At 72.4% G+C, this 54,130-nt stretch carries 56 protein-coding genes, 2 tRNA genes, 2 pseudogenes and 1 riboswitch (1 of these 61 running past the window's edge); of the genes and pseudogenes, 18 read left to right on the forward strand and 42 right to left on the reverse strand.

Annotation, left to right across the window (positions count from 1 at the left end; translation table 11 throughout):
- The 3 genes in view from ACZ6A9_RS31075 to ACZ6A9_RS31085 are tightly spaced (at most 5 nt apart) and all read right to left on the reverse strand, a layout consistent with a single transcriptional unit that may run on beyond the window.
- Window positions 1-872: the 5' portion of an ATP-binding cassette domain-containing protein gene (locus tag ACZ6A9_RS31075; protein ID WP_468992407.1), read on the reverse strand. Its footprint begins 40 nt before the window's first position; only the first 872 of its 912 coding nucleotides appear in the window; the start codon lies at window positions 870-872; the stop codon falls past the left edge of the window.
- A gap of 5 nt (window positions 873-877) precedes the next feature.
- Window positions 878-1,957: an ABC transporter permease gene (locus ACZ6A9_RS31080; RefSeq protein WP_468992414.1), complete on the reverse strand. Its 1,080-nt coding sequence runs from the start codon at window positions 1,955-1,957 to the stop codon at window positions 878-880.
- A complete protein-coding gene (locus tag ACZ6A9_RS31085; RefSeq protein WP_468992417.1) occupies window positions 1,957-2,973 on the reverse strand; it encodes a sugar ABC transporter substrate-binding protein in 1,017 nt (338 codons plus the stop codon). The genes ACZ6A9_RS31080 and ACZ6A9_RS31085 overlap by 1 nt, the downstream gene beginning before the upstream one ends.
- A gap of 316 nt (window positions 2,974-3,289) precedes the next feature.
- On the opposite strand from ACZ6A9_RS31085, the gene iolC reads away from it, so the two are divergent.
- Genes iolC through ACZ6A9_RS31110 form a run of 5 tightly spaced genes read left to right on the forward strand, consistent with a single transcriptional unit; the run spans window position 3,290 to window position 8,820 of the window.
- On the forward strand, window positions 3,290-4,282 hold the full coding sequence (gene iolC / locus ACZ6A9_RS31090; protein WP_468992420.1) for a 5-dehydro-2-deoxygluconokinase: 993 nt from the start codon (window positions 3,290-3,292) through the stop codon (window positions 4,280-4,282).
- A gap of 14 nt (window positions 4,283-4,296) precedes the next feature.
- Complete coding sequence (locus ACZ6A9_RS31095; protein ID WP_468992423.1) at window positions 4,297-5,172, forward strand: Cgl0159 family (beta/alpha)8-fold protein; 876 nt, start codon at window positions 4,297-4,299, stop codon at window positions 5,170-5,172.
- A gap of 58 nt (window positions 5,173-5,230) precedes the next feature.
- Window positions 5,231-6,124: a 5-deoxy-glucuronate isomerase gene (iolB, locus tag ACZ6A9_RS31100; RefSeq protein WP_468992426.1), complete on the forward strand. Its 894-nt coding sequence runs from the start codon at window positions 5,231-5,233 to the stop codon at window positions 6,122-6,124.
- Window positions 6,121-7,992 carry a 3D-(3,5/4)-trihydroxycyclohexane-1,2-dione acylhydrolase (decyclizing) gene (gene iolD / locus ACZ6A9_RS31105; protein WP_468992429.1) on the forward strand — a complete coding sequence of 624 codons (1,872 nt, stop codon included), beginning with the start codon at window positions 6,121-6,123 and terminating at the stop codon, window positions 7,990-7,992. Before iolB ends, iolD begins: the two co-directional genes overlap by 4 nt.
- Window positions 7,993-8,034: 42 nt before the next feature.
- Complete coding sequence (locus tag ACZ6A9_RS31110) at window positions 8,035-8,820, forward strand: GntR family transcriptional regulator (protein ID WP_468992432.1); 786 nt, start codon at window positions 8,035-8,037, stop codon at window positions 8,818-8,820.
- Here ACZ6A9_RS31110 and ACZ6A9_RS31115 read toward each other — a convergent pair.
- A complete protein-coding gene (locus tag ACZ6A9_RS31115) occupies window positions 8,810-9,616 on the reverse strand; it encodes a DUF427 domain-containing protein (RefSeq protein ID WP_468992435.1) in 807 nt (268 codons plus the stop codon). The two genes, ACZ6A9_RS31110 and ACZ6A9_RS31115, sit on opposite strands and share 11 nt — an antisense overlap.
- Window positions 9,617-9,846: 230 nt before the next feature.
- Here ACZ6A9_RS31115 and ACZ6A9_RS31120 point away from each other — a divergent pair, with 230 nt between their 5' ends.
- Window positions 9,847-10,788: an endonuclease/exonuclease/phosphatase family protein gene (locus ACZ6A9_RS31120; RefSeq protein WP_468992439.1), complete on the forward strand. Its 942-nt coding sequence runs from the start codon at window positions 9,847-9,849 to the stop codon at window positions 10,786-10,788.
- On the opposite strand, the gene ACZ6A9_RS31125 is transcribed toward ACZ6A9_RS31120, so the two are convergent.
- A complete protein-coding gene (locus ACZ6A9_RS31125) occupies window positions 10,775-11,449 on the reverse strand; it encodes an NUDIX domain-containing protein (protein WP_468992442.1) in 675 nt (224 codons plus the stop codon). The two genes, ACZ6A9_RS31120 and ACZ6A9_RS31125, sit on opposite strands and share 14 nt — an antisense overlap.
- A 136-nt stretch (window positions 11,450-11,585) precedes the next feature.
- Window positions 11,586-11,659, reverse strand: a tRNA-Pro gene (locus tag ACZ6A9_RS31130).
- Between the two features lie 101 nt (window positions 11,660-11,760).
- Between ACZ6A9_RS31130 and ACZ6A9_RS31135 the strand changes: the two genes are divergently transcribed.
- The 3 genes and pseudogenes from ACZ6A9_RS31135 (at window position 11,761) to ACZ6A9_RS31145 (ending at window position 14,076) form a co-directional block, all read left to right on the forward strand.
- Window positions 11,761-12,312, forward strand: coding sequence for a DUF309 domain-containing protein (locus tag ACZ6A9_RS31135; RefSeq protein ID WP_468992445.1), 552 nt, complete (start codon window positions 11,761-11,763; stop codon window positions 12,310-12,312).
- An 85-nt stretch (window positions 12,313-12,397) separates the two neighbouring features.
- A pseudogene (locus ACZ6A9_RS31140) lies at window positions 12,398-12,517 on the forward strand (precorrin-6A synthase (deacetylating)); the annotation flags it as partial.
- A gap of 125 nt (window positions 12,518-12,642) precedes the next feature.
- The gene (locus ACZ6A9_RS31145; RefSeq protein ID WP_468992448.1) at window positions 12,643-14,076 is read left to right on the forward strand and encodes a diacylglycerol/lipid kinase family protein; all 1,434 of its coding nucleotides are present in this window, start codon (window positions 12,643-12,645) and stop codon (window positions 14,074-14,076) included.
- Here ACZ6A9_RS31145 and ACZ6A9_RS31150 read toward each other — a convergent pair.
- Window positions 14,062-14,835: a sulfite exporter TauE/SafE family protein gene (locus ACZ6A9_RS31150; protein WP_468992451.1), complete on the reverse strand. Its 774-nt coding sequence runs from the start codon at window positions 14,833-14,835 to the stop codon at window positions 14,062-14,064. The two genes, ACZ6A9_RS31145 and ACZ6A9_RS31150, sit on opposite strands and share 15 nt — an antisense overlap.
- A gap of 75 nt (window positions 14,836-14,910) precedes the next feature.
- Complete coding sequence (locus ACZ6A9_RS31155; protein WP_468992454.1) at window positions 14,911-16,098, reverse strand: thiolase family protein; 1,188 nt, start codon at window positions 16,096-16,098, stop codon at window positions 14,911-14,913.
- Between the two features lie 299 nt (window positions 16,099-16,397).
- Between ACZ6A9_RS31155 and ACZ6A9_RS31160 the strand changes: the two genes are divergently transcribed.
- The 5 genes from ACZ6A9_RS31160 (at window position 16,398) to ACZ6A9_RS31180 (ending at window position 19,410) form a co-directional block, all read left to right on the forward strand.
- Window positions 16,398-16,880 (forward strand): Dps family protein, encoded by a 483-nt coding sequence (locus tag ACZ6A9_RS31160; RefSeq protein ID WP_468992456.1) that lies wholly within the window; start codon window positions 16,398-16,400, stop codon window positions 16,878-16,880.
- 43 nt (window positions 16,881-16,923) lie between these two features.
- Window positions 16,924-17,256, forward strand: coding sequence for a DUF3140 domain-containing protein (locus ACZ6A9_RS31165; RefSeq protein WP_468992458.1), 333 nt, complete (start codon window positions 16,924-16,926; stop codon window positions 17,254-17,256).
- A gap of 2 nt (window positions 17,257-17,258) precedes the next feature.
- Complete coding sequence (locus tag ACZ6A9_RS31170) at window positions 17,259-17,918, forward strand: HhH-GDP family DNA glycosylase (RefSeq protein WP_468992461.1); 660 nt, start codon at window positions 17,259-17,261, stop codon at window positions 17,916-17,918.
- A 120-nt stretch (window positions 17,919-18,038) separates the two neighbouring features.
- On the forward strand, window positions 18,039-18,851 hold the full coding sequence (locus tag ACZ6A9_RS31175) for an SAM-dependent methyltransferase (RefSeq protein ID WP_468992463.1): 813 nt from the start codon (window positions 18,039-18,041) through the stop codon (window positions 18,849-18,851).
- A 31-nt stretch (window positions 18,852-18,882) separates the two neighbouring features.
- Entirely contained in the window at window positions 18,883-19,410 is a 528-nt protein-coding gene (locus ACZ6A9_RS31180; RefSeq protein ID WP_228970856.1) for an NUDIX hydrolase family protein, read from the forward strand.
- 113 nt (window positions 19,411-19,523) lie between these two features.
- On the opposite strand, the gene ACZ6A9_RS31185 is transcribed toward ACZ6A9_RS31180, so the two are convergent.
- The 3 genes from ACZ6A9_RS31185 to ACZ6A9_RS31195 form a co-directional block, all read right to left on the reverse strand.
- On the reverse strand, window positions 19,524-20,228 hold the full coding sequence (locus tag ACZ6A9_RS31185; RefSeq protein WP_468992467.1) for a response regulator: 705 nt from the start codon (window positions 20,226-20,228) through the stop codon (window positions 19,524-19,526).
- Window positions 20,229-20,245: 17 nt separating this feature from the next.
- Complete coding sequence (locus ACZ6A9_RS31190; protein WP_468992473.1) at window positions 20,246-21,487, reverse strand: sensor histidine kinase; 1,242 nt, start codon at window positions 21,485-21,487, stop codon at window positions 20,246-20,248.
- Between the two features lie 283 nt (window positions 21,488-21,770).
- Window positions 21,771-21,844 (reverse strand) — tRNA-Pro (locus ACZ6A9_RS31195).
- Between the two features lie 136 nt (window positions 21,845-21,980).
- Between ACZ6A9_RS31195 and ACZ6A9_RS31200 the strand changes: the two genes are divergently transcribed.
- Window positions 21,981-22,688 (forward strand): transketolase, encoded by a 708-nt coding sequence (locus tag ACZ6A9_RS31200; protein ID WP_468992478.1) that lies wholly within the window; start codon window positions 21,981-21,983, stop codon window positions 22,686-22,688.
- Between the two features lie 38 nt (window positions 22,689-22,726).
- On the forward strand, window positions 22,727-23,641 hold the full coding sequence (locus tag ACZ6A9_RS31205; RefSeq protein ID WP_468992481.1) for a transketolase family protein: 915 nt from the start codon (window positions 22,727-22,729) through the stop codon (window positions 23,639-23,641).
- Window positions 23,642-23,790: 149 nt separating this feature from the next.
- Here the strand turns inward: ACZ6A9_RS31205 and ACZ6A9_RS31210 are convergent, their stop codons facing one another.
- The 11 genes from ACZ6A9_RS31210 to ACZ6A9_RS31260 form a co-directional block, all read right to left on the reverse strand.
- Window positions 23,791-24,150: an MmcQ/YjbR family DNA-binding protein gene (locus ACZ6A9_RS31210; protein WP_468992485.1), complete on the reverse strand. Its 360-nt coding sequence runs from the start codon at window positions 24,148-24,150 to the stop codon at window positions 23,791-23,793.
- A gap of 30 nt (window positions 24,151-24,180) precedes the next feature.
- Window positions 24,181-24,690, reverse strand: a complete 510-nt coding sequence (locus tag ACZ6A9_RS31215; protein WP_468992595.1) for a GNAT family N-acetyltransferase — start codon at window positions 24,688-24,690, stop codon at window positions 24,181-24,183.
- A 29-nt stretch (window positions 24,691-24,719) separates the two neighbouring features.
- A complete protein-coding gene (locus tag ACZ6A9_RS31220; protein ID WP_468992489.1) occupies window positions 24,720-25,304 on the reverse strand; it encodes a helix-turn-helix domain-containing protein in 585 nt (194 codons plus the stop codon).
- A gap of 44 nt (window positions 25,305-25,348) precedes the next feature.
- Entirely contained in the window at window positions 25,349-26,254 is a 906-nt protein-coding gene (locus ACZ6A9_RS31225) for a LysR family transcriptional regulator (protein WP_468992493.1), read from the reverse strand.
- A 36-nt stretch (window positions 26,255-26,290) separates the two neighbouring features.
- Window positions 26,291-27,490 (reverse strand): glycine C-acetyltransferase, encoded by a 1,200-nt coding sequence (locus tag ACZ6A9_RS31230; protein WP_468992498.1) that lies wholly within the window; start codon window positions 27,488-27,490, stop codon window positions 26,291-26,293.
- A 29-nt stretch (window positions 27,491-27,519) separates the two neighbouring features.
- Window positions 27,520-28,548 carry an L-threonine 3-dehydrogenase gene (gene tdh / locus ACZ6A9_RS31235; protein ID WP_468992502.1) on the reverse strand — a complete coding sequence of 343 codons (1,029 nt, stop codon included), beginning with the start codon at window positions 28,546-28,548 and terminating at the stop codon, window positions 27,520-27,522.
- Between the two features lie 155 nt (window positions 28,549-28,703).
- Complete coding sequence (locus ACZ6A9_RS31240; protein WP_468992506.1) at window positions 28,704-29,306, reverse strand: GAF domain-containing protein; 603 nt, start codon at window positions 29,304-29,306, stop codon at window positions 28,704-28,706.
- A complete protein-coding gene (locus tag ACZ6A9_RS31245; RefSeq protein WP_468992513.1) occupies window positions 29,303-29,995 on the reverse strand; it encodes a GTP-binding protein in 693 nt (230 codons plus the stop codon). Before ACZ6A9_RS31245 ends, ACZ6A9_RS31240 begins: the two co-directional genes overlap by 4 nt.
- Entirely contained in the window at window positions 29,973-30,344 is a 372-nt protein-coding gene (locus ACZ6A9_RS31250) for a DUF742 domain-containing protein (RefSeq protein WP_468992599.1), read from the reverse strand. Before ACZ6A9_RS31250 ends, ACZ6A9_RS31245 begins: the two co-directional genes overlap by 23 nt.
- Before the next feature lie 2 nt (window positions 30,345-30,346).
- Window positions 30,347-30,781 carry a roadblock/LC7 domain-containing protein gene (locus tag ACZ6A9_RS31255; protein WP_468992516.1) on the reverse strand — a complete coding sequence of 145 codons (435 nt, stop codon included), beginning with the start codon at window positions 30,779-30,781 and terminating at the stop codon, window positions 30,347-30,349.
- A gap of 56 nt (window positions 30,782-30,837) precedes the next feature.
- Entirely contained in the window at window positions 30,838-32,694 is a 1,857-nt protein-coding gene (locus ACZ6A9_RS31260) for a sensor histidine kinase (RefSeq protein WP_468992518.1), read from the reverse strand.
- Between the two features lie 880 nt (window positions 32,695-33,574).
- Here ACZ6A9_RS31260 and ACZ6A9_RS31265 point away from each other — a divergent pair.
- A complete protein-coding gene (locus ACZ6A9_RS31265; protein ID WP_468992521.1) occupies window positions 33,575-33,904 on the forward strand; it encodes a GNAT family N-acetyltransferase in 330 nt (109 codons plus the stop codon).
- A gap of 221 nt (window positions 33,905-34,125) precedes the next feature.
- On the opposite strand, the gene ACZ6A9_RS31270 is transcribed toward ACZ6A9_RS31265, so the two are convergent.
- The 5 genes and pseudogenes from ACZ6A9_RS31270 to ACZ6A9_RS31290 form a co-directional block, all read right to left on the reverse strand.
- Window positions 34,126-34,734 carry a hypothetical protein gene (locus ACZ6A9_RS31270; protein WP_468992525.1) on the reverse strand — a complete coding sequence of 203 codons (609 nt, stop codon included), beginning with the start codon at window positions 34,732-34,734 and terminating at the stop codon, window positions 34,126-34,128.
- 521 nt (window positions 34,735-35,255) lie between these two features.
- On the reverse strand, window positions 35,256-36,371 hold the full coding sequence (locus ACZ6A9_RS31275) for an MBL fold metallo-hydrolase (protein ID WP_468992603.1): 1,116 nt from the start codon (window positions 36,369-36,371) through the stop codon (window positions 35,256-35,258).
- A 147-nt stretch (window positions 36,372-36,518) separates the two neighbouring features.
- Window positions 36,519-36,976: pseudogene (locus ACZ6A9_RS31280) on the reverse strand (GNAT family N-acetyltransferase).
- A gap of 25 nt (window positions 36,977-37,001) precedes the next feature.
- Window positions 37,002-37,787, reverse strand: coding sequence for an SGNH/GDSL hydrolase family protein (locus ACZ6A9_RS31285; protein WP_468992529.1), 786 nt, complete (start codon window positions 37,785-37,787; stop codon window positions 37,002-37,004).
- Between the two features lie 203 nt (window positions 37,788-37,990).
- Window positions 37,991-38,920 (reverse strand): M23 family metallopeptidase, encoded by a 930-nt coding sequence (locus ACZ6A9_RS31290; RefSeq protein WP_468992536.1) that lies wholly within the window; start codon window positions 38,918-38,920, stop codon window positions 37,991-37,993.
- Between the two features lie 2 nt (window positions 38,921-38,922).
- A riboswitch (cyclic di-AMP (ydaO/yuaA leader) is annotated at window positions 38,923-39,086 on the reverse strand.
- A 607-nt stretch (window positions 39,087-39,693) separates the two neighbouring features.
- Here ACZ6A9_RS31290 and ACZ6A9_RS31295 point away from each other — a divergent pair.
- Window positions 39,694-40,491: a tyrosine-protein phosphatase gene (locus tag ACZ6A9_RS31295; RefSeq protein WP_468992541.1), complete on the forward strand. Its 798-nt coding sequence runs from the start codon at window positions 39,694-39,696 to the stop codon at window positions 40,489-40,491.
- Window positions 40,492-40,519: 28 nt separating this feature from the next.
- On the opposite strand, the gene ACZ6A9_RS31300 is transcribed toward ACZ6A9_RS31295, so the two are convergent.
- The 15 genes from ACZ6A9_RS31300 to ACZ6A9_RS31370 form a co-directional block, all read right to left on the reverse strand.
- The gene (locus ACZ6A9_RS31300; RefSeq protein ID WP_228971769.1) at window positions 40,520-40,648 is read right to left on the reverse strand and encodes a DUF6126 family protein; all 129 of its coding nucleotides are present in this window, start codon (window positions 40,646-40,648) and stop codon (window positions 40,520-40,522) included.
- Entirely contained in the window at window positions 40,645-41,259 is a 615-nt protein-coding gene (locus tag ACZ6A9_RS31305) for a helix-turn-helix domain-containing protein (protein ID WP_468992544.1), read from the reverse strand. The genes ACZ6A9_RS31300 and ACZ6A9_RS31305 overlap by 4 nt, the downstream gene beginning before the upstream one ends.
- 74 nt (window positions 41,260-41,333) lie before the next feature.
- Window positions 41,334-42,749 carry an aspartate aminotransferase family protein gene (locus ACZ6A9_RS31310; RefSeq protein ID WP_468992548.1) on the reverse strand — a complete coding sequence of 472 codons (1,416 nt, stop codon included), beginning with the start codon at window positions 42,747-42,749 and terminating at the stop codon, window positions 41,334-41,336.
- The gene (locus ACZ6A9_RS31315; protein WP_468992609.1) at window positions 42,746-42,904 is read right to left on the reverse strand and encodes a 1-deoxy-D-xylulose-5-phosphate synthase N-terminal domain-containing protein; all 159 of its coding nucleotides are present in this window, start codon (window positions 42,902-42,904) and stop codon (window positions 42,746-42,748) included. The genes ACZ6A9_RS31310 and ACZ6A9_RS31315 overlap by 4 nt, the downstream gene beginning before the upstream one ends.
- Window positions 42,905-42,935: 31 nt before the next feature.
- Window positions 42,936-44,096 carry a flavodoxin-dependent (E)-4-hydroxy-3-methylbut-2-enyl-diphosphate synthase gene (gene ispG, locus ACZ6A9_RS31320; RefSeq protein WP_468992552.1) on the reverse strand — a complete coding sequence of 387 codons (1,161 nt, stop codon included), beginning with the start codon at window positions 44,094-44,096 and terminating at the stop codon, window positions 42,936-42,938.
- A gap of 4 nt (window positions 44,097-44,100) precedes the next feature.
- Complete coding sequence (gene hpnH / locus ACZ6A9_RS31325) at window positions 44,101-45,123, reverse strand: adenosyl-hopene transferase HpnH (RefSeq protein ID WP_468992554.1); 1,023 nt, start codon at window positions 45,121-45,123, stop codon at window positions 44,101-44,103.
- Window positions 45,124-45,128: 5 nt separating this feature from the next.
- A complete protein-coding gene (locus ACZ6A9_RS31330) occupies window positions 45,129-45,770 on the reverse strand; it encodes a phosphorylase family protein (RefSeq protein ID WP_468992558.1) in 642 nt (213 codons plus the stop codon).
- A complete protein-coding gene (gene shc / locus ACZ6A9_RS31335) occupies window positions 45,770-47,800 on the reverse strand; it encodes a squalene--hopene cyclase (protein WP_468992562.1) in 2,031 nt (676 codons plus the stop codon). The genes ACZ6A9_RS31330 and shc overlap by 1 nt, the downstream gene beginning before the upstream one ends.
- 119 nt (window positions 47,801-47,919) lie before the next feature.
- Window positions 47,920-48,984: a polyprenyl synthetase family protein gene (locus ACZ6A9_RS31340; protein ID WP_468992606.1), complete on the reverse strand. Its 1,065-nt coding sequence runs from the start codon at window positions 48,982-48,984 to the stop codon at window positions 47,920-47,922.
- 71 nt (window positions 48,985-49,055) lie between these two features.
- A complete protein-coding gene (gene hpnE, locus ACZ6A9_RS31345) occupies window positions 49,056-50,483 on the reverse strand; it encodes a hydroxysqualene dehydroxylase HpnE (protein ID WP_468992566.1) in 1,428 nt (475 codons plus the stop codon).
- Window positions 50,480-50,602, reverse strand: coding sequence for a DUF6380 family protein (locus tag ACZ6A9_RS31350; RefSeq protein ID WP_468992569.1), 123 nt, complete (start codon window positions 50,600-50,602; stop codon window positions 50,480-50,482). Before ACZ6A9_RS31350 ends, hpnE begins: the two co-directional genes overlap by 4 nt.
- Window positions 50,602-51,552 carry a presqualene diphosphate synthase HpnD gene (gene hpnD, locus ACZ6A9_RS31355; protein ID WP_468992571.1) on the reverse strand — a complete coding sequence of 317 codons (951 nt, stop codon included), beginning with the start codon at window positions 51,550-51,552 and terminating at the stop codon, window positions 50,602-50,604. The genes ACZ6A9_RS31350 and hpnD overlap by 1 nt, the downstream gene beginning before the upstream one ends.
- Entirely contained in the window at window positions 51,549-52,460 is a 912-nt protein-coding gene (gene hpnC / locus ACZ6A9_RS31360; RefSeq protein ID WP_468992574.1) for a squalene synthase HpnC, read from the reverse strand. Before hpnC ends, hpnD begins: the two co-directional genes overlap by 4 nt.
- 373 nt (window positions 52,461-52,833) lie before the next feature.
- A complete protein-coding gene (locus tag ACZ6A9_RS31365; protein ID WP_468992577.1) occupies window positions 52,834-53,613 on the reverse strand; it encodes an ABC transporter ATP-binding protein in 780 nt (259 codons plus the stop codon).
- Window positions 53,606-54,130: ABC transporter permease (locus tag ACZ6A9_RS31370; protein WP_468992580.1), on the reverse strand; the 525-nt coding region annotated here is incomplete at its 5' end. The genes ACZ6A9_RS31370 and ACZ6A9_RS31365, both read right to left, overlap by 8 nt.

The raw sequence follows: 54,130 nt of genomic DNA on the forward strand, positions 1-54,130 counted from the left end.
AGGTCGCCCTCCTCGGGGAGCTCCTCGGTGTCGACGCCGCGGACCTGCGCCAGTTCGTGCTTGAGGGCGGCCAGTTCGGCGCCGCCGGCCATGTGGTTGGTCAGCTCGTCGAGGCCGACCTCGCTGCGGTCGGCGCTGAGTTCCAGGGTGCCCAGGCGCAGCACGCTGAAGTGGTCGCCGACCATGTAGGCGTGGTGCGGGTTGTGGGTGATGAAGATGACGCCGAGACCGCGGTCGCGGGCCATGGCGATGTACTTGAGGACCACTCCGGACTGCTTGACGCCGAGGGCGGCGGTCGGCTCGTCGAGGATGAGGACGCGGGCGCCGAAGTGGACGGCGCGGGCGATGGCGACGCACTGGCGCTGGCCGCCGGAGAGGGTGCCGATGGGCTGTTCCATGTCGTCCAGGACGATGCCCATGTTGCGCAGTTCCTCGTCGGCCGTCTTCTTCATCCGGTCGATGTCGAGGCGGCGGACGGGCCAGGGGCCCCGGGTCAGCTCGGAGCCGAGGAAGAAGTTGCGCCACACGGGCATCAGCGGGACGACCGCGAGGTCCTGGTAGACGGTGGCGATGCCCTTGTCGAGGGCCTCGCGCGGGCTGGAGAACCGTACGGGGCCGCCGTCGACGAGGAACTCGCCCTCGGTGTGCTGGTGCAGCCCGGAGATGATCTTGATGAGGGTGGACTTGCCGGCGCCGTTGTCGCCGAGGACGCAGCTCACCTTGCCGGGGTGGACGGTGAGGTCGACGCCGTGCAGGGCGCGGATGTTGCCGTAGGACTTGCCGGCGGCGCGGAGTTCGACGAGGGGGCGGTCCCCGGCGGAGGGGGTGTCCTCGAGGACGGCGCCGTGGGCGGAGGTCTTCTTGTCGGTCATTGCGGTCACCTCCGGGTCGCCGTGCGCTGGACCCACAGATTGATGAGGACGGCGCCGAGGAGCATCACGCCGAGGAAGGCCTTGAACCAGTCGGGGTTCCAGCCGGCGTAGACGATGCCCTGCTGCACCATGCCGAACATGAAGGCACCGAAGACCGGGCCGATCGCGGAGCCGTAGCCGCCGGTCAGCAGGCAGCCGCCGATGACCGCCGCGGCGATGTAGATGAGCTCCTGGCCCACGCCCTCGCCGGACTGCACGGTGTTGAAGGAGAACAGGTTGTGCATGCCGACGAACCAGGCGCCGAAACCGACCAGCATGAACAGCGAGATCTTGGTGAAGGTGACGGGGACGCCGACCGCGCGGGCGCTGTCCTTGTTGCCGCCGACCGCGAAGATCCAGTTGCCGTACTTGGTGCGCAGCAGGACCCAGGTGGCCAGGGCGGCGAAGACCAGCCACCACACCACGGTGATCTTCACCTGAACGCCGCCGACCTCGAAGCTGGAGGCGAAGAGGGCCTTGGCCTGGTCGAAGCCGTCCATGTCGCTGATGTCGTCGGTGGCAACGTTGCCGGTGACCAGTTTGGTCACCGCGAGGTTGACGCCCTGGAGGATCAGGAAGGTGCCGAGGGTGACCAGGAAGCTGGGCAGCCCCGTCTTGACCAGCATCCAGCCGTTGAACATGCCGACGGCGAGGGACACCACCAGGGCGACGACGACGCCCACCCAGACGTTCAGGGTGAGCTGGTAGCTGAGCATGCTCGCGGTCAGCGCCGAGGTGATGACGGCGACACCGGCCGAGAGGTCGAACTCGCCGCCGATCATCAGCAGCGCCACGGGCAGCGCCATGATGCCGATGGTCGACGACTGGTACAGGATGTTCGCCATCGAGCTGCCGTCCCGGACGGGCGGGGCGGCGAAGAGGAAGAACACGAGGACGGCCACGGCACCGAGGAAGACGCCGACCTCGGGCCGGGCGAGCAGCCGCAGCGCCAGCGGGCGCCGCGCCGTACGGCCGTCGCTCTGCCGCGGGCCGGGAGCCGGCGGCGGGGTGGCCGCCGCCGGCTCAGCCTGTGGTGCCATGCTCATCACCGAGTGCCCTTCGCGGCGAACTCGGAGACCGCGTCGACGTTGGACTTGTCGACGAACGCCGGGCCGGTCAGCACCGGCTGCTCACCGCCACCGCTGTAGTTGCCGTTGTTCTTGTAGAGCCACAGGCCGTCGATGGCGAGGTAGCCCTGGAGGTAGGGCTGCTGGTCCACGGCGAACTCGATGTCGCCGGCCTGGATCGCCTTGGTCAGGTCCTTGTTGAGGTCGAAGGTGGCGACCTTGGCCTTGCTGCCGGCGTCACCCACCGACTGCACCGCGGTCGGCGCGAAGGGCGCGCCGAGGGTGACGACGTAGTCGATGGAGGAGTCCTGCTTGAGCTTGGCGGTGACGGTCGACTTGACCGACGGCATGTCGGTGCCGTTGACGTTGACGACCTGGGTCTCGCCCTCGAAGGTCTTCTTCAGGCCGTCGCAGCGCTGGGTCAGGCCGACGTTGCCCTGCTCGTGGACGACGCAGAGGGTGCTCTTGGCGCCGACCTCGTTGAGCTTCTTGCCGAACGCCTCGCCCGCGACGGACTCGTCCTGCCCGAAGAACTCCAGCAGGCCGAGGTCCTTCCAGTCGCTCAGTCCGGAGTTGAGGCCGACGACGGGTATGCCGGCCGCCGTGGCCTTGTTGATGACTTCCTTGAGCGCGTCCGGCTTGGCGAGGGTGACGGCGATGCCGTCGACCTTCTGGTCGATCGCGTTCTGCACCAGGTTGGCCTGGTTGCCCGCGTTCGGGTCGGCGGAGTAGAGGAGGTCGACGTTGTCCTTGGCGGCCGCGGCCTCGGCACCCTTGCGGACGATGTCCCAGAAGGTGTCACCGGGCGCCTGGTGGGTGACGAGGGCGACCTTCATGCGGGGCGTGGAGGCCTTGCCCGCCGAGGCGTCGGCTCCGCCCTCCTCCGACTTCTTGCCGCCGGAACCGCTGGAACAGCCGGCGAGGGTCAGAGCGGCTGCCGCCGCGACCGCGACGATGGCGATTCTGCGGGGGCGGATGTGAGAAGAGCGGTCCATCTGTCCTGCACCTCACTGTGCTACGCGGGGAAAGGGCGGGAGTCCGGGGCCCGGTGGCCCGGAACTCCGGGAGTCCGGGTGTGTGCCATGGCACACGGCTGTCGTGCTGGGACGCGATCCAATCCCCAGATACGGCTGCTGTCAATACTTTGTTAAGACATCATTTCACGCACTCGTCCGAATGTAAGTACAAACTATTGACAGCGCCGCCCCCGGAGACCTACACCTGAGAGGCGGCAGGTCCCCGGAATCCACGTCCCACCGTGGCAGGGCGCCTCGGGACCCGCATCCCCAGCAGCTTCAGGAGCATCGCTTCATGGCCGACTCACCACAGTATTTCGACCTCATCACCATGGGTCGCATCGGGGTCGATCTTTATCCCCTGCAGACCGGTGTGCCGCTGTCGCGGGTGGAGACATTCGGGAAGTTCCTGGGCGGATCGGCCGCGAACGTGGCGGTCGCGGCCGCCCGGCTGGGCCGCTCCACCGCCGTGATCACCCGCACCGGGGCGGACCCCTTCGGCACCTATCTGCACGAGGCGCTGGACGACTTCGGCGTGGACGACCGCTGGGTCACCCCGGTGGCCGCCCTCCCCACCCCCGTCACGTTCTGCGAGATCTTCCCGCCGGACGACTTCCCGCTCTACTTCTACCGCCGCCCCAAGGCACCCGACCTGGAGATCCACACCCACGAGCTGGACCTGCCCGCCGTGCGCGCGGCGGGGATCTTCTGGATCACCGGCACCGGTCTGAGCGAGGAGCCGAGCCGCTCGGCCACCCTCGACGCCCTCGCGGCCCGCGACAAGGCCGGCACCACCGTCTTCGACCTGGACTGGCGCCCCATGTTCTGGCGGGATCCCGACCAGGCCCGCCCCTACTACCGCGAGGCGCTGCGGCACGCCACGGTCGCGGTCGGCAACCTCGACGAGTGCGAGGTCGCCACCGGGGTGCGCGAGCCCGAGGCGTGCGCGCAGGCGCTGCTGGCGGCCGGGGTGGAGCTGGCCGTCGTCAAGCAGGGCCCGAAGGGTGTGCTGGCCGTGCACCGCGACGGCACCCGGGCCGAGGTGCCCCCGGTGCCGGTCGAGGTGGTCAACGGTCTCGGCGCGGGCGACGCCTTCGGCGGCTCGCTCTGCCACGGTCTGCTCGCCGGCTGGGACCTGGAGCGGACCATGCGCCACGCCAACGCCGCCGGTGCCCTCGTCGCCTCGCGCCTCGCCTGCTCGTCCGCCATGCCGACGCCCTCGGAGGTGGCGGACCTCCTCGCGCGGGCCGCGTCGCCGGACGCGGCGGGCCGGCCGAGCCAGTCCTGAACGGAGCCCTTCCCTTGAATCTCAGCATCCCCGACCTCACCGCGGTCCGCGCCCGGAACCCGGAGGCCGTCGCCGAGGCGGCCGCCCGCCGGGCCCGCCGCCCGCTGATCGGCGACAGCGGCCGGCTGATGATCGTGGCCGCCGACCACCCCGCCCGGGGCGCGCTCGGCATCGGTGACCGGCCCCTGGCCATGGCGGACCGGGCCGACCTGCTGGAACGTCTGTGCGTCGCGCTGTCCCGGCCGGGCGTGGACGGGGTGCTGGCCACCGCCGACATTCTGGAGGACCTGCTGCTCCTCGGGGCGCTGGAGAACAAGGTCGTCATGGGTTCGATGAACCGCGGCGGCCTGGCGGGCGCGTCCTTCGAGATGGACGACCGTTTCACCGGCCATCGCGCCGAGGACATCGCCCGGCTCGGTTTCGACGCGGGCAAGCTGCTGGTCCGGATCGACTACGACGACCCCGGCTCGCTGACCACCCTGGAGTCCTCCGCCCGCGCCGTGGACGCCATGGCCGAGCGGCGGCTGCCGGTGTTCGTGGAACCGTTCATCTCCCGCCGGGTGGACGGCCGGGTGCGCAACGACCTGTCCGCCGAGGCCGTCACCCGCTCCATCGCCGTCGCCTCCGGACTGGGCGGCACCTCCGCCTACACCTGGCTGAAACTGCCGGTCACCGACGACGTCGACGACATGGCGGAGGTGCTGCGGACCTCGACGCTGCCGGTGGTGCTGCTCGGCGGGGAGGTCGGCGACCAGGAGGCCGCGTACGCGCGGTGGGGCAAGGCGCTGCGGCTGCCCACCGTGCAGGGGATGGTCGTGGGCCGCTCCCTGCTGTACCCGGCGGACGGCAGTGTGGAGAAGGCGGTCGACACGGCCGTCGGCCTGCTGTGACGAGCCCCCACGACAGTCGGTCTGCTGTGACGAGCCCCTACGACAACGGAGGCACCGCATGAAGCACCACCTTCCCGCGGGCAGGGCCCATGCCGGCCCCTACGCCGTCGACGTGACGCCCGAGACGGCCGGCTGGGGCCATGCGAGTCTGCGCGTCCTGGAGCTGGCACCCGGCGGCACGCACGCCTTCGACGCCGGTGACAGCGAGTGGATCGTGCTGCCGCTGAGCGGTGGCTGCACGGTCGCCGTGGACGACGACTTCGGCCACCACACCTTCGAACTCACCGGTCGCACCGGCGTGTTCGCCGGCGTGAGCGACTTCGCCTACGTCCCGCGCGAGGCCCGCGCGAGCGTCACCTCCGCCAGGGGCGGCCGCTTCGCCCTCACCGGCGCCCGCTGCACCCGCCGCCTGCCCGCCCGATACGGCCCCGCCTCCGGCGTGCCGGTGGAACTGCGCGGTACCGGGAACTGCTCCCGGCAGGTCAACAACTTCGGCGCGGCCGGGGTGTTCGAGTGCGACCGGCTGATCGCGGTCGAGGTGCTCACCCCGGGCGGCAACTGGTCGTCCTTCCCGCCGCACAAGCACGACGAGCACCGGCCGGGCGAGGAGTCCGTGCTGGAGGAGATCTACTACTTCGAGTTCGCGGCCCACGACGGCGTCCCCGGTCTCGGCTACCAGCGGGTCTCCCCCTCCGGCCCGGGCCGCGACACGGACGTGCTGGCGGAGGTGCGCGACGGCGACGTCGTCCTCATCCCCGACGGCTGGCACGGGCCGTCCATGGCGGTGCCCGGCCACCACATGTACTACCTCAACGTCATGGCGGGCCCCGAGGACGAACGCGCCTGGCTGATCTGCGACCACCCCGACCACGCCTGGATCCGCGACACCTGGCGGGAGCAGCCCGTCGACCCCCGACTCCCCCTCTACACCGCACCGGAGAGGTCCGCATGAGTGCCACCACCCGCCGACTGACGACCGCCCAGGCGCTGGTGCGGTTCCTGTCCGCCCAGTACACCGAGCGGGACGGCGTGCGGCGCCGGCTGATCGCGGGCACCTGGGGCATCTTCGGCCACGGCAACGTGGCCGGCATCGGGCAGGCGCTGGTCGAGTACGCCGATGTCATGCCGTACCACCAGGGCCGCAACGAGCAGGCGATGGTGCACGCGGCGGTCGGGTACACCCGTCAGCTCAACCGGCTCTCCGCGCAGGCGGTGACGACCTCCATCGGTCCCGGCGCGACCAACCTGGTCACCGGGGCCGCCCTCGCCACGATCAACCGGCTGCCGGTCCTCCTGCTCCCCGGTGACTACTTCGCCTCACGCGCCGCCGACCCGCTGCTCCAGCAGCTGGAACACCCGGCCGAGGCCGACGTGTCGGTCAACGACACGCTGCGCCCGGTGTCGCGGTACTTCGACCGGGTCACCCGCCCCGAGGCGCTGATCCCCTCCGCGCTGAACGCGATGCGGGTGCTCGCCGACCCGGCCGAGACCGGCGCCGTCACCCTCGCCCTGCCGCAGGACGTGCAGGCGGAGGCGTACGACTGGCCGGAGGAGTTCTTCGCGGAGCGGGTGTGGTCCGTACGCCGCCCCGCCCCGGACCCGGTGGAGCTGGCGGCGGCGGTGGAGGCCGTGCGGGCGGCGCGGCGGCCGCTGATCGTCGCGGGCGGCGGTGTGCACCACAGCGAGGCCGAGGACGCCCTGAAGGCGCTGGTGGACGCCACCGGTATCCCGGTCGCCTCCACCCAGGCCGGCAAGGGCTCCCTGCGCCACGACCACCCCGCCGACCTCGGCGGCATCGGCCACACCGGGACGGCGGTGAGCGACGAACTCGCCCGCACCGCCGACCTGGTGATCGGTGTCGGCACCCGCTACACCGACTTCACCACCGCCTCCGGCACCCTGTTCCAGCACCCGGACGTGCGTTTCCTCAACCTCAACATCACCGCCTTCGACGCCCACAAGCTGGCGGCGCGCACCCTGGTGTGCGACGCGCGGGCCGGTCTGGAACAGCTCGCCGGGGCGCTGGCCGGGCACCGGGTGGAGGAGTCGTACGCGGACGCGTACCGGGCGGGCAAGGAGCGCTGGGAGCGGGCCGTCGAGCGGGCCTACCGGGCCGACGACGACAGCGCCGTGCCGACGCAGACCCAGGTGCTGGGTGCGCTGGACGCGGTCGTCGGCGACGAGGACGTGGTGATCAACGCGGCCGGTTCGCTCCCCGGCGACCTGCACAAGCTGTGGCGCGCGCGCAGCCCCCGCCAGTACCACCTGGAGTACGGCTACTCCTGCATGGGCTACGAGATCCCGGCCTCGCTCGGTGTCCAGCAGGCCGCCCCCGGCACCCCGGTGTGGGCGCTGGTCGGCGACGGCACCTATCTGATGATGCCGACGGAGATCGTCACGGCCGTCCAGGAGAACCTGCCCGTCACCATGGTGCTCGTCCAGAACCACGGATACGCCTCCATCGGCGGTCTGTCCGAGGAGACCGGCGGCGAACGCTTCGGCACCGCCTACCGCCACCGGGCCGCGGACGGCACCTTCACCGGCGCCCCGCTGCCCGTCGACCTGGCCGCCAACGCCGCCAGCCTCGGCATGCGCGTCCTGCGCGCCAAGACCGTCGGGGAACTGCGCGGCGCACTCGCCGAGGCGCGCGCCTCGGACCGTCCGACCTGTGTGTACGTCGAGACCGACCCGGCGCCCACCGCTCCCCCGGCCGAGGCCTGGTGGGACGTGCCGGTGGCCGAGGTGGCGTCCCGCCCGGCCGCCGTCCGGGCCCGCGAGCGGTACGAGGCGCAGGTCGCCGGACGCCGCCGTCACCTGTGAACCCGCCCGCACCGTCCGCATGCCCCGAGGGAGGTCCGTACCATGGCGAAGACCGGTGACCGCGCACGTGCGGCGGCCGAACCCGCGCTGAGCGCCCTGGACTTCGCCCTGGACCGGGGCAGTCCGGTGCCGCTGTACCACCAGCTCGCCCAGCAGCTGGAAGCGGCCATCCAGCACGGGGCGCTCGCCCCGGGCAACCTGCTGGGCAACGAGGTGGACCTCTCGGTCCGCCTCGGCCTGTCCCGCCCCACCGTCCGCCAGGCGATCCAGTCCCTGGTCGACAAGGGGCTGCTCGTCCGGCGGCGCGGGGTGGGCACCCAGGTGGTGCACAGCCGGGTCAGGCGCCCGCTGGAACTCAGCAGCCTCTACGACGACCTGGAGGCGGCCGGCCAGGGCCCGGCCACACAGGTGGTCCGCCACGAGACGGTCCCGGCCTCCCCCGTCGTGGCCGCGGCGCTGGGCCTGGCGGAGGGCGCCGAGGTCGTCCTCCTGGAGCGCCTGCGCAGCACCCACGGCCAGCCCGTTGCCCTGCTGTGCAACTACCTGCCGTCGGGTCTGCTGGAGCTGGACGGCGACCGTCTGGAGGCGACCGGCCTGTACCGGATGATGCGCTCGGCCGGCATCACCCTGCACAGCGCCCGCCAGACCGTCGGCGCCCGCTCGGCCACCGGGCCGGAGGCGGCCCGACTGGGCGAGGAGGAGGGCGCGGCCCTGCTCACCATGGAGCGCACGGCGTACGACGACACGGGCCGGCCGGTGGAGTTCGGCACCCACATCTACCGCGCGTCCCGGTACTCGTTCGACTTCCAGCTGCTGGTCAGGCCCTGAGGCCCGCGCTGAACGGAGTGACCGGGCGCGGCAGGCGCTCACCGTCCACGGTCAGGTCGACCGCCTCGTTGTAGAAGGCGACGCGGTCCTTGATCACGGCCACCGCGGGCAGCGGATCGGGGTAGCTCCAGAGGATGTGCGGCGGTACGGCGCCCTCGCCGCGCCAGGACCAGTAGGCGTCGGCCGTGCCCTTGTACGGGCACCGGGTGCTGTGGTCCGCGGGCTCGAAGAGGTCCAGACGGACGTCCTCGCGCGGCAGGTAGTAACGGGTCGGCAGCGAGGTCTCGAACAGCAGGACCGGGTTGCCGGTGTCGGCGACGACGGTGCCCTCGATCTCGACCCGGACATGGCGGCTGCTCGGCATCGCGTCCACCCGTTTGTGCGGGTCGCGCGGGTGGACGTAGATCTCCTCGTCCTCCTCGTACCAGTGGTCGAGGCCGGTACCGCCGCGCCCGAACCAGGCGAACGCGACGTACCCGGACAGGTCGTCGGCGGGGAACGTCCAGGCGGCGTTCGGGCGCGGGTCGCCGCCGGCGTGGAGGTCGTAGAAGACCGTCGAACCGGTGTGGCTGCCCGTCCGGGGCTGCCGCGCGGGACGGAGAAGGTCCGTGCGCACCTCCTCCCGGGGGAAGGCGTACTGCGGGACGGGCAGCCGGGGCTCCCAGACGAGGACCGGGTGGCGGCTGTCGACGACGGTGACGTCGCCGGCGGTGCCGCGCACCCAGCGTTCGCTGGGTTCCCACAGCAGGCCCTCGGGGGTCGCCCGTGGGGAACGGGCGGCGGGGTGGGTGATCATGGCCGGGACTCCCTCCGGACGGGCCGGTACCCCTTCCACCGTCCACCGGCCGGGCGCGGATGTCCTCCGGTGCGCCGCGTCCGTCCGGGCCCGCCGTGCGGCCGCGGGAGGGGAGTCCTCTCCTTGTCGGAGCACGCCGGGCCGAGCGTGCCGGCGGGCCGCGTGAGCGCGGCGAAACCGTTCCGCTGCGCGGTTCGTCCTGTAGGACGGGCCGAGCGGACGGGGGACGGGTGGAGCGGGAGCGGTGGGTGTGGGCGCGGGGGCGGGTGCTCGCCGTCTGCGCGGTGCTGACGGCGGGGCTGACGGCGTTCCACGGGGTGGTGCCGAACTGGCCGGGCCGGGTGGGCAGTCTGCTGGAGTCGTTCCTGCCATGGCTCGCTCTGGCGGTGGTCCCGCTGTTCGTCCTGGCGGTGCTGCGCCGGTCGGCCGTCGCGCTGCTGGCCCTGCTGCTGCCCACGGCGGCCTGGACGCAGCTCTTCGGCGGGCTGCTGCTGCCCGGGACGCCGCCCGGACCGCGCGCCCTGGTGGCGGTGCAGCACAACGTCAGCGACGAGAACTCCGATCCGGCGGGCACGGCCCGCGCGCTGGCCGAGGCCGGGCCCGACCTCCTCGCGCTGCAGGAGCTCGTGCCCGGCGCGCTGCCGGTCTACCAGCGGATCCTCGCCGCCGACTACCCGTACCACGCGGTGCGGGGCACCGTGGGGCTGTGGTCGAGGCATCCGCTGACCGGCACCCGGCCCGTGGACATCAGACCGGGGGACGTCCCGGAGCCCTGGAGCCGCGGACTGCGGACCGTGGTCCGCACGCCGCACGGGGAGGTCGCGGCGTACGTCGCACACCTGCCCTCGATGCGTGTCGGAGCAGGCGGTCTCGCGTCGTCCCGGCGCGACGAGAGCGCCCGGCTGCTGGGCAGGGCCGTGGCCGCGGAGCGGCTGGAGCGGGTGATCCTGATGGGCGACCTGAACGGCACGGTCGACGACCGGGGGCTGGAGCCGCTGACGTCCCGGCTGGAGGTCCCGCGGCGGGGCTTCGCCCTCAGTTTCCCCGCTTCCCTGCCGGTGGCCCGGATCGACCAGGTCATGGCCCGCTCGGCGACCGTCGACCACCTCCGCGCCCTGCCCGCCACCGGCAGCGACCACCTGCCGGTGGCGGCCAGGATCACCCTGCGCTGAGGCCGGCGAAAGGCCCCTCCAGCGCGGCCCACTGGAGCAGCATGATGGTCTTCGCGTCGTTGATCTCACCGGTGCGGATCATGCGCAGGGCCTGACGGAAGGGCAGTTCGAGGATCTCGATGTCCTCGCCCTCCTCGCGCAGGCCCCCGCCCTCGTGGGTGCGGGTCGCCGGGCCGTAGGCGGCGGCGTAGAAGCTGACGCGTTCGGTGACCGAGCCGGGGCTCATGTAGACGTCGAAGACGTGCTGGACGGGGCCGATGGTGTGGCCGGTCTCCTCCGCCACCTCACGGCGCACGGCGACCTCGGGGTGCTCGTCCTCGTCGTCGAGCAGGCCGCCCGGTGTCTCGATCAGCAGGCCGTCGGGGTGGCCGTTGACGTAGGTGGGGAAGCGGAACTGGCGGATGAGCAGCACGGTTTCGCGTTCGGCGTCGTAGAGCAGCATGGTGGCGCCGTTGCCGCGGTCGTGCGTCTCGCGTTCCTGGGTGCTCCAGGTGCCGTCGGCGCGCTGGAGGTCGAAGGTCGTGGTGCGCTCGACGTACCAGTGGCTGGACAGAAGTCTCACGTCCCGGACCCTCACCCGCGGGTTGCCCGTCAGGTCACGGCCCGTGCGGTCGAGTCCGGTGCGGCCCCGGCGGTCCGGGGTGTCGATACCGGCGGTCATCGGCGGACCGACGGCGGGGAGGGCGGGTGCTCGGTGCTCATGCCCGCTTTTATCACGGCCCCGGCCCAGGGCGGCGGACAGGTGAAAGGCCGTACCGGAGTGTCCGGTACGGCCCGCCGACCCGCTTTCTCGCGAGTCGGGACGACAGGATTTGAACCTGCGACCCCTTGACCCCCAGTCAAGTGCGCTACCAAGCTGCGCCACGTCCCGATGCGCGCTGACGCGGGGTGATCCGCGTGATCGCGCGAACAGCACTTTACCCCACACCCCGGGCCCGGCCGAAGCGGGCCCGGACTTGGGACAATCGGTGCATGGGCAGTATGGACAGCACTTCCACGGGCCGGACGGCCGCCGCGCACGACCGGGACACCGCCGCCGCGCGCGACCGGGACACCGAAGGACGGGCGCGCAACGCGCGGCCCCGGGACGGGCTCGGGCGGCCCCTGCCCTACGGCGCGGAGGGTGTGCCCCGGCAGCCGGAGGGGGTGGTGCGGCGGCCGGAGGAGAGTGTCGCGGAGGCGCAGCGGCTGCTGGACGAGGGAAAGCCGTTCCACGCGCACGAGGTGCTGGAGGACGCCTGGAAGTCGGGGCCGGAGCGGGAGCGGGAACTGTGGCGGGGACTGGCCCAGCTCGCGGTGGGGCTCACGCACGCCGCGCGGGGCAACGCCACGGGCGGGGCGCGGCTGCTGCGGCGGGGTGCCGGTGCGGTGCGGGAGTGGGCCTCGGGAGCGGAGGACCGGCCGCACGGGATCGACCTCCCGGGTGTGATCGCCTGGGCCCGGGAGCTGGCGGCGGAGGTGGAGCGGGACGGTGGCCCCGTGGACGCGGGGGCGCGGGCGCCGCGGCTGCGGAGGACCTCCTGAGGGTCGACGGCGCGGGGCAGACTCGGGCCGTGCGAGAGATCCATGTCATCGGTATCGGCGCGGGCGCCCCCGACCAGCTCACCCTGCAGGCGGTCCGCTCACCGAGGCCGCTCCGCGCATCGAACGGCTGCGCGCGCAGGCGCGGGAGCGCAAGGGCTGGATCATGGACACGTATCTGCCGCGTCGCAGACCGGCCGAGAGCTGAGCCCGGGCGCCGATCCGCCCGCCGGACGCGGTGTGTCCGGCGGCGGGCCGTCCGCCGGTGATCGTCGTCGGGCCGCACGTGTGTGCGCGCACGCCCTACGATGACGCCGGGCGACTGAAGGAGTCATGGCCGTGGACTGGAGCGAGCGGGGCTATCACGCCCAGCGTTGGGCGGCGCGGGGGGCGCTGGTCGCCGCCGCGCTCGCGGTGGCGACCCCCTTGGTCTACGGCGGGCTGCGCGGTCTGCTGCTGCTGGTGTCCGGGGTGGCGGGGCTGGGGCTCAGCGCCGCCGCCCTGTGGTGGACGCTGACCCTGCGGGGACCGCTGCGCTGGGTGTCCGCGCTGGTCGCCGTGTGTGTGCCGGCCGGCCTGTTCGCCCTGTTCGCCGTGACGCTGTTCTGGGCACTGCTGGTGTCGTTGGCCCTGTGGGGCCTGGCGGTGTGGAGCGGCAGGTACGCGCTGCGCGGCACGGGCGGCGGGCAGACCCACGTGCGGGAGCGGCGGTTGCCGCCGCCCCGGAAGCCGGTACTGATCATGAATCCGCGGTCGGGTGGCGGCAAGGTGGGCCGTTTCCGGCTGCGGGAGAAGGCCGAGCGGCTGGGCGCCCGGGTGGTGCTGCTCGAACCCGGCCGGCATCACGACGTCACCGAACTGGCGCGGGCCGCCGTCGCGGACGGCGCCGACCTGCTGGGTGCCGCGGGCGGCGACGGCACCCAGGCACTGGTCGCGGCCGTGGCCGCCGAGCACGACATCCCCTTCCTGGTCATCAGCGCAGGGACGCGCAATCACTTCGCCCTGGATCTCGGCCTCGACCGCGGGAACCCGGCCGCCTGTCTCGACGCGCTCACCGACGGCGTGGAGCTCCGGGTCGACCTGGGCTTCGCCGGTGAGCAGCCGTTCGTGAACAACGCGTCCTTCGGCGCGTACGCGGCGATCGTGCAGAGTCCCGCCTACCGGGACGACAAGATCGGCACCAGCCTGGAGATGCTGCCGGACCTGCTCACCGGGCAGCAGGGGCCCCGGCTGGTCGCCCGCGCGGGCGACACGACGCTGACGGCTCCGCAGGCCGTGCTGGTCAGCAACAACCCGTACCGCACGGGCGACCCCTTCGGGCTCGGCCGGCGTGAGCGGCTCGACTCGGCCGTGCTCGGTGTCCTCGGGGTGAAGCTGGAGGGCGCCGTCAACGCCGCCGGTCTGCTGCTGCACCCGGATCCGAGCGGGCTGACCATCCTCACCGCGACGGAGGTCGTCGTCGAGGCGGACGTCGAGGAGATCGAGGCCGGCGTCGACGGGGAGGCCATGATGCTGCCGGCCCCCGTGCGCTGCCGGATCGCTCCGGGCGCGCTCCGCGTCCGGGTCCCCCGCAGGCGGCCGGGCGTCGCCCCGGCCCCGTTCCGGCTGGACTGGCGGCGGCTGCGCAAGCTCGCGGCGACGGTCGGCCGCACCGCCGCACCGAGCCGCCTGCACCGTCCGTCCCATGACGCCTCGTCCGGCACGGGACCGTCGGCCGGTCGGCGCGACGGTGCGCGGCCGGGCGGGCCGCGGTCACGGGATCAGTAGCTGCACGCCGCCCACCACGGTGGCCGCGAGCACCAACCGCTCGAAGAGCCGCTGGTTGATCCTGTTCACGGCCCATCTGCCGAGCAGCGCGCCGGGCACCACGAACAGCACGAGCGCGGCGTCGAGCAGCAGCGAGTCGGCGTCGATGAGGCCGAGGCCGGCGCTGAAGGGCAGCTTGGAGGTGTTGACGATGAGGAAGAAGAAGGCCGAGGTGCCCAGGAATCCCAGCTTCCGGAAGCCGGCGGAGAGCAGGTACAGCGACATCACCGGGCCGCCCGCGTTGGCGACCATGGTGGTGAAGCCGCCGAGGACGCCGTAGGAGCGGGCCTTGGCGCGGCCGGCGCGGGTGGTGACCCGGCCGGGGTCCTCCTCGGCGTCGGCCCGGCGCCGCCGCCACACGGTCACCCCGGACATCAGCAACAGGATCGCCCCGATCGAGGTCCGTACGATCCCGTCGTCCGCCCACATCAGGAAGAGGGTGCCCGCGACGACGCCCGCCGCGACCGCCGGGAACAGCCGCCACAGCGTGGGCCAGTGGGCGTGCCGGCGGTAGGTGAGCACGGCGAGCAGGTCGCCGGCGATCAGGATGGGCAGCAGGACGCCGGTGGAGGCGCGGGCGGGCAGGACGGCGGCGAAGAGGGCCAGGCTGACCGTGTTGGCCCCGCTGACGGCGGTCTTGGAGAAGCCGACGAGCAGGGCGGCGAAGGCCAGCGCGGCGAATTCCCAGCCGCTGAGGTGCCAGAGACTCATGGTGTTCATGCGGCGACCGATGCTATGCCCGGGCAACGGAGCCGGGTAAGGAGCGTCTCGCCTGATGGCTCCTCGCGGCGGTGGTCAGCTCCGCTCAACCAGGACCGCGCTGCCCTGTCCGACGCCCACGCACATGGTCGCCAGGCCGCGTCCGGCTCCGGTGCGGCGCATGCGGTGCAGCAGGGTGGTGAGGATGCGGGCGCCGGAGCAGCCCAGCGGGTGGCCCAGTGCGATCGCGCCGCCGCTCGCGTTGACCAGGCCGGGGTCGATGCCCAGCTGGTCCACGCAGGCGAGGGCCTGGGCCGCGAACGCCTCGTTGAACTCGGCCTCCTCGAGGTCGCCGATGTCCCAGCCGGCGCGGGCGAGGACCTTGCGCGTGGCGGGGACGGGGCCGATGCCCATGACGTCCGGGTGGACGCCCGCGGAGGCTCCGGCGACATAGCGGCCGAGCGACTCCAGTCCCAGCTCGTCGAGGGCCTCCTCGCTGACGAGGACGAGGCCGGCCGCGCCGTCGTTCATCGGGGAGGCGTTGCCCGCGGTGACCGAGCCGTCGGCGCGGAAGACCGGCTTGAGGCGGGCCAGTTTCTCCGCCGAGGTGTCCTCGCGGACGCACTCGTCGGCGTCGACGACCACCCCGTCGGGGCGGGTGACGGGCAGGAGTTCGTCGTCGAAGTGGCCGTTCTTCCGGGCGTCGGCGGCGCGTCGGTGGCTGCGCAGGGCGAACTCGTCCTGGCGTTCGCGGGCGATGCCGTACCGGGCGGCCACCTCCTCGGCGGTCTCGCCCATGGCCAGCAGGCCGTGCAGTTCCTTCATGGCGGGATTGACCAGCCGCCAGCCCAGGCGGGTGTCGGCGGTCTCCATGCGGTGCGGGAGGGCTTCGTCGGGGCGGGGGAGCACGAAGGGGGCGCGGCTCATCGACTCGGAACCGCCGGCGATCACGATGTCGGCCTCGCCGGCCGCGACGGCGCGGGCGGCGGTGGTGACCGCCTCGAGCCCGGAGGCGCACAGCCGGTTGACCGTGGCGCCGGGGACGGACTCGGGGAGCCCGGCGAGCAGGGCGGCCATCCGGGCGACGTTGCGGTTGTCCTCGCCGGCCTGGTTGGCGGCGCCCCAGTAGACGTCGTCGACGCGGGCCGGGTCCAGGGCGGGCACCTCGGCGACCAGGCCGCGGATCACGGCGGCGGCGAGGTCGTCGGGCCGGACCGTGGACAGGGCTCCGCGCAGTTTGCCGATGGGGGTGCGGCGGGCGGCCGCGAAGTGGACGGGACGCACGACAGGACTCCTGACCCGCGCCGGCCGTGGGTACCGTGACCGGCGAGACTCCTCGTGATTAGCACTGCTAGTTTTTGACTATAGACCGGCGTGCTGCCCGCTGGGAAGCTCCCGGCCGCGGCCCGTCCGCCGTGTTTGCGGCCGGGAGCCACGGGCACCCGCGCGTTCGGGAGTGGTCGCGGAGCGCGGCCCGCGGGCGAGGAGCCCGAACAGGCCGTCCTGACAGGCGCGGGCGAGGACCCGCACGAGGCCCGGATCCGTGTGACCACCGACGAAACGAGAAGGAGGAACAGCACTTCATGACCGTCGTGAGGAGCACCCTGCCCGACGAGGCCCGCCGCGTGTCCTGCGAGGCCCTCCAGGACACCCTGGTGGACCTGCTCGGGCTGTCACTGATCGGGAAGCAGGCCCACTGGAACGTCGTGGGTCCGCGGTTCCGCTCCGTACACCTCCAGCTGGACGAGGTGGTCGAGGCGACGCGCGCCCAGGCGGACACGGTGGCCGAGCGGGCCGCCACCCTCGGCGTGCCGCCGGACGGCCGCCCGGAGACCATCGCCAAGGTGTTCTCGCTGCCCGCGCCGAAGGAGGGCTGGCTGCGCGACTCGGAGGCCGTAGAGGTGATGACGGAGGCACTCGGCGCGGCGGTCACCCGGCTGCGCGAACGCATCGACACCACCGAGAAGGCCGACCCGGTCACCCAGGACCTGCTGATCTCGGTCACCGCGGAACTGGAGAAGCAGCGCTGGATGTTCGAGGCGGAGAACCACCCCGGCGTCTCCTGACCGTCACGGCACCCGGGAAGCACGAGCACGTAAGGGGCACACCATGAACGACGCCCTCGAAAGGGACGCGCTGTGGGAGGACTTCCACCGCGTGGTGAACATGACCTCGGCGGAACTGGCGGCCTGGCTGCGGGTGAGCGACGCGGAGGAGACGACGGAACCGCTGCCCGACCAGGCGGGCCCCGAGACGGGACAGCACGTCCTGGCCATCCTGCAGAAGCGCCGCACCGACCTCACCGAGGACGACCTGCGGGTGATGGAGGAGGTGGTGGAGACCGTCACCGAGGAGGCGGACCTGGAGAACGAGCCCCTGGCCGAGGACACCGTCCGGCGCCACCGCCTGATGACGCTGGGCCACGACCCGCTCAAGGGCTGACCGTGGCCGGCCGGGCCGAGGAGCGGGCCGTGCTGCGCGCCCTCGTCGACGCGCACGGCCGGACGTACGCGGAAGAGGCCGGCATCACGCTGAGGGACACGCCGCAGCCGCTGTACCGGCTGCTGGTGCTGGCCCACCTGCTCAGCGCCCGCATCAACGGATCGATCGCCGTGGCCTCCGCCCGTGCGCTGCACGAGGCGGGGCTGCGGGATCCCCGCCTCATGGCAGGGGCACGCTGGCAGGAGCGGGTGGACGCGCTCGGCCGGGGCGGCTACCGCCGTTACGACGAACGCACCGCCACCCAACTCGGTGAGGGCGCGGCCCTGCTGACCGAGCGCTGGGGCGGTGACCTCCGCAGGCTCCGCGCGCAGGCCGGCGGCGACGTCGGCGAACTGCGCCGTCTGCTGCAGGAGTTCCCGGGCGTGGGGCCCACCGGTGCCGACATCTTCCTGCGCGAGGTCCAGCGCGTCTGGTCCGAGACGGCCCCGTACCTGGACCGCAAGGCCCTCGAGGGGGCGCGCCGGCTGAATCTGCCGCGGGACCCGGAGCAGATCGTGAACCTGGCGGAGCGGACCGAACCCGCGGTTCTCGCCGCCGCGTTGGTGCGGGCGGCGCTCAACAAGGACGTGGCCGACGACGCCCTGAGTCACGCCGCTCCGTGACACCCCCTGCCCTCAACGGGACCTCTCTCCGCCGCTGTTCGCGGGACAGCGTGATCACCGCGCGGCACAATGGTCGGGGCGGTCCGACGGGGCCGCTCGGCCGAGGGAGAGGGAGCGGACGTGAGCGGGAGCGGCACGCCGGTCGGCGGGTCGGCACGGCTGAACACCGGTGTGGCGCACAACGCCCGCGTGTGGAACCACTGGATCGGCGGCAAGGACAACTACGAGGTCGACCGGCGGGTCGGCGATCACGTCGCCTCGATCATCCCGGTCATCCGGGACATCGCCCGCGCGGACCGGGACTTCCTGGGCCGGGCGGTGACGTATCTGACCCGGGAGCGCGCGGTGCGGCAGTTCCTCGACATCGGCAGCGGGCTGCCGACCGCGGACAACACCCACGAGAGGGCCCAGCGCATCGCGCCGGACTCACGGGTGGTCTACGTCGACCACGACCCGGTCGTACTGGCCCACGCCCGCACCCTGCTGACCGGCAGCCCCGAGGGCGCCACCGACTACCTCGACGCCGATGTGCACGACCCCGAGTCCCTCGTGCGACGCGCTGCCGAGACGCTCGACGTCACCCGGCCCGTGGCGGTGATGATGCTCGGCATCCTGAACTTCGTGCTCGACACCGACGAGGCCCGCGACATCGTGCGCCGGATCATGGCGGCGGTGCCCTCCGGGAGTTTCCTGGTCCTCACCCACCCCACGTCCGATCCCGGTGTCGGCGGCGAACTGCAGTTGCCCGCCATGGAGTTCTGGAACGAGAACGCCACTCCCCCGATCACCGCCCGAAGCGCCGCGGACATCACCACGTTCCTCGAGGGACTGGAACTCGTCGAACCCGGTCTGGTGTCCTGCTCGCAGTGGCGCGCCGCGCCCGGCTCCACCCTCGTCGTGCCGCAGTACGGCGCGGTGGCCGTGAAGCCCTGACCGCTGAAAGTATGATCAAGCAATGTCTGACATGACCGAAACCACGCCGGGCTGGCTGTCCTCCGACGATCTGGAGATGGCACGCGCCCAGATGCCGATCCTGTACGTCGAGGCCGTTCCCGTGCGTGTCGACGACAGTGGCGAAGTCACCAGCGTCGGTCTGCTGCTGCGCATCGGGCCCGACGGCACGGTCAGCCGGACGCTGGTCTCCGGCCGGGTGCTGCACCACGAGCGCGTCCGGGACGCCCTGTTGCGCCACCTGGAGAAGGACCTCGGCCCGGTGGCGCTGCCGCGCGTCCCGGCGTCGTTGCAGCCGTTCACGGTCGCCGAGTACTTCCCCACTCAGGGCGTCACCGCGTTCCACGATCCTCGTCAGCACGCGGTGTCGCTGGCGTACATCGTGCCGGTGACGGGTGACTGCAGGCCTCGGCAGGACGCCCTGGACCTGGTGTGGTTCAGCCCGCAGGAGGCCCTGTCCCCGGCGGTGCAGAGTGAGATGCCGGGCGGACACGGCGTGTTGCTGAAGCAGGCGCTGGCGCACGCGGGCTGCGCGATCTGACGGGGACCGCGGGCTCCCCCGGGCGGTGAGCCCGCGGTCCACCGACGGGGCGAGCGCCCGCCCGTGCCGACCCGTCGTGGGAGAGGTGCCGGTGCCCGCGCGGGCGGTGCGATTCAGCCGGTGGAGCCGCCGGGGACGACCAGACCGCTCTCGTAGGCCACGACGACCGCCTGGGCCCTGCTGTCGAGGTCGAGTTTGGTCATGGTGCGGTTGAGGTGGGTCTTGACCGTCGCCTCGCTGATGAAGAGCTGCTCGGCGATCTCGGTGTTGGACAGTCCGCGCGCCGTGAGCAGCAGCACCTCCCGCTCGCGGGCGGTGAGCGCCTCCAGGGACGCCGGGGAGTCCGGCACCGGCTCCGAGCGCTGCACGTACGCCTCGATGAGCCGGCGCGTCACACTCGGCGCGAAGAGCGTGTCGCCGCGCGCGACGGCGTGGATCGCCTCCAGCAGCCTTTCGGGTCCGGTGTCCTTGAGGAGGAACCCGGAGGCGCCCGCCCGCAGGGCGGCGTACACGTACTCGTCCAGGTCGAAGGTGGTCAGCACCAGCACGCGCGGCAGCGCGGTCCCTGCCGTCGCCCTGCCGGCGGGTGGGGCGGCGGCCGCCTCGGTGAGGATGCGCTCGGTCGCGGTGATGCCGTCCGTGCCGGGCATACGGATGTCCATCAGGACCACGTCGGGCCGGGTGCGGGCAGCGCCGGCCACCGCCTCCGCGCCGTTGGTGGCCTCCGCGACGACCTCCACCCCGGGAGCGGCCCGCAGCAGCGCGACGAGTCCCGCCCGGATCAGGTCCTGGTCGTCGGCCACGAGCACCCTGATCATCCCCGTAATCGATTCCCTCACTTCCCGGCGGCCGGCACCGCGGTGGGCAGGGTGAGGCACACCCGGAAGCCACCGTCGGCGCACGGACCGACGTCCAGCGTGCCGCCGTAGAGCCTGGCGCGTTCACGCATGCCGATCAAGCCGTGTCCGGACGACGGCGTGACGTTGGCCGGATGCGATCGCTCCCGCCGCCCGTCGTCCCGTCCGTCGTCGGTGACCGTGACGGTCAGTTCCCGGGGGCCGTACGCGACGACGACGGTGGCGTCGGCCCGCCGGGCGTGCTTGATCACGTTGGTCAGGGCCTCCTGCACCACCCGGTAGGCGCACAGTTCGATACCGGGCGCCAAGGGCCGGGGAGTTCCCTCCGTGCGCAGGGTCACGGGAACGCCCGCGGCCCTGACCCGTCCGGCCATCTCCTCCATGCGGGACAGACCGGGCATCGGCGCGTACGGCGCCGCCCCGGCGTCCGCGCCGCCCGGGCCGTCCGGTTCCCCGCCCGTGTCGTCCTCGGGGCCGGTGCGCAGCAGCGTCAGCATGCGGCGCAGTTCGCCGAGACCCTCCCGGCTGGTTTCGCTGATGGTGCGCAGGGCCGTGCGGGCGGTCTCGGGCTGGGAGTCGAACACGTAATGCGCCAGCCCGCCCTGCACGTTGATCACCGACATGTGGTGGGCGACCACGTCGTGCAGTTCGCGGGCGATCCGCCGCTGCTCCTCGGCGACGGCGCGGCGCATGCGGTCCCGCTGCTCACGGCGCAGCTGTTCGGTGAGCTCGGCGAGCCGGTCGGCCCGGTGGGCGGAGATCCGGGCGGCGACGCCGGCCCGGCAGCCGACGGCCGGGAAGACCACCGCCTGGGCGATGACGGCGGGCGTGGCCTGTCCGGCCCGCCAGCCCGCGTACATCCACACGACACCCACCAGCACCATGCACACCAGCGCGGGGCACAGGGGCCGCAGCGCGGCGACCGTGTACAGGGCGAAGAAGGGGCCCATGGAGTTCACGACGGGCCAGTAGTCGAGGCCGATGAACAGTGCCCACGCCGCGGCGCTCGCCAGGAAGACGGTGAGCGGGACGCGTCTGCGCACCGCCAGCGGTGCGTTGACCAGACAGGTGAGGGCGACGCCGAGGCCGTCCTGCGCCTGCCAGCCCGACCCCCGTTCGGGCTCGCGGCCGAGCAGGACGGCCACGACGGTGAAGGCCACCGCGATCAGGGCGTCCAGCCACACGTCACGTCGTTCGATCAGGCGTTTGATCCAGCGCACGGGCGCAGCGTACGGCCGTGACGGTGCCCCGGTCTCCGGTTCCCGGCCACCGGGGCACCTCCCCCGTCCGTCCTCACGAGGTGCCCCCCTCGACACCTGACGGTAGGCGGGTGGCGGCGACGGATCGTCAGCCCGGAGGATGACGGCCGGGGTAAACCCTGGCGGTACTCCGGCGGGGTGGGTGGCGAGCGCCGGCGGGCGGGCCCGTCCCTTCCTCGCGGGGAAACGACGAGAAGGCCGCCTCGGGTTTCCCCGATGCGACCTCCGACTGCCTCGCGACAAGTCGGGACGACAGGATTTGAACCTGCGACCCCTTGACCCCCAGTCAAGTGCGCTACCAAGCTGCGCCACGTCCCGTTGCCCGCCTGACCTGGGGATTCCCCCGGCCGAACGCGCACGGAAACCATACCGCACTCGGGGCGGTGATCGCGCATCCGTTTATCACCGGCCGACGCTTGACCTGAAGTTAAGTTGAGGTTGAACGATGGGACGCATGACGATCACCGAGGAACACGCACACGCGTACGGATTCACCGATCTGCCGGCCCTGATGGGACTGATGACCGGTGACGAGAAGCACGGCCCGGCCGCGACGTCGACACTGGACGTGCTGTGGGTGCTGTACCACCGGGTACTGCGGGTCGGGCCGGAGCGGACGGACGATCCCGGGCGGGACCGGTTCCTGCTGTCGAAGGGCCATGGCCCGATGGCGTACTACGCGGTGCTGGCCGCCAAGGGCTTCGTGCCGGTGGACTGGCTGCCGGGGTTCGGCTCGTACGACTCCCCGCTCGGGCACCACCCCGACCGGGTGCTCGTGCCGGGGGCGGAGATCGGCAGCGGGTCGCTGGGTCACGGACTCCCCATCGCGGTGGGCACGGCGCTCGGCCTGCGCGCGCAAGGGCTCGACGAGCCGCGGGTGTGGGCGCTGGTCGGGGACGCCGAGCTGGACGAGGGCAGCAACCACGAGGCGATCGCCTTCGCCGGGCCCGCCGGCCTGGACCGGCTGCACACCGTGGTCGTCGACAACTCCTCCGCCTCCTACGCCCGGCCCGGCGGGATCGCGGCGCGGTTCGAGGCGGCGGGCTGGTCCGTACTCACGGTCGACGGACGTGACCACGAGGCGCTGTACGCCGCGTTCACCGCCGCGCATCCGGGCCGACCGCACGCGGTCGTGGCCCGGGTCGAGCCGAAGAACGCGTGACCCCCCTCTCGCACTCGTCAAGGAAGGGACCGATCTCCGTGGACAGCATGCGTGATCGTTTCGCCCCCGTCGTCACCCGGCTGCTCGACGAGGACCCGCGGGTCGCGGTGGTGCTCGCCGACATCGGCGTGGCCGACTTCGCCGAGGCACTGCGTCGGCACCCGGACCGGGTCGTCAACCTGGGCATCCGTGAGCAGCTGCTGGTCGGGGCGGCGGCCGGAATGGCGCTGACCGGGCTGCGGCCCGTCGTGCACACCTTCGCGAGCTTCCTGGTCGAGCGACCGTTCGAACAGGTCAAGCTGGATCTGGGGCACCAGGACGCCGGGGCGGTGCTGGTGAGTGCCGCCGCCTCCTTCGACTGGCCCGCCGGCGGCTACACGCACATGGCCCCGGGCGACGTGGCGCTGCTGGACACCCTGGACGGCTGGACCGTGCACGTGCCGGGGCATCCGGACGAGGCCGAGACGTTGCTGCGGCACGCGGTGGCGGCGGGTGACGACAAGGTGTACGTACGCCTGTCGCTGCAGGCCAACGCGTGTGCACTGCCGGTGGACGGGCGCCGGTTCCGCACCGTCCGCGAGGGGCGCTCGGGGGTCGTGGTCGCCGTCGGGCCGATGCTGGACAGCGTGCTCGACGCGACGGAGGGCCTGGACGTCACCGTGCTCCACGCCACCACCGTGCGGCCCTTCGACGCGGCCGGCCTGCGCCGTGCCACCGGGACGGCGGGGACCGACGTCGTGCTCGTCGAGCCGTATCTGGCGGGTACGTCGACGGCGGCGGCGAACGTCGCACTGTCCGACGTGCCGCACCGGGTGCTGGGGCTGGGGGTGGGCCGGGCCGAGCTGCGGCGGTACGGGCGGATCGACGAGCACGTCGCCGCCCACGGTCTGGACGCCCGGTCGCTGCGGGCACGCATCGGAGCGTTCGTCGGGGCGGTGCCGCAGGGGGCGTGACGGGGTGGGACGGACCGCTCCCGGGGCGGGCGCATCCGGTCTGCCCCCGCCCAGGCGCCGGGCGGCGCCGAGCGCCGACGGCCACCTCGCCGGGACCGGGGGAACGCGGTCCCGTGCCGGCGTGGCCGGGCGGCGGCAGCCCGAGGGCGTCAGTTCGCGGACGGCAGTCCCAGCCGGGGATGGGCCTGCTGGAGGCCGGCCGGAGCGGCCTGCCGCCAGGAGTCGGCGAGGATGTCACGCAGTTCGCCCTCGCCCTCCAGGGCGGCGAGGCGGACCCTGACCCAGGCGAACTGGGCCTCGTGGTCGGCGATCCAGAACTTCTCCGGTTCGGCGAGGGCCAGCTCGTCGCGCTCCTCCTTGGGGCAGCGCACGGCGATGGAGGTCTCCTCCTCGGGCAGGGTGGCGAACATCTTCCCCGCGACCCGGAACGTGGGCATGCTCCAGGCGATCTTCTCCGTCGTGTCCGGCAGGGAGAGGGCGATCCGTCGTACGTCTTCGGCATCCGGCATGGCAGGCACCGTAGCGGCCCGCACTGACATTCACCCGGTGGCCGGTGTCGCGGCCCCCGGCAGGCGCTTGTAGTAGATCGTCGTCGGCCGCAGCACCCCGGCCGGGTCGGCCGCGTAGTCCGGTATGGCGCCGATCGCGGTCCAGCCGGTGGAGCGGTAGAGGCGCTCGGCGGGACTGCCGGTCTCGGTGTCCAGGTGCAGCAGGGTGATCCCCCGCGCGGTGGCCTCCTCCTCCGCGACGGCCAGCAGCGCCCGTCCCAGACCCCGGCCGCGGGCCGTACGGCGCACCATCAGCTTCACCAGTTCGGCGCGGTGGGTGCTGTTGGGCTTGTCGGGGAGGGCGAGGCTCACGGTCCCGAGCACCCGGCCGGGTTCCTCGTGCGCCACCCAGACGAGGAGGCGCCCGGCGGCGACGGCCGTGGACCGTTCCCGCCACCAGGCGACCGCCTCAGCGCGGTCGAGCGGGGCCAGGAAGCCCACGGAGGCGCCACCCTCCACGGTGTCGGTCAGCAGATCGGCCAACGCCGCGGCCATGGACATCAGGTGCGCGGCGTCGGTGCGGACGGTGTTCACGGCCTGACCACCGCCAGCACGTAGCGCACGTCACCGGGGCCGGGGCAGCGGAACCGGGTCGGGCCCCAGACCCGCAGCCGGAGACAGTCGCCGTCGACGAGGTGGTGCTCGACGTCCTCGGCCGTCACGCAGAGGGCACCCGCCAGGACCCAGATGTGCTGTTCCAGGCCCGGCACGGGCGGCCGGTCGTAGGCGATGTCGGCGCCGGCGGCGAGGCGCCCCTCGACGAGTTCGCCGCGCAGTCCGCCGTGCGGCGGGGAGACCGAACGGCGGACGAATCCGGAGGCCCGGTCCTCCCACACCCCCTGGTCGGCGGCTCGCACCACGGGCGCGGGTGCCGTCTCGATCTCGCTGAGCAGCTGGGACATGGTCCGGCCGTAGACGGCGCACAGGCGGTTGAGCAGGGCGGCGGTGGGACTGGTCTCCGCCCGCTCCGCCCGGGAGAGGGTGGACCGGCTGATGCCGGTGCGCTCCGCCAGCTCACCCAGGGACCAGCCGTGTTCGGCACGGAGCGCGGCCAGTCGTGAGCCGAGCCGGACGTCGAGGGGGTCCGGGGCGGCCCCCGGCTCTTCCTGTTTCACATCTGGGACGGTATCCCGGATGCGAGACGCACGGAAGGGGCCTCCTACGCTTCCTCGCCCGCCGCGCGGAGCGCGTCGAGAACCGGCCGGATCAGCGGGTGCGCCTCCGCGCCCCGGCGCACGGCGGCGAAGACCCGGCGGGTCGGGGCCACGCCGTCGACCGGGCGGACGACCACGCCCGCGAGATCCGTGCCGCGCAGCGCCGAGCGGGGCACCAGGGCGACGCCCGCGTCCGCGGACGCGAGGGCGACCACCGCCCGGAAGTCGTCCGAGGAGTGCTCCAGGCGGGGCTGGAAGCCGGCGCTCTCGCAGGCGAGGACCACCACGTCGTGGCACGGGTTGCCGGGGTACGGGCCGATCCAGGGGTCCTTGGCCAGTTCGGCGAGCGGCACCTCGGACGCGTCGGCCAGGCGGTGGGTGACGGGGACGACCGCGTCGAAGGGCTCGGCGTACAGCGGTACGTGGGTCAGCCGCGGGTCGTCGGCGGGAGGTGCCCCGCGGTACTCGACCGCCACGGCGACGTCGACCTGCCGGTCGAGGACCATCGGCAGGCTGGCGTCCCCCTCGGCGTCCTGCACCCGGATGCGGATGCCGGGCGCCGATCCGGCCAGGCGGGCCACCGCGGGGGCGACGACCCGGGCGATCCCGGTGGCGAAGGCGGCGACCGTGACGGTGCCGGCCTCCCCCGAGCCGTAGGCGGCCAGCTCGGCCTCCGCCCGCTCCAGCTGGGCCAGGACGGCGTTGGTGTGGCCGAGCAGGATCTCGCCGGCCGGGGTGAGGCGTACGCCCTTGGCGCCCCGCTCGACGAGGCGGTGGCCGGTCTCCTGCTCGAGGGCGGCGAGTTGCTGGGAGACGGCCGAGGGGGTCAGGTACAGCGCGGCGGCCGCCGCCGTGACCGTGCGGTGGTCCGCCACCGCACGGAGGATGTGGAGCCGCCGCGCCTCGATCATGCAGGCGATTGTCTCAAATCGCTCGGTGTGCTCCGCTCAGGCGGCGAGCTCCGCCCGGGCCGCCACGAAGGCGTCCACCGCGCGGTTCACGTCGTCGGTGGAGTGCGCCGCGGACAGCTGGACGCGGATGCGGGCCTGGCCCTGCGGCACCACCGGGTAGGAGAAGCCGATCACGTACACCCCGCGCTCCAGCAGCAGCTCCGCCATGCGGCCCGCCTCCGACGCGTCGCCGATCATCACCGGGGCGATGGCGTGGTCGCCGGGGAGGATGTCGAAGCCCTCCTCGGTCATCCGGCGGCGGAACAGGGCGGTGTTCTCGGCGAGCCGGACGCGCAGGTCGTCGGCGGACTCCAGCAGGTCGAGGACCTTGAGGGAGGCGGCGGCGATCACCGGGGCGAGCGTGTTGGAGAACAGGTACGGGCGGGAGCGCTGGCGCAGCAGGGCGACGATCTCCGCGCGGGCGGCGACGTAGCCGCCGGAGGCGCCGCCGAGGGCCTTGCCGAGGGTGCCGGTGATGATGTCGACGCGGTCCATGACGCCGTGGAGTTCGGGCGTTCCGCGCCCGCCGGGGCCGACGAAGCCGACGGCGTGCGAGTCGTCGACCATGACCATGGCGCCGTGCCGGTCGGCCAGGTCGCAGATCTCCTCCAGCGGGGCGACGTAGCCGTCCATGGAGAACACGCCGTCGGTGACGATCAGCGTGCGGCGCGCACCGCCCTCCGCGGCCTCCTTGAGCTGCCGCTCCAGGTCGGCCATGTCGCGGTTGGCGTAGCGGAAGCGGCGGGCCTTGGACAGCCGGATGCCGTCGATGATCGAGGCGTGGTTGAGGGCGTCGGAGATCACCGCGTCCTCGGGGCCGAGCAGCGTCTCGAAGACACCGCCGTTGGCGTCGAAGCAGGAGGAGTAGAGGATCGTGTCCTCCTGGCCGAGGAACGCCGACAGCCGCGCCTCCAGCTCCTTGTGCACCTCCTGGGTGCCGCAGATGAAGCGGACGGAGGCCATGCCGTAGCCCCAGCGGTCGAGGGCCTCGTGGGCGGCGGCGACCACCTCGGGGTGGTCGGCGAGGCCCAGGTAGTTGTTGGCGCAGAAGTTGAGGACCTCGCCGGGGCGGCCGCCGGCCGTGACGTTCACGGTGGCGGACTGCGGGGTGCCGATGACGCGCTCGGGCTTGTGCAGGCCGGCGGCGCGGATCTCGTCGAGGGTGGCGCGCAGGTCGTCGCGCACGGAGTCGAACATGTCGGGAAGCTCCTTGGGGGGCGGAGGACTTACGCGGTCCAGTCGAGGATGATCTTGCCGCCCTTGCCGGCGGCCGCGTCCTCGAAGGCGGCGTCGAAGTCGCGGTAGGAGTAGCGGCCGGTGATCACCGGGGCGAGGTCGAGCCCGCCCTCGAGCAGCACCGACATGGCGTACCAGGTCTCGAACATCTCCCGGCCGTAGATGCCCTTGATGGTGATCATCGAGGTGACGATCTTCGACCAGTCGACCGGGAACTCCTCGGCGGGCAGGCCGAGCATCGCGATGCGGCCGCCGTGCGTCATGTTGTCGATCATGTCGCGCACGGCCTCGGGGCGGCCGGACATCTCCAGGCCGATGTCGAAGCCCTCGCGCAGGCCGAGGGTGTGCTGTCCGTCCGCGATCGTCGTCTCGGCGACGTTGAGCGCGAGGGTCGCGCCGATCTTGCGGGCGAGTTCCAGGCGCTCCTCGCTGACGTCGGTGATCACCACGTTGCGGGCGCCGGCGTGCCGGGCCACGGCGGCGGCCATGAGGCCGATCGGGCCGGCGCCGGTGATCAGGACGTCCTCGCCGACCAGCGGAAAGGACAGCGCGGTGTGCACGGCGTTGCCGAACGGGTCGAAGATCGCGGCGACGTCGAGGTCGACGGGCACCCGGTGCACCCAGACGTTGCCGGCGGGCAGGACGACGTACTCGGCGAAGGCTCCGTCGCGTCCGACGCCGAGGCCGACCGTGGCCCGGCACAGGTGACGGCGGCCCGCCAGGCAGTTGCGGCACTTGCCGCACACCAGGTGGCCCTCGCCGCTCACCCGGTCACCGATGCCGATGTCGGTGACGTCCCGGCCGGTCTCCACGACCTCACCGACGAACTCGTGCCCGAGGACCAGCGGCGTGCTGATCGTCTGCCGGGCCCAGCCGTCCCAGGCCCTGATGTGCAGGTCGGTCCCGCAGATACCGGTGCGCAGCACCTTGATCAGCACGTCGCCGGGTCCGACGGCGGGCTCCGGGACGTCCGCGAGCCACAGTCCGGGCTCCGCCTTCTCCTTGACCAGCGCCTTCAACGCTTCGGCTCCTGAGGGGTGAGTCCCGGCCGCGGGGCATGCCGAACAGGCCCCGGTCCGGGATGAGGAGTGGAATGCACTGCAATCTGCCGTACGACACCCTCACCGGTCCATCGAGGATTTCTTAAGCGCGGCCACAGCTTTGCTTCACGCCGTCACCCCATCGGCGGCGCGGGCGGTCCGTACGGCGGCGGTCCGCCGTCCTCCCGGCCCTCCAGCCGTCGGACGAGGTCGGTGGCCCGCGCCTTGACGGCGTCGAGCCCCGGCCGGCCCCAGGTCCGCGGCCGGACGTCGCTGACCGAGACGGTGCCCAGCACCGTGCCGGTGCTGTCGATGAGCGGGGCGCCCAGGTAGGAGCGGATGCCGAACTCGTCCACCACCGGGTTGCCGGCGAACCTCGGGTAGTCGCTCACGTCCTCCAGCGCCAGTGCCCTGCGCCGGGCCACGACGTGGGGGCAGAAGCCGTGGTCGCGGGGCAGCACCCGGCCCAGCAGGGCGCCGCTGCCGTCGCCGCGGACGGCCGGCGCGATGGCGGGGGTGTGCAGGCCCGCGAAGAACTGCCCCTCCCCGCCAGGGAAGTTGACCATGGCGTACGGCGCTCCGGTGAGCTCCGCGAGTCCGTAGGCGAAGACGTCGAGCGACGGCTCGGGGTGGTCCCCGAGTCCCAGTGCGCGCAGCCTGCGGATGCGGGCCGGCGCCTCCTTGTCCTCGGGGGTGAGCAGCAGACGACCGGCCGGGCGGGGCGGGTCGTAGCTCATGGGCGGCCTCCCGGATCGTGGGCGTGGGTCATGCGGGGACTCCGAGGGTGTGCGGGGGTCACGTGTGGGACGCCGTACCCCGTCGTGGCGGTGGGGGTGTGGACGAGGAGGTGGCGGACGAGGGTCAGCAGGGTCTGGACGCCGGAGCTGGAGGTGCGGGCGTCGCAGCACACGACGGGGACGCCGGCGGGGAGGTCGAGGGCGGCACGCACCTCGCCGGGCTCGTAGCGGAAGGCGCCGTCGAACTCGTTGACGGCGATGACGAATCCGAGGCCGCGCTGCTCGAAGAAGTCGACCGCCGCGAAGCACTCCTCCAGGCGTCGGGTGTCCGCGAGGACGACCGCGCCGAGCGCGCCCTCGCAGAGCTCGTCCCACATGAACCAGAACCGCTCCTGGCCGGGTGTGCCGAACAGGTACAGCACGTGCTCGGCGTCGAGGGTGATGCGGCCGAAGTCCATGGCGACGGTGGTCTCGACCTTGTTCTCGATGCCGTCGAGGTTGTCGGTGGCGGCGCCGACGGTGGTGAGCAGTTCCTCCGTGCTGAGCGGCGCGATCTCGCTGACCGCGCCGACGAACGTCGTCTTGCCCACGCCGAACCCGCCCGCCACCAGGATCTTGAGCGCGGTCGGGAACGGGTCGCCACGGTGGTCCGCACGGGCGGCCCGGTCAGAGCTGTCGTCGTAGTCCATCGAGCACTGCCTCCAGAAGGGCCCGGTCCGTCGGGGTGTGGTGGAACGCGGGGGGTTTGTCGGTCAGCGCCCCGCATTCGACCAGGTCCGCCAGCAGCACCTTGGTGACGGCCACCGGCAGCCCGAGGTGGGCGGCGACCTCGGCGACCGGTACGGGGGCGCGGCACAGGTCGAGGGCTTGTGCGTGCTCGGGGCCGAGGTAGCCGAGGGGGGTGGCGCCGGTGGCTCTGACCTGCGACAGCAGGTCGAGGGCGACGGTGGGGCGGGTCCGGCCGTTGCTGACCGTGAAGGGGCGTACCAGCCGGCCGGCCGCGTCGTCGAGCCACGGCCCGTCGCCGGCCGCCGGCACGTTCAAGGCCTCATCGCCGGCGGTTCGACGCCCTGCTGGCGGGGTGCGGTCGTCAGGTACGGGCGGACGGACTTGACCAGCATCGCCATCTCGTAGCCGAGCACGGCCGCGTCCGCCTCCCGGCCGGCCATCACGGCGAGGCAGGTGCCGGAGCCCGCGGTGGTGACGAACAGCAGCGTCGAGTCGAGTTCGACGACGACCTGGCGGACGTCCCCGCCGTCGCCGAAGCGGACGCCGGCGCTGCGGCCGAGGGAGTACAGGCCGGAGGCGAGGGCCGCCATGTGGTCGGCGCTGTCCGGGTCGAGTCCGTGCACGGACTTCACCAGTCCGTCGCAGGACAGCAGTACGGCACTGTTGGTGTGCGGTACGCGCTGCACGAGGCCGCTCATCAGCCAGTCGAGGTCGGAAACCTGGGCGGTCGGCGCATCGCTCGCCATGGTGGATCGACTCCTTGGGGTACGAAGGTCTGCGGGAGCGCTGGGGGTGGGGGTGGTCATCCGGCGGGTGCGCTCCCCTCCTGCCGGAGGGTGTGTTCACCGCGGGGCGCGGTGGCGGACGGCCGCGGGGCGGCGGGCAGTTGCTGCCGGGATTCGGCCAGGCTGACGCCCCGTTGGAAGGCCGCCATGAGCTGCGGGTCGTGGCCGGCGACGTCCTCGGTGTCCTGGCGGGGCGCGGGGCCGTCGCGCAGTTGGGGCGCGATGTGCTCCTGGGCGCGTCGGCGGGGCAGCCGGGGTCTGCCCATGGTGCCGCGCACCGTGGTGCCGCGCGGGGTGAGGGGCGTGGTTCCGTGGTCGGTGAGGGCGTCCCGGTCACCGGGGTGGACGCCGGGGACGGCCTCGGCCGGGGTGGTGGGGCGCGTCTCGCGGGCGCCGCGCAGGGGCAGCGGCGGGGGGACCGCGCGGGTGTCGCCTGGCGGGGCGGGGGTGTGGGGGCGGGGCGAGGCCGGGACGAGCGGCGCCGCGGATGTGCGGGGGGTCGCGCCGCCCGCCATGACCGGTCCGTCCGCGGGAGCGCCCTGCAGGTGAGGGGCCGTCGGGACGGGGCCGGCGTCGTACGGCTGGGGCGCCGCGGTGTCCTGTCCGCCGGCCAGGACACCGGGTTCCGTGCCGAGCAGTGCCTGGGGCACCACGAGCACGGCCTGGACACCCCCGTAGATGTTGCTCTGGAGGCGGACGTGGATGCCGTGCCGCCTGGCAAGCTGGGAGACCACGTACAGGCCGATGCGGCCGTCGGCCAGCAGGCTGGCGACCTGGACCTGGTCGGGGTCGGTGAGCAGTGCGTTCATCCGGTCCTGCTCGGCGAGGGGCATCCCCAGTCCGCGGTCCTCGACCTCGACGGCGAGCCCGGAGGTGACGAGGCCGGCCCGCAGCAGCACCTGGGTGTGGGGGGCGGAGAACACCGTGGCGTTCTCGACGAGTTCGGCGAGCAGGTGGATGACGTCGGCGACGGCGTGCCCGCGCAGCGTGCCGTCGATCGGCGGGACGAGTTTGACGCGCGAGTACTGCTCGACCTCGGCGATCGCCGAACGCAGGACCTCCGTCATGGAGACCGGGTTGCTCCACTGCCGCCGGGAGACGGCACCGCCGAGCACGGCGAGGTTCTCGGCGTGGCGGCGGATGCGGGTGGCGAGGTGGTCGACGTGGAAGAGGCCCTTGAGCAGGTCGGGGTCCTCCATCTCGTTCTCCAGCTCGTCGAGGATGGAGATCTCGCGGTGCACCAGGGACTGCAGACGCCGCGCGAGGTTGACGAACACCTCGAGTTTCTGTTCGCTGCCGGCCTGGCTGGAGAGCCGGGACGCCTGGACGACGGCGGTGACTGCGCCGTCGTGCGCACGGGTGAGGTCGGCGGCGAGGAGGTCGAACTCGTCCGCTTCCCCGGCCGACCGGGGGCGCCGGGCCGGCGGGGGCGGGGTCTCGCCGGCGCGCAGCGCCTCGACGAGGGCGTGCAGGTCTGCCTCGCGCCGGGCGATGCTCCGGCGCAGGGCGCCGACGCGGTCGCTCACGGTGCGTGCGGCGCGGCCGGCGGCCACGGCGGCGATGACGATGCCGGCGAAGGTCACCGAGGTGGCGCCGCCGAGTACGGCCCACAGGGTGGGGCCGGGCCGCACCCCGGTGGAGCGGACGGTGAAGAGCACGGCGGCGCAGGCGCTGAGCGCCACCGCGACGGGTGGCAGCACGGCGAGGCGCAGGAGCTGGTGCCGCAGGGGTGTCTCGTGCGGTGCGGCGGTGGTGCGGGCGGGCGGCCGTCCGTGCCGTCCGCCCTCGCGCCGGTCCGGCCGGGCCGCCGGAACGGCCCCGCGGGTCCGGGAGTCGCCCGGGTCCGGGCCGTCGCGGTCCGGGACGCGGGCCACGACCGGGGTGCCGACGGGTACTGGTGTGTGGACGGTGCTCCGGACCGCGGCCGGGCCCGGGTGCCGGGGCTCCTGGCCCCGTCGACTCCCTCGTCCGCCTTGTGGCTGCACGTACCGGTCCCCGCTCCCTGATCCCGACTCGTCGACGCGGCCCCCCGGCACGAACGCGCCCTGCGGTGCGAGCCGTCACGCCTGCTGACCGACACTCACCGTAGTCGCCACCGCATCATGTGCGGTGGGCAGTTGACAAACTCGTGCGAGCAGCATCGCGCTCTGGTATGAGGCGTCGTACGACAGACCGATAACCGTTCAACGCGGGGAATCGAGAGCGAACATATGTCGATCAATGCTGGTCACAAGCGCTCGTGACGGATCACGGAGACAGTGGGCGGTCCATGGGGCGGAGCGCGCGGACGGGTGCGCAGACCTTCCGGGGCCGGCTCACAGGGGCTGCCGGCCTCGCCGCCGACCCACTCCGCCCCTCCGGCCAAAACATCACTCTCCGTAGCGGAAGAGTGAGGAGGCCGAAGCGGCTACGAGGCGGTCTTCATGTTCATCGCCGGCACCTGGACCGTCGGCGCCATCGTGCCGGCGCTCTTCGGACCGGCTACCCGCCGCCGGCGCCTGGCCGCCGAAGGCCGGGTCCGGGTCCGGGGCGCGCTCCGTCACCGCGGCCTCCTGACACCGCACCGGCAACCGCGCGGGGTCCGCCGTTCGACGGGCGGGCCCCGCGCCGTCGTCTCCGCGCACGAAGCGCCTCCGGTCACCGGCGGGAGTGCGCGGGGTGGGCCGGCGGCCGTGCGTCCGGAGCGTGGGAGGCACCTGATCGCGGTTACGCTCGATGACGCCCGCCCGTCCCACGAGAACACCGGAGCCGCGCATGCCCGCGCAGAGCCTTCCCGGCGACCGTCGCGTGGACGTCGTCGACGTGGCCGAGGCTTCACGGTTCGAGGTGCGGATGGGCGGCGAGACCGTCGGGTTCGCGGATTACCAGCGTACGGACGCGCTGGTCGTGTACCCCCATACGGTGATCGACCCGGCGTACAACGGCCGGGGACTTGGTTCGGCGCTCGCCCGCGCCGTCCTTGAGGACGCTCGCGAGCGACGACTGCCGGTGCCGGCCACCTGCCCGTTCATCGCGGCCTGGAGGGCACGTCACCCGGAGTGCCAGGCGCTTGCCCACCAGAACCGGAGCAGGGTCACCGACTGAGCCGACACGACGGGTGGCCGTAGGCCTGACGGCTGCCCCTCCCATTCGGTTCCGAGCCGCTCCAAGCCTCCGCACGAGGTCCCGGCAGGGTTCGTCCCCGATCGGCGTCACCGCTCGCCCGTGAACTCCCCCGGCTCCGCCCACGCGTGCGGCGCGGCCGACCGGGTCCGGCGCATGCGTTCTTGGCGTTCCCTCAGGCGGAGACGAGAGGGGACGCCGCCTCAGATGGTCGGGGTGTCGTCCACGACCGGCCTGTGAATCTCAACGACCGGCTTCCACCCCGCGGAGAACTCGATGAAGTCCGCACGGGTGGGGTAGGTGTCGATCGCGCGACGGTCACGCTTGGGGCTGTCGCTCCCCTTGCGCCCCCGGGGGATCTGCTCCTCGAAGATGTCGACCTTCACATCGGGAACCTCCTTGAGGCCCTGGCGCCAGATCTGCACGACGTCGGCGCCGAACGCCTGCCGGGCCGCGGCGTAAAGGGCCGTGAGGGATCCCTTGTCCCCACCGGGGACGAAAAGCGCCAGGTCCAGCACGACACCGGCGGACTGGAGGACCTCGATGGTCACCGAGCCGTTCTCGTCGGCCAGGTAGACCCCGGCTTCGTTCTCGTCGTCGGGAAGGCAGGAGACCTCTTCCTGGAATACGGTTCTCGCCGTGATCGAGCCGCCCTCGAAATCCTCACCGGACTTGGTCAGAAAAGCAGGGACATAGCAGTCGGGAAGTTTGAGTTCCGCCGTGTCGGCGGAAACGAAGAGCCTGTCCTTCACGCCAAGCTTCGTCACCTCTTCCAGCGAGAGGCGGCGAGCGGCGATCTTCTCCGTGTTCACGTCTTCCCTTTCAGGTTGCACTGTCCCTTGGGGCAAGGACGCTACCACGAAACCCCGAGGTCAACTGCCCAGTAATCCATGGGTAAATGGCCCTCGATGACCTGCACGGGAGAATGCTGAAGCGAGTGCCACTCGGTCGGGAACACGCAGCCGCCGGACAGTATCCCCCGTCAGGGTGTTGAGGTTCAACTGACCCTGCGTCCCGGTGCGTTGGACAGCACGGGGGAACCAAAAGAGAGTTCACGCCAGATATCACCCATATCGCCTTCATGGAGCTGGCGGCCAGGTGCGGCGATCCATACGTCGTGCATCTCGAAGAGCGCAGCGGCAACCAACCGGAGAGTCGGATCCGCGGGGATTACGGCACCCTCCGAGCCGAGGGCACTGGACTGTCGAGGTCCTGCACCACGTCAGGGACGTCACCTTCGCGGAGGACTCCTCCCAGCCGCCCTGCTCGGGCTCACATGATGACAACGGACGACATCGAACGACGCCGAAGCCCTGCTCGTCCCCGACCGGCGTCACCGCTCGCCCGCGAGGCCGAGATCCCCCTCCCTCGCCCCGGCCACGCCCTCCGTGCCCCGGGGACGCCGCCGCCAGGGGTGTGCGATCGGACCGGAGACCGCCCGCCACCACGGCTCGACCGGCACCTTCCCCGTCGCCTCGAACGGCTCTCCCGGTCGCGGGAACGCCGCCGCCTGCCCGGCCTCCTCCGCGGCGTCCTTCGTCCACTCCCCCGGCTCCGCCCACGCGTGCGGCGCCAGGTTGAAGGTGCCCCAGTGGATGGGGAGCAGGACACCGGCCGGTGCGCCGCCCTGGAGGTCGAGGTGTGACCGTACGCCTTCCTCGGGCGTCATGTGGATGTCGGGCCAGAAGTCCGAGTACGCGCCGATCTGGATCATCGTGGCGTCGAACGGGCCGTGGGCGGCGCCGATCTTCTCGAAGCCGTCGAAGTAGCCGGTGTCACCGCTGTGGTAGACGCGGTGTTCCCCGCCGGTGACGACCCAGGAGGCCCAGAGGGTGTGCTGGGTGCTGCGCAGGCCGCGGCCGCAGAAGTGGCGGGCCGGGGTGGCGGTGAGGGTGAGTCCGCCGACCTTCGTCGCCTCGTGCCAGTCCAGCTCGCGCAGCCGGTCCGCCGGCACACCCCAGTGCTCCAGGTGCGCGCCCACGCCAAGGGGTACGGCGAACAGTGTGTCCGTGCCGGCCAGCGCCTTGATCGTGGGCAGGTCCAGGTGGTCGTAGTGGTCGTGGGAGATGACGACCACGTCGACCGGACCGAGCGCCGCCAGCGGGAGAGGTACCGGGTGCAGCCGCCCGGGACCGGCGAAGGGGAAGGGGGAGCAGCGTGCGCCCCAGACGGGGTCGAACAGGACGCGGTGGCCGTCGATCTCCGCGAGGACCGAGGAGTGGCCCATCCAGGTCAGGCGGAGGCCCGTGGCGGGCGGGCGGGAGATGTCGGCGAGGGTGGTGGGGTGCACCGGGATGTCGCCCCGCGGGGCGCGGCGGGAGCGGCTGTCCTTGTCGAAGTACACCTTCGCCAGGTCACGCGCCGAGCCCGAGGGGCGGGTCCGGGCGGGGCCGCCCGGGTTCTGGAACACGCCGTCCTCGAAGTGCGGGGACCGGCGGATGCGGGCCATGCGCTCGCCGCCGGGGTCCGCGCCGAAGCCGGTGGGCCGCAGGGCGCGGAGCCCGGGGCTGCGGAAAGGGGAACCGGCCACGGTACCTCCAGGTGGAGTCGTTCAGGCATTCCATTATGTGGGGCGGGTACGACACCGTGGTGCCGGTCACGGCCGACGGCTCCGGCTCGGCTCGCGCACCATGAACACGTCCACCGGGCCCTCGGTCTCGACGGTGAATCCATGCCGCTCGTACAGCCGCCGGGCCGGGCTGCCGCGCAGCACGTCGAGCCGGACGACGGCGCCCTCGCGGTCGCACCGCTCCAGCAGTGCGCGCAGCACGCCCGAGCCGATGCCGCCGCCCTGCAGCGCGGGGTCCAGGTAGAAGTGCTCCAGCCAGTGGCAGTGCCCGGCGGGGCGCAGGGCCACGCAGCCGGCGAAGGCGCCGCCCGCCTCGATCACCCGGGGGTGGGCGGGATCGAACCCGTCACGCAGCCGCTCGCGCACCCGCCGGGCGTCGTACCGGCCGAGCCGTTCCAGATCCGGGCGCGGCGCACGACCGCGCGCAGCTCCGCCACCGGCTCGACGTCCGCCGCGGTCGCCGGCCGCGTGCCCCAGTCCCCCATGATCGGCACGCTACCGCGCAAAGTCTCACGCCACGGCGGCGATCCGCACCTTGATGTCGTCCGGTGACAGCGGGCCCTTGGCGATCACGTGGTCGCCGGAGGACTCGCCGCGCAGCCGCCGGCCGATCCACGGCACCAGGTACTCACGGGCCCACTGGACGTTGTCCCGGCGGACCTCCAGGGCGCCGCGGGGCGGCAGTTGCGGCCAGGGCTGTTCCGGGTCGGCGGGGACGTCCAGGCCGAGGGCGAGTCCCGCGCGGAGCGCCACACGGGTGTGTCCCTCGGGCGACAGGTGCAGCCGGTCGGCGTCCCAGGCCCTGCGGTCCTGGACGCTCCTGAGGGACCACAGGTCCAGCACCGGGCAGCCGTAGCGGTCGGCGACGGCCCGCACGTGCCCGTTGTAGGTGGCGATCTTGCCGCGCAGGTGCTTCAGGACGGGGACACCGCGGGTGTCGAACCCGGTCGTCACCAGCACGGTGCCGGACACGGCCGTGAGCGCGGCGATCGCCCGCTCGAAACGCTCGGCCACCTCGTCGGGGTCGGAGCCCGGACGCAGGATGTCGTTGCCGCCCGCGCAGAAGGAGACCAGATCGGGGGCGAGTTCCACGGCTCTCGGGAGCTGGTCCGCCACGATCTGGTCCAACAGCTTTCCGCGCACGGCGAGATTGCTGTACTCGAAGGCTCCCTCGGGCCGGAGGTCTGCTAGGAGGACGGCGAACCGGTCGGCCCAGCCGACGAACGCCCCGTCGGGGCCGGGGTCGCCGACGCCCTCGGTGAAACTGTCCCCCACCGCCACGTACGACCCGATCACTCTTCTGCTCTCATTCCTCGAATCGTCTGCCACAGCAGGCCATGATTCACCTTTCGATGTGACCTACGCGACCGTAGGCAGGGGTTGACGCGCGGTGAGATAAGCCACTCCCGGGTGTCGGCCCTTTCCGGAATACGCCGAAGGCCGGCCCCGGGGGTGGGAGCCGGCCTTCGGCGCGCGGGTCAGGAAGGGTGCCGCAGGGGTCAGATGGAGACGCCCTTGGAGCGGAGGTAGGAGACCGGGTCCACGTCCGAGCCGTAGCTCGGACCGGTGCGGATCTCGAAGTGCAGGTGCGGGCCGGTCGAGTTGCCGGTCGAGCCGGAGAGGCCGACCTGCTGGCCGCCGCTCACGGTCTGGCCGGCGGAGACGGACAGCGAGGACAGGTGGGCGTACTGGGCGTAGTGGCCGTCGTCGAGCCTGATGACGACCTGGTTGCCGTACGCGCCGGCCCAGCCCGCGGAGACGACCGTGCCGGAGCCGACGGCCTTCAGCGAGGTGCCGGTCGGGACGGCGAAGTCGACACCGGTGTGGTAGCCGCTGGACCACATGCTGCCGGCCACCTTGTAGGCGGTGCCGAGGCTGCCGCCGAGCACCGGGGAGCTGTAGCCGGAGGAGGCCTGGTTCGCGGTCGTCTGCGTGGACGCCTGCGGGGCGGTCCGCTCGGACGACTGCTGCGCCGGCTTCTCGGCGGGCTTCTCGGCCTTCGGCGCGGCCGGCTTGGGCGCGGCGGGCTTCGGCGTGGCGGACTTCTCCGGGGCCTCGGCGGCCTTGCCGTCCACGGAGAGCTTCAGGCCCGGGTGGATCAGTGACGGGTCGTCACCGACGACCTGGCGGTTGTCCGCGTAGAGCTTCTTCCAGCCACCGTCGACCTGCTCCGCCTCGGCGATCTTCGCGAGGTAGTCGCCGGCCTTCACGGTGTAGGTGCGGCCCTCACCGCTCTTCGCGGCGGCGGCCTTGTCGCTGGTGACGGAAAGGGACTGGACGGTCTTCTCGGGAGCCGACTGCGGGGCGGCGTGCGCGCCGGTGGCGCCGAGGAGCGGCAGGGCGAGTGCGGCGCCACCGGTTCCGGCGACGGCGATGGAACGGGTGAAACGCTGAGCCTTGGTACGGCGGTGCTTACCCTTCGCGGGCATGACGATTTCCTCTCCGGCGCCTACGAGGTGAGCTGTCGGGTTCGGACTGGAGATGCCCGGCCGCGAATTCACGCGACTTAACCCCAAGCCGTTCCGGAGACCGGAACAGGCAGTCGTACCTGTGGGTCCCCCGCTCCTGCCGTACACGGGTCAGTGTGTGCGGGCTCCGGGCGGCGGCAGGATTAGGCGTCCGTCCGGATCGGTTGGGAACGTAAGCGACCCGGATGCGAACGGACAAGCGAAGGTTCGCCGCGAACGCTCTTTTTCGTGATCCACGGGGCGAAACGACGTCACCGAGCGTCGACCCGGATGCGGATTCCCCGCGTGAATTCCCTTGCCGTTCCGCTGAATTACGTGAACATGGCGACAACACACCGTCACCGATATGACGATGCTCACGCACCCCCTCCCCATCTCCTGCCCTATGGGGGCACGTTGGATCCAAACTGACTAATCGGACAGAAAGCGTGAATCAGGCGATCGTGGACGCCCGGGCCGGGACGCCTCCACACCCGGATCACCCTCGGTCCGGGGACGGGGGCGAGGCATTTCCATGCACTTAGTCCCTTTGAAGGCATTCAGTCCGATGTGACCCGAGATGACCATCTGGACGGCGCGGGGCGGGACGCCCCCGGGCCGTCGAGATCATCGCGGTCGTGGAGTGGTCGGGGCCTGCCTGTGGACAACTCATTGCCCCAGGCAGGCAATGTCGTATCGTCATGTGGTGCCCGTCGACGAGCCGCGGCGACGGCGCGGAGTGGGAGGAGTCCTTCGTGACGCAGCAGATCCCGTCGACCGAACCGGAGCTGGCCGGAGTACGCAACTTCCGCGACGTGGGCGGACTGCCGACCGTGGACGGACGGCGGGTGCGGCACGGAGTGCTGTTCCGCAGCGGTCACCTCGCCCACGCGACCGCGGAGGACGCCGTGTTCCTGTCCTCGCTGGGGCTGCACACGGTCTTCGACTTCCGCAACGCGGCCGACCAGAGGCTGGAGGGGGCGGACGTCGAGCTGCCGGGCGTGCGCAACGTGAACCTGCCGCTCAGCGACCCGGCGGACGGCGCCGAGTTCTGGCGGATGGTCCGCGACGGGGACCTGGACCAGCTGCGCTCGGTCCTCGCGGACGGCAAGGCCGCGGACCGGATGATCAGCTCCTACCGTCTGATCATCAAGGAGCGCACCGCCGAGCACGCGCTGGTGCTGCGCTCGCTCGCCGAGGACAGCGTCCCCGCGCTGATGCACTGCGCGGCGGGCAAGGACCGCGCGGGCCTGTCGGTGGCGGTGACGCTGCTCGCGCTGGGCGTCGAGCGGGACGCGATCGTCGACGACTACCTGAAGTCCAGCGCCAAGCACCGCCGCTACAAGGTGCACCGCAGCGGCAGCTCCGCCTCGGCCTACTCCCCCGAGGTGATGGAGCTGCTCGACCCCCTGTTCGACGCCCGGGCGGAGTACCTGTCGGCCGCCTTCGAGACCGTCGAGGAGACGTGGGGCGGCGTGGAGCCGTACCTGGAGCAGGGTCTCGGACTCACGGACGCGGACCGGGAGCGGCTGCGCTCGCGCATGCTCGACTGAGACGGCGCCCGGCGCCCCGTGCCGGGCCCTACTTCTTGGGAGCCACCTCGAACAGGAAGTAGATGAAGGCCGCGAGGATGTGCCCCACCACCACGTAGATGAACAGCCGCACCCACATGGCGCGGGGCAGCTTCTCCTCCAGGTCCTTGCCGGTCATATCGCGTCTCCGTGGATCGGGCCCAGGCACAGCGCGGCCGTGGGACTCTGCAGCAGGGTGTGGACGAACAGCAGCTCGACCCCGTCGGGATCGGACGCGTCGATACGGTGCGGGGTCAGCGAGTCGAAGTGCGCGCTGTCGCCCGGGGCGAGCCGGTGCAGGGTGTCCCCGAGGCGCAGCCGCAGCCGTCCCCTGAGGACGTACAGCCACTCCTCACCGGGGTGGACGCGCACGATGTCGCCCTGGGAACCGTGCGGCACGTGGACCCGCAGCGCCTGCATGCCGCGCCCCGCGGCACCGGCCGGCCAGTAGGTCCAGCCGCCCGCGGTGGTGGAGTCCATGTCGGAGGCCCGCACCACCGCGTCCCGGTCGGCGGACGTCTCGCCGAGCAGCTCGGAGACGGTCGTACCGTAGATGCGGGCGAGGGAGAGCAGCATCGGCAGGGAGGGCTGGCGCTGCCCGGTCTCCAGACGGGAGAGGTGGGCGGGCGACAGCCCCGCGTCGCGGGCGGCGACCTCCAGGGTCAGTGAGGCCCGTCGCCGCAGGGCGCGCAATTGCGGCGCGACCGCGGGGAGCGCGCCGGCCGGCGGCTCGGTCTCGGAGGAGCTCATGGCTCCATTCAGCCGGACTTTTGCCCCTGTGGCAATTTTCTTGCCTGGGAGGCAAAATCCTCGGGGTCGCCCGGTCAGCGGTCGGTGACCGCCTGTTTCACCAGCGTCCTGCCGAACTCCCAGATGAGTCCGCCGTCGTGCGCGTCGTCCATCACGGCGGTGAAGGCGTGCACGAACCGCTCCACGTCCGCCTCGTCGATGATCAGCGGCGGGATCAGTTTGATCACCTCCATGTGGTCCCCCGACACCTGGGTGAGGATGCGGTGCCGCTGCAGCAGCGGCACGACCACCATCTGTGCGAAGAGGCCCGGGCGGGCGGCCTGCAGCATGGTCCAGCGCGAGCGCAGCCGCAGCGACCGGGGCCGGCCGAACTCGATGCCGATCATCAGGCCCCGGCCGCGGACGTCGGCGAGCAGCTCGTACGTGTCGACGAGGGCGGCCAGCCGGGACCGCAGCAGTTCCCCGGTGGTCCGCACGTGCGCGACGATCCGCTCGTTCTCCATGACCGACAGCACCGCGAGGCCCGCCGCCATGGCCTGGGCGTTGGCCCCGAAGCTGGCCGAGTGGACCAGCACCCGGTCCATCGACGAGAAGACCTTCTTGAAGATCCAGTCCTTGCCGATGGTCGCCCCCACCGGCACGTACCCGCCGGAGAGCGCCTTGGCCACGCACAGCAGGTCCGGCTCCACGCCCTCCTCGTGCTGGTAGGCGTAGAAGTCGCCGGTCCTGCCCAGCCCGGTCTGCACCTCGTCGGCGATCAGCAGGGCCTTGTGCCGGTGCAGCAGCTCCTGCGCGGCCCGCAGGTAGCCGGGCGGCGCCGCGTGCACGCCCTTGCCCTGGATCGGCTCGACGATCAGGGCGGCCACGTCGCCCCGGCGCAGTTCCCGCGCCAGGGCGTCGAGGTCCCCGAGCGGTACGGCCGTGTCCGGCAGCAGCGGGGCGAAGCCGTCCCGGAAACCGGCCTCGCCGTTGACGGACAGGGAGCCGGTGGTCAGGCCGTGGAAGGCGTGCTCGCAGTACAGCACCCGCGGCCGCCCGGTCACGTACCGGGCGAACTTGAGCGCGCCTTCGACCGCCTCGGTGCCGCTGTTGCCGAAGAACACCCGGTCCAGGTGCGGGCTGTGCGCGAGCAGCCGCTCGGCCAGCAGACCGGGCAGCGGCTGGCAGTCGAAGCGGGTGAGGTCGGCGAGGGAGGCGTCCAGGACGTCGTGCAGTGCCTTGCGGACCACCGGGTGGTGGCGGCCGAGACCCATCACACCGAACCCGGCGAGCATGTCCAGGTGGTCGTTGCCGTCGGCGTCCCAGAAGTGGGCGCCCTCGGCCCGCTCGTAGACCTTGTCGAAGCCGATGGTGCGCAGCATGCGCGGAAGCTGGTGGTTGAGGTACCGGGTGTGCAGCTCGTAGCGCTCGGCCCCGCGCTCGGCCAGCAGCGCGCCGAGGTCGAAGTCCCCGGTGTGCGACGAGTCCGACGCGGACTCCGCCATCGTCATGCCTGGTGCTCCTGTGGGTGCTGTGACTGATGTCCGATGTCCTCCCGGACGGCGGGCACCAGGAACTCCCGGATCTCGGGCGACAGTTCGCCCAGTTGTGTCTCGGAAAGCGCCTGCTGGTCGTGCGGCTGCCGGATGTGCTCCAGGATCGTCACGCTCGGGCCCCCTTCGCGAGTGCCGTGGTGTTCAGCTCACGGTGACGGCCGGCTCCCCCGGCGCGATGCCGTCCTTCTCCATCTGCTCGGCGATCTTCATCGCCTCCTCGATCAGCGTCTGGACGATCTTCGACTCGGGCACGGTCTTGATGACCTCGCCCTTCACGAAGATCTGGCCCTTGCCGTTGCCGGAGGCGACACCGAGGTCGGCCTCGCGGGCCTCGCCCGGCCCGTTCACCACACAGCCCATGACGGCCACGCGCAGCGGCACCTCCATCCCGTCCAGCCCCGCGGTGACCTCCTCGGCGAGCTTGTACACGTCGACCTGGGCCCGGCCGCAGGACGGGCAGGAGACGATCTCCAGCCGGCGTTCCCTCAGCCCCAGTGACTGGAGGATCTGGATGCCGACCTTGACCTCCTCGGCCGGCGGCGCGGACAGCGAGACGCGGATGGTGTCGCCGATGCCCTCGCTGAGCAGCGCCCCGAAGGCGACCGCCGACTTGACCGTGCCCTGGAACGCCGGGCCGGCCTCGGTGACACCGAGGTGCAGCGGGTAGTCGCAGGCCTCGGCGAGCATCCGGTAGGCGTTGATCATGATGACCGGGTCGTTGTGCTTGACGGAGATCTTGATGTCCCGGAAGCCGTGTTCCTCGAAGAGGGACGCCTCCCACAGGGCGGACTCGACGAGTGCCTCCGGGGTGGCCCTGCCGTACTTCTGGAGCAGGCGCCGGTCCAGCGAGCCGGCGTTGACGCCGATGCGGATCGGGGTGCCGTGGTCCTTGGCGGCCTTGGCGATCTCCTTGACCCGGTCGTCGAACTGCTTGATGTTGCCCGGGTTGACGCGGACGGCGGCGCAGCCGGCCTCGATCGCCGCGAAGACGTACTTGGGCTGGAAGTGGATGTCGGCGATGACCGGGATCTGCGACTTCTTGGCGATCACCGGGAGGGCGTCCGCGTCGTCCTGCGTGGGGCAGGCCACGCGGACGATCTGGCAGCCGGACGCGGTGAGCTCGGCGATCTGCTGGAGGGTCGCGCCGATGTCGCAGGTGCGGGTCGTCGTCATCGACTGCACCGACACCGGGGCGCCCCCGCCGACCGCCACCGGTCCGACCTGGATCCGCCGTGACGCACGCCGCTCGGCGAGCGGCGGCGCGGGCACCTCGGGCATGCCGAGCGAGACGGCGGTCGTCATGGCCTCACTCCCGGTTTCCGGGAACGGTCTCGCGCAGGGCGCGCAGCGACTCCTTCAGCGATCCCATGGTGGCGAGGACGGCGGTCGGCTCGTAACCGCAGTGCGCCATGCAGTTGGCACAGCGCGGGTCCTTGCCGCGGCCGTACCGGTCCCAGTCGGTGTCCTCGATCAGTTCCCGGTACGTCGGCACGTAGCCGTCGCTCATCAGGTAGCAGGGACGCTGCCAGCCGAAGAGCGAGTAGTTCGGGATCGCCCACGCCGTGCAGGGGAAGTCGACCTTGCCTTCGAGGAAGTCCAGGAAGAGCGGCGAGTGGTTCAGCCGCCAGCGGCGCCGGTTGCCGCCCGCGAAGGCCTTCCTGAACAGCTCCCGGGTCTGCTCCACGCCCAGGAAGTGCTCCTGGTCGGGGGCCTTCTCGTAGGCGTAGGCGGGCGAGATCATCATCTCGTCGACGCCCAGGTCGTCGTTGAGGTAGTTGAGCACCTCGACGACGGTCTGCGGGGTGTCGGTGTTGAAGAAGGTCGAGTTGGTGGTGACCCGGAAGCCGCGCCGCTTGGCCTCCTTGATGGCCTCCACGGCCTCGTCGAAGACGCCTTCCTTCGCCACGGACTCGTCGTGCCGCTCGCGCAGTCCGTCGATGTGCACGGCGAAGGCGAAGTAGGGCGAGGGCGTGAACAGGTCCATCTTCTTGCGCATGAGCAGGGCGTTGGTGCACAGGAAGACGTACTTGCGCCTGGCCACCAGCTGGCGTGCGATCTCGTCGATCTGGGGGTGCATCAGGGGTTCGCCGCCGGCGATCGACACCATCGGTGCCCCGGACTCCAGGACGGCGCCGACGGCCTGGGCGACGGGCATCCGCTGCTTGAGCACCCCGGCCGGGTGCTGGATCTTGCCGCACCCCTCGCACTTGAGGTTGCAGGCGAAGAGCGGTTCCAGTTCGACGATGAGCGGAAACTTGTCCCGCCTGCGGAGCTTCTGTTCGGCCAAGTATGTAGCGACCTTGATGGACTGACGCAGCGGCATGGCCATCTGGCTCACCTCCTGGGGAGCAGCAAGGAACGGTGCCATTCATAGAAAGCCGGAAGGACGGAACGAAGGACACGGAAAGCCGATATTCCACCGCGGACCGTGCCGATGCGGACCAGCTCGTGCTCAGGAGCGTCCACGACCACCCGGACGGCCGCAACCGGGCGCTCGCCCGTACGGACGGCGCTCAGGAGCGTGGCCGCCGATTCCATGTCGGCCGCGATCGCGCCGGTGGCGAGCAGATCGGACCGTTCGTGGCCGCGGACGACATGGTCGGACCCGGTGAGCGGACCGGTGTGCACGGTGCGCCCGGGCACCGCCCGCACCAGCTCCTTCACCAGCAGCTCGGTCCCCACGCAGGGGACGGTTCCGCGCGGGTCGCGCGTCTCCCCGGCGACGACCAGGTCGCCGGGGTGCATGCCGGGCGCCAGCCCGGCGCAGAAGCCGGTGGCCAGGACGGCCGCCTCGCGCAGCTCCCCGGTGGCGAGCACCCCGGTGACGGACCGCTCGGCCGCCGCCGGGCCCATGCCGGTGCGCAGGACGGTCACCGGCCCGCCCGGCCTGCCGCGTTCACGCCTGCGCAGGGCGAACTGCTCGATGCCGAGTGCGCAGGCGATCAGCAGCGGGACCGGGGCGGGCCGGGGAGTCATCAGCCGCCCTTCGCCTCGGCGAGGGCCCGCTGTCCGGCGCCGGCCGGTCTCCCGCTGAAGGGTTCCCCGTGCACGTACCGGCCGAGCGCGGTGAGCGGGAAGACCTGCCGGTAGAGGTGGTAGTTGATGGAGAAGTCCCAGGGGAAGCCGGTGCCGGTGAAGTACGGCTCGTCCCAGGAGCCGTCCTCGCGCTGGGTGGACACCAGCCACTCGATGCCGCGCTCGACGGCTCCGGAGTCGCGCTCCCCCGCCGCCAGCAGCGCCATCAGGGCCCACGCGGTCTGCGAGGCGGTGGAGGCCCCCCTGCCGCTCCACTCCCGGACGTAGCGGTAGGAGCGCAGGTCCTCGCCCCAGCCGCCGTCGTCGTTCTGCACCTTCTCCAGCCAGGCCACCGCCCGCCGGATCGCCGGGTGCGAGCCGGGGAAGCCCGCCGCGGTCAGCGCGGGCACCACGGAGCCGGTGCCGTAGAGGTAGTTGACGCCCCAGCGTCCGAACCAGGAGCCGTCGAGCTCCTGTTCGGCGAGGAGCCACCGGATGCCGCGGCGGGTGCGCGGGTCGTGGGCGAGGCCCTCGACGGCGAGCATCTCCACGACGTGGGCGGTGACATCGGCCGACGGCGGGTCGATGACCTCGCCGAAGTCGCAGAACGGCAGCCGGTTGGGGAAGGGGCTGGTGTTGTCGACGTCGAAGGCGCCCCACGCGCCGTTCTTCGACTGCATGCCGAGGTTCCAGCGGACGCCGCGCCCGATGGCGCTGTCCAGGCGCTCGGGGTCGTGGTGCTTGACCCGGCGCAGGGCGAGGACGACCTCGGCGGTGTCGTCGATGTCGGGGTAGTTGTCGTTGTGGAACTCGAACGCCCAGCCGCCGGGCGGCAGATGGGGCCGGCGCACGGACCAGTCGCCGGGCCGCACGATCTGCTCGCCGAGCATCCAGTCGGCTGCCCTGACCAGTTGGGGGTGGTCGGCGGGCAGCCCGGCGTCGGCCAGGGCGATGGTGGCGAGGCAGGTGTCCCACACCGGGGACTGGCAGGCCTCGATCATCCGGGCCCCGTCCTCGCGCCACACGGCGAACCGGTCCAGCGACTGAAGGCCCGCGCGCATCACCGGGTGGTTCAGGTCGTAGCCGAGCAGGTGCAGCGCGATGACGGAGTACACGGCCGGGGGCTGGATGCCGCCCCAGCAGCCGTCGTTCTCCTGCCGCTCGATGATCCAGCGGGCGGCGGTGTTCATCGCCGCCCGGCGCAGCCGGCGCGGGACCGCCCGGCGCAGGGCGTGCAGGCCCTTGTCCAGGCGCTGGAAGGCGCCGTCCCAGCTCCTCACCGGCGCGAGGGGCCGGGGAGGGTTCGGGTGGTGCGGGTCGGTGTGCAGTTCGTCCAGCGGGAACGGGGCGGGCCGCACCGGCCGCTCGGCGGAGACGATCGTCAGCGGCACGATGGTCTGCCGCGCCCAGCAGCCGAAGTCGTAGATGTTGAGCGGCACCCAGGACGGGAACCAGATGAGTTCGGGCGGGAGTTCGGGCAGGTCCTCCCACTTCCACCAGCCGAACAGGGCCAGCCAGATCCGGGTGAAGACCCGGGACGCGGCGATGCCGCCCCGGTCGCGGATCCAGGCGGAGGCGCGCGCCATGTGCGGGGCGTCGGGCGGGTCACCCGCCAGACGCAGGGCGACGTAGGCCTCGATGGTGGCGGAGAGGTCACCGGGTCCGCCGTGGAAGGTGGCCCAGGTGCCGTCCTCGCGCTGCTCCCCGCGGATGAACAGGGCGGCCGCGCGGGTGGTGTCCTCGTCGCGGATGCCGAGGAACTGACGCAGCAGCAGGTCCTCGGCGTCCATCGTGACGTTGGTCTCGAGGTCGCCCTTCCACCAGCCCTGGTCGTCCTGCCGGGACAGCAGGAAGTCGGTGGCGCGCCGCATGGCGCGGGCGGCTCTGTCGGGAACCCCGGCCGCCTCGGGGATGTCGGTGTCGTTTTCGCTGGCCGCGGTCACGCGGGACGGGAGGGCCGCCCCGGTGCTTCCGTCGGTCGTCGCTGTCATGGCTTCCCCTTCGTGCAGTCCTGCAAGCGGTGCGTCTGCTGTGGGTCCGCCGTCGGCCGGTGCCGTTCTCCCCTGGGCGCCGGCCGGCGACTAAGCGAGGGCTATTCGACCGATAGTGATCATCTCTTTCGTACGACGACGAAGTCCGCGAGCGCCGTGAACTGCTCCCGCACCCGGTCGGGCATGTCCACGGCGTCGAGGGCCTCGATGGCGATGGTGTGCTGACGGCGTGCCTCGCCGGCGGTCCACTCGCGGCCGCCGGCCTCCTCGATGAGGGCGGCACGGGCCGCGAACTCCTCCTCGGAGAAGTTCGCGAAGTCGCTGCTCTTGGCGTCGGCGGCGAGGATGTCGCCGAGCCGCCGGGAGGCGGGGCCGTCGGCGGCGAGCGCCGCCACGACCGGGAGGGACTTCTTGCGCTGGCGCAGGTCGCTCCAGGTCTGCTTGCCGGTGGCCTCCGGGTCGCCCCAGATGCCGAGGAGGTCGTCGACGGCCTGGAAGGCGAGGCCGAGGTGGTAGCCGTACCTCTCCAGCGCGTCGGCGGTGCGGTCGTCGGCACCGCCGAGGACCGCGCCGATGGAGCTGGCGCAGGCGAGCAGGGCGCCGGTCTTGTTGCCCTCCATCTCCAGGCACTCCTCGACGCTGACGCGGTCGCGGTGTTCGTAGGAGATGTCCTGGGCCTGACCGTCGATCAGGGCGCGGCTCGCGGTCGCCAGCCGCCGGGTGGCGCGGCCGGCCTCGACGGTGCCGAGTTCGAGGAGCACCTCGTTGGCCAGGGCGAAGAGCGCGTCGCCGACGAGGATGGCCTGGGCGGGGCCGTGCACCTTCCAGACGGTGTCGCGGTGCCGGCGCTGCTCGTCGCCGTCCATCAGGTCGTCGTGCAGCAGTGAGAAGTTGTGGACCAGTTCGACGGCGACCGCGCCGGGTACGCCGGTCTCCGGGGCGGCACCGGTGACCTCGGCGGACAGCACCGCGAGCGCGGGGCGCACGGCCTTGCCGCCGTCCCCGTCGGCGGGCCGGCCCTGGGCGTCGATCCAGCCGAAGTGGTAGGCGGCGACCGTGTCCATGGGAGGTGCCAGGCGGTCGACGGCCGCCCGCAGTACCGGCGTGGCCAGGGTCCGCCCGCGCTCCAGGAGCGCGGCGACGTCCACCGCGGTCCTTCGAGCGGCGTGCGAGGCCGGGGGCACAGTGGGCACAGTCTCTCCTCTTGTCGCGGTACCGGGGGTGCGGGGTCCTGCCGCGCCGCTCCGTTGCAGCATCAGGCCGCCTCCTCGATGGCGAAGAGGTGGCGGGGGCGGGGCCGGCCGAGGGCGCCCAGTGCGGCGTCCGCCGCGCCGACGCCGCTGCGGACCGCGCTCTCCATGGTCGCGGGCCACCCGGTGGCGGTCCACGCTCCGGCCAGGTAGAGGCCGGGTGCCTTGGTGCGGGCGCCGGGCCTGAGGCGTCCGACGCCGGGTGCGGGAGCGAACGTGGCGGTGCGCTCCCGGGTGACGAAGAAGTCCTCGACCCGCGCGTCGCGGGTACGCGGCAGCAGCCGGCGCAGCTCGGGCAGGTAGCGGTCGCGCAGCGCGGCGACCGGCTCGTCGATGTCGGCCTGGGCGACCGACTGGGACACCGCCAGGTACTGGCCGCGCTCCAGTCCTGAGGCGTCGGTGCGGTCGAAGACCCACTGCACGGGGGTGCCGAGGGCCGCGAAGAACGGCCGGGTGAGCACCTGCCGGTCGTAGATCACGTGGACGTTGAGGATCGGCGCGGTGCCGATGCCGAGGAGCCGTTCGGGTGCGTCGAGCGCGCCGGCGGGCAGCAGGTCGTACGCCTCGCGCTGCGGTACGGCGAGCACGACCGCGTCGGCCGTGATCGTCTCGCCGGGCACGTGGACGCTCCACCCGCCGTCCGCGTGTGCGGAGACGGAGGTGACCCGGGTACGGACCTCGGTCCGCACTCCGGCGGCGTCGAGCGCCTCGCGGGCGAGCCGGTCGTGCAGGTCGCCCAGCGGCACCCGGGCCCAGCCGATGTCGGCGGCCGAGGGGTCGGAGAGCAGACCGGTCTTGAACACCATCGCGGCGAGCGCGAGGGACGTGTCGTCCGCGACCGCGTTGAGGGTGGCGATCCCGACCAGGTCCCACAGGGCCTCGACGGCGCGCGCCGACTGGCCGTGCGCGGCCAGCCAGCTGCCGAAATCCTGCTCGTCCAGGGCCGGATCGGCGAGGTCGAGTCCCTTCAGCGCGAGCGCGGCCCGGCCCACCCCGGCCCGCTCGGCCAGCGACAGGTGCGGATAGGAGGCGAGGCTGCGGCCCAGGTGCAGGGGCACCGGCAGCGCGTCGCGCCGCAGCCTGCCGAGCCGCCGCCCCTCGGGACGCGCGAGGTCGAGCACGGGTACGTCGAGACGGTTCTGCAGGGGTGCCAGCGCCGCTCCGCCGATCCGGTCGAGGAACCAGCGGTAGGCGGTGCAGCAGCGCAGGTACACGTGCTGGCCGTTGTCGACGGTCAGGTCGCCGCGCCGGAAGGAGAAGGCGAGCCCGCCCAGGCGCGGCCGGCCCTCGAGCAGCGTGACGCCCACTCCGGCGTCGGCGAGGGCGAGCGCGGCGGTGACGCCGGCGATCCCGCCGCCGACCACGACGGCGTGCCGTCCGGCCGGCGCGGGGCCGTCCGTGTGCGGACCCCCGGTGCGTGTGCCGTGGCTCATGCGCCCTCCCCCGCCCGGCCGGACCGCGCCAGCGGTGCGCGAGGGGCCGTCTCGGTCTGGGACGCGGCGTCGGGGCGGAAGGTTGCCCGCCGTTTCCCGCCGGGGAGCGGGGTGTCCATCAGGCCCACCTCCTGACGGTGCGCCGGTTCACGTTCCGGGTGTCCAGGCCCGACAGACCGCGCACCGCGACGTAGGCCTTCTCCCGGCCGGGCAGGGAGACCCGGCCGCGCAGCACGGCCTCCGGGTCGCGCTCGATGCGGTCCAGGAGCCGGCGGTAGATGCCGGCCATGGCGGCCACGCAGGCGCCGCTGCGCCGGTCGAGCATGGGGAGCAGCCGGTAGCCCTCGGCGAAGAGGGCGCGGGCCCTGCGCACCTCGAAGTGCACCAGGCCCGCGAAGTCGGAGCCCTCCGGCGGGGTCGGTCCGCCGAATCCGGCGGAGCAGCCGAACTTGGCGAGGTCGTCCGAGGGAAGGTAGGTGCGCCCGCCCTCGGCGTCCTCCCGGACGTCCCTGAGGATGTTGGTGAGCTGGAGCGCGAGCCCCAGCGTGTCGGCGTACTCGGCGGCACGCTCGGAACCGCGTGCGCCGGGTTCGGTACCGAACACACCGAGCGAGAGCCTGCCGATGGCCCCCGCGACACAGCGGCAGTAGACCTTGAGGTCGTCCCAGGTCTCGTACGTCTCGCCGCGTACGTCCTTCTGGACGCCGTCGATGAGTTCGTCCAGGCCGCCGAGCGGAATCGGGAAGCGCGCGGCGGCGTGCGCGAGGGCGACGGCGACCGGGTCGGTGTCGTCCTCCTCGACCGCTCCGGCGCGGATCCGCGAGAGCAGCGCCCGGGTGTCGTCCAGCCGGGCGACCTTGACGTCGTCCGCGAGAGCGCCGTCGCCGATGTCGTCGACCCGCCGGGAGAACGCGTACAGCGCCGACATCGCCCGCCGCTGGGGCGTGGGCAGCAGCCGGATGCCGTAGGCGAAGTTGCGTGCCTGCTGTCCGGTGACGGTCTCGCAGTAGCTGTAGGCGGCGAGTACCGGTGCGGACGCGAGTGGTTGCGACTCCACGGTCCGGATCACCCCTTTCCTCGCAGGGTCGGGCCCGCCTCGCGCAGCAGCTGCATCCTGCCGGGCTTGGGCGGGCCGGGAAGTACGTCGTATTCGGCGGCGGCGATGGCCCGGACGGCCGCTCTTCCTCCCGCCACGAACCCCGCGAGCAGCAGCCTGAGCCTGCCGTGGACGCTGCTCACCAGGGGCGCGCCCTCGTCCAGCAGGTCCCGGGCGCGCTGCGCCTGGTACGCGACGAGGGCGCGCACCGAGGCACCGGCGGTGGGTGCGGCGAGGTCCGCCTCCTCGACATGGAAGAGCTTCATGTCCGTGGCGGGCAGGTAGACGCGGTCGCGGCCGAGGTCCTCGGCGACGTCCTGGAGGTGCTCGACGATCTGCAGGGCCGTGCAGATCGCGTCCGAACGGCGGATCCGCTCCGGGGTGGCGGTCCCGGTGACGGCGAGCACCAGCCGTCCGACCGGATTGGCCGACAGTTCGCAGTAGGCCAGCAGGTCGTCGTAGGTCTCGTAGCGCTTGACGAGCTGGTCCTGGCGGTTCGCGGCGATCAGGCCGAGGAAGGGCTCGGGGGCCAGCGCGTGACGGCGGACCGTCGGCTGCAGCCGGAGCAGCAGCGGATGGCGGGGCTCCGGACCTGCCGGGTCGAACACCCGGTGCAGGTCGGCCTCGAAGGCGTCCAGCAGGACCAGCCGGTCGTCCGCCTCGTCCGCCGGGACTCCGAGGAGGCGCGCGTCGGCGCCGCCGGGCGCCAGGTCGCCGTCGCCGATGTCGTCGACCAGACGGGCGAAGCCGTACACGGCCATCAGGTCGTCACGCCAGGACCTGGGCAGGAAGAAGGGGGCGACGGGGAAGTTCTCCGCGGCGGCCTTGTCCAGCGTGGCCCGCTCGACGCCGGCGGCGCGCGCCGCAGCGGTGGGCGTCATCGCGGACAGCCCGGGGCGGGGACGGCACACGCTGCGTCGAGCCGGGGAGTCTCCGTAGCCATTGCCGTCACATCTCCCGTTCTACACTGCTGACCCAATACGCACTATTTCGGACACGCCGCCCAGGTTTTCGCCCGGCGGTATCACTGGATGATGCGGGCATTATGGCCCTGATTGCCGCCTTTCGGGACCGCTCCAGCTTACGTCGTACAGCGCGGTGCGCATCGCCGGGGGGTCTCCGGGCATCACGGCAACGAGCGGGACGGCGTCAGGATTCCTCGGGACGACGGGAATTGACGCCGCTTTTGCGGACGCCCGGCCCCGCCGGAGAGTTCCGGCGGGATCCGAGGAGGCCGGAAAGGGGCGAAGCGGACTACTTCCCCGTGAACTTCTCGTATTCCTTGAGCACCTCGTCGGTCGGCCCGTCCATGCGCAGTTCACCGCGCTCCAGCCACAGCACGCGGTCGCAGGTGTCGCGGATGGACTTGTTGTTGTGGCTGACCAGGAAGACCGTCCCGGCGTGCTTGCGCAGCTCCCGGATCCGGTCCTCGGAGCGCTTCTGGAACTTGCGGTCGCCGGTGGCCAGCGCCTCGTCGATCATCAGCACGTCGTGGTCCTTGGCGGCGGCGATGGAGAAGCGCAGCCGGGCCGCCATGCCGGAGGAGTAGGTGCGCATCGGCAGGGTGATGAAGTCGCCCTTCTCGTTGATGCCGGAGAAGTCGACGATCTCCTGGTAGCGCTCCTTGACCTGCTCGCGGGACATGCCCATGGCCAGCCCGCCCAGGATGACGTTGCGCTCGCCCGTCAGGTCGTTCATCAGGGCCGCGTTGACGCCGAGGAGGGAGGGCTGGCCGTCGGTGTAGACCTTGCCCTTCTCCGCGGGCAGCAGCCCGGCGATGGCCCGCAGCAGGGTGGACTTGCCGGAGCCGTTGGAACCGATCAGGCCGATCGCCTCGCCCCGGTAGGCGACGAAGGAGACCCCTCGCACGGCATGCACCTTGCGCACGCCCCGTTCCTCGCCCCGCTTCAGGATGCGGCTCAGCGCCGCCGTGGCACTGCCCTTGCCCGTCCTGGCGCCGTTGACGCGGTAGACGATGTGCAGGTCGTCCGCGATGACGGTGGGCACGCGGGCATCCGTCCTGTCGTCAGCCACGGCCGTACCTCTCCTCGGACTTCCAGAAGTAGACGAAGCCGGCCACGCCGGCCAGCAGCGCCCAGCCCACCGCGAACGCCCACACGTGCGGGGGCAGGTACGAGGAGCCGTAGCCGTCGATCATCGCGAAGCGGACCAGGTCCATGTAGACCGCGGCCGGGTTGAGCTGCAGCACGTCGCTCAGCCAGCCGGGGACGTCCTTGTCGGCCAGCATCGTCGGGATGCTGAACATCACGCCCGAGGCGTACATCCACGTCCGCAGCACGAACGGCATCAGCTGCGCCAGGTCCGGCGTCTTGCTGCCCATCCGCGCGACGATCAGCGCGAGCCCGGTGTTGAACACGAACTGCAGCGTCAGCGCGGGCACGATCAGCAGCCAGGACAGATCGGGGAAGCTGCGGAAGGCCAGCATGACCGCGACCAGCACGATCATCGAGAACAGCAGCTGCTGGAGCTGCTGGAGCGCGAAGGAGATCGGCAGCGAGGCCCGCGGGAAGTGCAGCGCCCGCACCAGGCC

It is taken from the genome of Streptomyces sp. NPDC041124 (genome assembly GCF_055592385.1).

Coding starts and splice junctions, on each gene's coding strand:
- ACZ6A9_RS31350 (WP_468992569.1), bottom strand. CDS start 50,602: ATGGACACCCCGCTCCCCGGCGGGAAACGGCGGGCAACCTTCCGCCCC.
- ACZ6A9_RS31110 (WP_468992432.1), top strand. CDS start 8,035: ATGGCGAAGACCGGTGACCGCGCACGTGCGGCGGCCGAACCCGCGCTG.
- ACZ6A9_RS31225 (WP_468992493.1), bottom strand. CDS start 26,254: ATGATCGAGGCGCGGCGGCTCCACATCCTCCGTGCGGTGGCGGACCAC.
- shc (WP_468992562.1), bottom strand. CDS start 47,800: ATGACAGCGACGACCGACGGAAGCACCGGGGCGGCCCTCCCGTCCCGC.
- ACZ6A9_RS31215 (WP_468992595.1), bottom strand. CDS start 24,690: ATGTCCATGGCCGCGGCGTTGGCCGATCTGCTGACCGACACCGTGGAG.
- hpnC (WP_468992574.1), bottom strand. CDS start 52,460: ATGACGCCCACCGCTGCGGCGCGCGCCGCCGGCGTCGAGCGGGCCACG.
- ACZ6A9_RS31115 (WP_468992435.1), bottom strand. CDS start 9,616: ATGATCACCCACCCCGCCGCCCGTTCCCCACGGGCGACCCCCGAGGGC.
- iolD (WP_468992429.1), top strand. CDS start 6,121: ATGAGTGCCACCACCCGCCGACTGACGACCGCCCAGGCGCTGGTGCGG.
- ACZ6A9_RS31290 (WP_468992536.1), bottom strand. CDS start 38,920: ATGCCCGCGAAGGGTAAGCACCGCCGTACCAAGGCTCAGCGTTTCACC.
- ACZ6A9_RS31330 (WP_468992558.1), bottom strand. CDS start 45,770: ATGACTCCCCGGCCCGCCCCGGTCCCGCTGCTGATCGCCTGCGCACTC.
- ACZ6A9_RS31150 (WP_468992451.1), bottom strand. CDS start 14,835: ATGAACACCATGAGTCTCTGGCACCTCAGCGGCTGGGAATTCGCCGCG.
- ACZ6A9_RS31080 (WP_468992414.1), bottom strand. CDS start 1,957: ATGAGCATGGCACCACAGGCTGAGCCGGCGGCGGCCACCCCGCCGCCG.
- ACZ6A9_RS31300 (WP_228971769.1), bottom strand. CDS start 40,648: ATGACCGGCAAGGACCTGGAGGAGAAGCTGCCCCGCGCCATGTGGGTG.
- ACZ6A9_RS31185 (WP_468992467.1), bottom strand. CDS start 20,228: ATGATCAGGGTGCTCGTGGCCGACGACCAGGACCTGATCCGGGCGGGA.
- ACZ6A9_RS31255 (WP_468992516.1), bottom strand. CDS start 30,781: ATGGCGAGCGATGCGCCGACCGCCCAGGTTTCCGACCTCGACTGGCTG.
- ACZ6A9_RS31265 (WP_468992521.1), top strand. CDS start 33,575: ATGCCCGCGCAGAGCCTTCCCGGCGACCGTCGCGTGGACGTCGTCGAC.
- hpnH (WP_468992554.1), bottom strand. CDS start 45,123: ATGGCCATGCCGCTGCGTCAGTCCATCAAGGTCGCTACATACTTGGCC.
- ACZ6A9_RS31230 (WP_468992498.1), bottom strand. CDS start 27,490: ATGTTCGACTCCGTGCGCGACGACCTGCGCGCCACCCTCGACGAGATC.
- iolC (WP_468992420.1), top strand. CDS start 3,290: ATGGCCGACTCACCACAGTATTTCGACCTCATCACCATGGGTCGCATC.
- iolB (WP_468992426.1), top strand. CDS start 5,231: ATGAAGCACCACCTTCCCGCGGGCAGGGCCCATGCCGGCCCCTACGCC.
- ACZ6A9_RS31180 (WP_228970856.1), top strand. CDS start 18,883: ATGACCGAAACCACGCCGGGCTGGCTGTCCTCCGACGATCTGGAGATG.
- ACZ6A9_RS31310 (WP_468992548.1), bottom strand. CDS start 42,749: ATGACGATGGCGGAGTCCGCGTCGGACTCGTCGCACACCGGGGACTTC.
- ACZ6A9_RS31200 (WP_468992478.1), top strand. CDS start 21,981: ATGACGATCACCGAGGAACACGCACACGCGTACGGATTCACCGATCTG.
- ACZ6A9_RS31240 (WP_468992506.1), bottom strand. CDS start 29,306: ATGAGCTACGACCCGCCCCGCCCGGCCGGTCGTCTGCTGCTCACCCCC.
- hpnE (WP_468992566.1), bottom strand. CDS start 50,483: ATGAGCCACGGCACACGCACCGGGGGTCCGCACACGGACGGCCCCGCG.
- ACZ6A9_RS31135 (WP_468992445.1), top strand. CDS start 11,761: ATGGGCAGTATGGACAGCACTTCCACGGGCCGGACGGCCGCCGCGCAC.
- ACZ6A9_RS31085 (WP_468992417.1), bottom strand. CDS start 2,973: ATGGACCGCTCTTCTCACATCCGCCCCCGCAGAATCGCCATCGTCGCG.
- ACZ6A9_RS31145 (WP_468992448.1), top strand. CDS start 12,643: ATGGCCGTGGACTGGAGCGAGCGGGGCTATCACGCCCAGCGTTGGGCG.
- ACZ6A9_RS31165 (WP_468992458.1), top strand. CDS start 16,924: ATGAACGACGCCCTCGAAAGGGACGCGCTGTGGGAGGACTTCCACCGC.
- ACZ6A9_RS31210 (WP_468992485.1), bottom strand. CDS start 24,150: ATGCCGGATGCCGAAGACGTACGACGGATCGCCCTCTCCCTGCCGGAC.
- ACZ6A9_RS31125 (WP_468992442.1), bottom strand. CDS start 11,449: ATGACCGCCGGTATCGACACCCCGGACCGCCGGGGCCGCACCGGACTC.
- ACZ6A9_RS31275 (WP_468992603.1), bottom strand. CDS start 36,371: ATGGCCCGCATCCGCCGGTCCCCGCACTTCGAGGACGGCGTGTTCCAG.
- ACZ6A9_RS31245 (WP_468992513.1), bottom strand. CDS start 29,995: ATGGACTACGACGACAGCTCTGACCGGGCCGCCCGTGCGGACCACCGT.
- ACZ6A9_RS31305 (WP_468992544.1), bottom strand. CDS start 41,259: ATGAGCTCCTCCGAGACCGAGCCGCCGGCCGGCGCGCTCCCCGCGGTC.
- ispG (WP_468992552.1), bottom strand. CDS start 44,096: ATGACGACCGCCGTCTCGCTCGGCATGCCCGAGGTGCCCGCGCCGCCG.
- ACZ6A9_RS31160 (WP_468992456.1), top strand. CDS start 16,398: ATGACCGTCGTGAGGAGCACCCTGCCCGACGAGGCCCGCCGCGTGTCC.